The organism is Sorangium sp. So ce327 (assembly GCF_051530205.1).
Classification (GTDB): domain Bacteria; phylum Myxococcota_A; class Polyangia; order Polyangiales; family Polyangiaceae; genus Sorangium; species Sorangium cellulosum_B.
This window is the reverse complement of the sequence record NZ_CP150330.1, coordinates 2,593,532-2,651,202: the sequence shown is the minus strand read 5'-3', so window position 1 is coordinate 2,651,202 and position 57,671 is coordinate 2,593,532. Positions and strand designations below refer to the sequence as shown.

Sequence of the window (57,671 nt, the reverse complement as noted above, 5' to 3'; positions counted from 1 at the left end):
CCGGATCGGCGGCGTCGACCACCGCGGCGAGCAGCGTCTCCGCGAGGGACGAGGACGCCTCGCGGCTGCGCGCCCCGAGCAGGCCGTCCGGGTGGCGGGACAGCTCGAAGAGATCGTCGGCGACGTCGCGGAAGCGCGCCGTCAGCGAGGCGTGCGGCTCCGGCGGCGCGGCGAGCCCGGACGCGGCGCCGTCGGCGGCGGTCGCCGGCTCGCCGCCGAGGACGAGCACGGCGTGCTTCGCCAGCGCCTCGGCGAACGCGTCGCGATCGCCGTGGTCGAGCGCGGCCATCGCGTCGATCCACCGCGACGGCCGGGCGCTCCCCTTCGGCAGGAGCGACAGGAGCCGGGCCTTGATGCGCCCCCGGCGCTGCGCGGTGTCGGCCAGGAACGCCGCGGCGTCCTCGAAGCGCAGGGCCCGCGCGAGGCGCGCGATCTCCGCCTCGCTGTCGGGGAGGAGGTGCGTCTGCACGCCGGTCGCGGACTGCACCGCGTGCTCCGCGCGCCGGAGCGCGAGGTAGCCCTCCACGAGCTCCCGCCCCTCCCGGTCGGTCACGTACCCCAGGGTGCGCAGGCGCCGCAGGCCGTCGAGCATGCCCTGCGCGCGCGCGCGGGGCTCGCGCCCGCCCCAGATGAGCTGCAGGGCTTGCACGAAGAACTCCGCCTCGCGGATCCCGCCCGGGCCGAGCTTCAGGTCGCGCGATGCGTCGTGCGGGAGCTCCGCGCGAGCGCGATCGACGAGCTCGATCATGTCGACGGCGAGCTGCGGATCGACCTGGCGCCGCCACACGAACGGGCCGAGCACCCCGAGCGCCTCGGCGCCAAAGTCGAGATCGCCGGCGATCTCGCGGGCGCGGAGCAGCGCGGCGCGCTCCCAGAGGCGGCCGAACGACTCGTAGTAGCGCTCGGCCGCGGCCAGGGAGTTGACGAGCGGACCGCTCCTGCCCTCCGGGCGGAGCCGGAGATCCACGCGCCAGACGAAGCCGTCCTCCGTGACCTCCTCGAGCGTCGACGTGAGGCGGCGCGCGACGCGGGCCCAGAAGTCGTGCAGGGTGACCGAGACGGCGCGATCGCCGGGCAGGCCCACGTGCCCGTCATCCGTGTCGTAGAGGTAGATCAGATCCACGTCGGAGCCCGCGTTGAGCTCGTCGCCGCCGAGCTTCCCCATCCCGAGCACGACGAACTTCGAGCGCGCGCCCGTCGCGGTGCGGGGCTCTCCGAACCGCGCGGTCACGGCGGAGACGGCCTCGGCGAGCGCGACCTCGATCGTGGCCTCGGCGAGCGCGGTGAGCTCGCGCGCGGTGACGTCGATGTCCGCGCCGCCCGCCGACGGCGGGAGCAGCTCGCGCAGCGCGACGCGGATCCGCTCCTCGCGCGCCACGCGCCGGAGCTCCCGCCGGACGCGGTCCGTGTCCGAGACGTCGCCGACGCGGCTCCGGATCCGCGCCAGGTACGTGGCGCGATCGCGCGCCGTCTGGTGGCCTTCCGCCGCGAGCCGCTCCACGATGTCCGGATTCGCCTCGATGATCGCGCCGATCGCGGGGTAGGCGGCCGTCAGGAGCGCCGCGATGGCGAAGGCCATCGTCCCGGGACGAAGCCGAGACGACAGCCGCTCCGCGCGGTCCTTCACGCGTTGCTCATCGATCGCGCTCGCGATCTCCAGGAGCCTCGAGACCTGTTGCATGGCGGGAGGCTAGCAAGACCGTGGGGGCGTGAACGGCGGTTCCGCAGGGCCCGACCGCCGGTTTATCGCGACCTGGCCCCACCTCGCGCCTTGGCGGCGTCGCTCTCAGATCCTATGCTCGCCGGGTGCGATTGCTCTGCGTCTCGGATATTCACGGCCACGCCGACGCGCTCGCGGCGGTCCTGGCCACGGCCGAGCGCCGAGGGTATACCCAGCTCCTGGTCGCCGGAGATCTCTGCTTTCCCGGCCCGAAGCCGCTCGAGACGTGGCGCCGGCTCACCCAGGCCAAGGCGGTTTGCGTACAGGGCGTATCGGATCGCGCCCTGGCGACGCTGGACCTCGACAAGGTCAGGGCGCGGAGCGAGCACGAGCGAGCGCGGCTCGATCGCCTGTCCCAGACGCGCACCGAGCTCGGCGAGCTGATCCTTGCGCGGCTGGCGCGGCTCTCCCCGACGTACCGCCTGCCGCTCGAGGACGGCGGCGAGCTCGTCCTGGTCCACGGCTCCCCGGCGGATCCGCTCGAGCCGATCTCTCACGACATGACCGATGAGGAGGTGCTCTCCCTGCTCGGCGACGATCCGGCGGATGTCGTGATCTGTGGTGGCTCCCACGTCCCGTTCGATCGGATGGTGGGCGGCGTGCGCATCATCAACGTCGGCTCAGTGGGCGAAGCGCCGTGCTCGCTGCGGGGCGACGTGCGGAGCACCGTCGATCACCTGCGCGTCGGTGCGCGCGCGCCTGGCGAGCTTGTGCGGAGCGGCGCCGTCTCGGGGTATGGCGCGGGGCACGCCGACGCGACGTTCGTCGAGCTCCGAGCGGGCGAGCTCTGGGTCGAGCAGCTCGTGGTGCCGCTCGGCAGGGCTGCGTGAGCGCGCAGGTGCGCGGGAGCGCTCCGTCGGGAGCGGGCGCAAGGGGTGGGAGACGCTCGAGCCGCGCGAAACGCGCGACGCTCCGTCACGCACCCTACCCGACAGGGAACATCGCCTGTGCCATGCCCTCGCGCTTGAACCTATTTCAAGGATTTAGGATCATCCTCAGGGAGCATGGGCAGCTACCTCCCCGACGATGACTTCGAGGCCACGCGGGTGGCCAACGTTGGGGAACTCCACAAGGAGCTCCCGGCGCGCTCGCCGAAGGACCGCGCCTACCTCATCGTGCTCGCTGGCTCGAACGTCGGCGAGATGTACCGGGTCGAGGGCGCCGAGATCGTGATCGGCCGAGCATCCGGGGCGACCATCCGGCTGAACGACGACGGCATCTCGCGGCGCCACGCGCGCCTCCTCCAGATGGACAGCCAGGTGCTGATCGAGGATCTCAACAGCTCGAACGGGACGATGGTGAACGGCGAGCACATCACGCGCGTCGCCCTGCACGACGGGGACAAGATCCGCCTGGGCTCGACGACCATCCTCAAGTTCACCTACCACGACCATTTGGATGAGTCGTTTCAGCAGCAGATGTACGACGCCGCGCTGCGCGACGCCCTCACCAAGGCCTTCAACAAGAAGTACTTCCTGGATCGGCTCGAGACCGAGGTCTCCTATGCGCGGCGGCACGGCGCGCACCTGTCGCTGCTCATGTTCGACGTCGATCATTTCAAGAGGATCAACGACACCTTCGGGCACCTCGCCGGCGACTACGTGCTTGCGAGGATCGCCAAGATCGCGAGCCACACGGTGCGGACCGAGGACGTGTTCGCGCGCTACGGTGGAGAAGAGTTCGGCATCCTGTGCCGCGGCGTGGGGCTCGAGAACGCGGGCATCCTCGGCGAGCGGCTGCGCCTCCTCATCGAGGGGTCGGTCTTCGAGCACGAGGGCGTTCGCATGCCGACGACGATCAGCGTCGGCGTCGCGGCGCACCCCGAGCTCGCGGTGCAGACCGGCATGGAGCTCATCGCGGCGGCCGATGAGGCGCTCTACGAGGCGAAGCGCACCGGCCGCAACCGCGTGCTCCTGAAGTTCGGCCCGAAGCCGTAGAGCGGGGCGCGGGTTCATCGCAGCGCCGACCCGCCCTACCGCGGCCGCGGTAGGGCGCCGCGCCGCCCGAGCTTCCGGCGCATGGAACCGTGCGCCCGCAGAACGCGGGCGGTGGGGCGCGCCCGCTGGCCGGGCGCGGTGCCTCAGTCGATCTTGAGGAGCTCCTTGACCTTGGCGATGACCTGCGGGGCCTGGATCGGCTTCGTGATGTACGCGTTCGCGCCGAGCTGCAACGCGCGCTGACGATCCTCCTGAGACCCCTCGGTGGTGATGATGATGATCGGGGTGTCCTTGTGGACCGGATCCGTGCGCACGCGCTTGACGAGCTTGAGCCCGTCCATGATCGGCATGTTGATGTCGGTGATGATCACGTCGTACTTGGTCGAGGCGAGCTTGCGGAGACCGTCGACGCCATCGTCTGCCTCGGTGACGCGGAGGTTCTTCACGCGCGCCAGCGCGAAGACCAAGAGCTGCCGCATCATGGGCGAGTCTTCAACGATCAGACACGAGTACTCGGCCATGATCAGTCCTCCAGGTCCAGGAATGCCTGGACGCCAGGCACCTTCCGGCCGGCGTCGGTGAAGAGCCGCGCGTTGATGAGGGCGGGGGCGGCCTGGGCCCCGAGGAGCTTGAAGAGCTCGGTGTCCACGTTCACGAACTCCGTCTTCTGCGGGAGCGTGCTGAAGATCGCGATGACACCCACGGTGCGCCCGTTGAAATCGAGCGGGATCACTGCAGCGGGATCCTCGATGCTCCCCTTGGAGACGTCCTTGGTCTCGTCGAAGAAGATTTCCCCCTTCGAGAATGCCTGGCCGACGATGCCTTCGGTCACCGGCATGCGCGCGATCTCCTCGACCGCGACGCCTTCGCTCGCGATCGAGACGAGCTCTTTACCATCGGGAGACGCCAGGTACACGGAGAAGGCGCCCGCCCCGAGGAACTGCGCCAGGAGCTCCTTGAGGTTGCGGAGGACATGGCGCACGTTGCGCGCCGCGTGCAGCTGCGACAGCGCGACGTACAGGTTCGCGAGGTTCGCCAGCTCTCCCTCCGCCTCCGAGTAGCGGCTGTTGAAGCGGTCCGAGGCCGCCACCATCCGCACCGACTGCGTCACCAGGTCGCGTTTCTCCTGCTCGAGCTCCTCGATCTTGCGGAGCAGATCGCGGATGGCCGAGTCGCTCGCGAGGTGCGCGCGGAGCTTGCCGTTCTCCGACTCGAGCTCGGAGATCTTGTCACGAAGGCGCTCGTTCTCGCGGAGGAGCTCCTCGGTCAGCTGCGCCCCCTTGCGGAAGAACTGCTGAATGAAGGCATCGCGCTCCTTCTTCAGGTCCTCGGGGGGACGATCGCTCGGACGCCCTTTTTTCTCCGTCATTTTATCCCGGGGTTCTCCAGAGCTTCGGACCGTATCATGCGGGGCTGACCGGACGGAAGCGTCGAGCGCGGGCCGGAGGCGTGCCCGGCGCCCCCGCCAAGGACAGCGACCGCTGGGCGCCTTGCCGTCCCCGCCGACAACGTCGGTTCGGCCCCGCCGGCCCTACCCTGGGGACCGGACCCCGCCGTCTCGGCCCCCCTACCCCCGTTACCGCCACCGCCACAACTACGCCCTCTCCATCTGCTTCATCTGCTTCATCTGCTTCAGCAACCGGGTCCACCTGCGCAGCTCCCGTCCGAGCAGCACGGGTGCCTTCTGGAGTGACGCGATGTCGCGCGCCCCGACGAGCAGCATGACCGCCCGGAGCTCGGCCTCGACGCTCTCGAGGTACCGCACCGCTGCGTCCCGTCCCCCCGCGACGAACGCCTGGAGGACCGGACGCGCGATCCCGGCCGCATGCGCGCCGAGCGCGAGCGCTCGAGCGACGTCAAGGCCGCTCGTGATGCCTCCGGTCGCGATGATCGTCTTGAAGCGAGGACGGATAGCGCGGGCGATGAGCACCGAGGCGGCCGTCGGTACCCCCCACTCGCGCAGCGCCTCACCGAGGGAGCGGGCCGCACCCGCGGCGCGGGCCGCCTCGACGGCGACCCAGGAGGTACCTCCAGCGCCGGAGACGTCCAGGTCGCGGACGCCCGCCCGGACCAGGCGGTATGCCGTCCCCGGGCCGATCCCGCAGCCGGTCTCCTTCGCGACGACCGGCACGCTGAGTCCGCTCGCGAGCCGGCCCATCGCATCCAGCGCGCCGGCGAAGTCCCGGTCGCCGCCCGGCTGGACCAGCTCCATCGCGGGGTTCATGTGGACGCAGAGCGCGTCGGCGCCGACCTGGGCCACGAGCTCGGCGACCGCCTCCGTCGACAGCGATCGCGCCTGCACGGCGCCGATGTTCCCGAGGAGGAGGGTGGTCGGAGCGTGCGCGCGGACCTCGTAGGAGGCGGAGGCGTCGCCGTTCAGCATCGCCCGCTGGCTCCCGAGCCCGAAGCCGTACCCGCGCTCCTCGGCGATCTGCGAGAGCTCCCGGTTGATCGCACGCGCGCGCTCCGTCCCGCCGGTCATGGCCGCGATCAGGAGCGGGACGCGGAGCCGCTTCCCGAGCAGCAGCACCGAGGTGTCGATCGCGTCGAGGGAGAGCTCCGGCAACGCGTCGTGGATCAGGTCGACCTGCTCCAGCAGCGTGGTCTTGGCGCGGAACCCGACATCGCCGGTCGCGCAGAGCTCGATGTGATCCGCTTTCCTCTCGGAGATGCCCTTCGCCTCTTCCGTCATGGGGGCACAACTTTACGCGGTCGCCGACCGCCGTCGAAAGGGAAGTGGCATGGACAAAAAAACGCCAAAATTCGCGTCCCCGAGCCAGGCGCTGCCGCCCGGCCCGCCTTCCGCTGCCGCTACCTGGGAACTACCGCGCGACCGCCGCGCAGCGGTGGCATACAGTAGCTGTATGGACCTCCCGGACGAACCGCAGATCCGCTGGATCCTTCGTACGACCGCGACGCTCCTCCAGCACGGCGCGGAGCCGGTGCGCGGGCTGGTGCAGCCGACGGCCGAGTTCTTCCCGGACCCGTTCGACGGCTCGCCGAAGACGGTGGCCGCCCTGATGCTGCGGGTCCAGGAGCACGCCGGGCTCCAGGATGTCCCGGTGGAGCTCGCGGTGGTCACCCCCGAGGGGCAGGCCAGCACGGTGAGCTGCTCGAGCGGCGCATGCGGCGGGATGGCGCTGGAGTCGAAGCTGGAGCGCGTCGCCCCGCGCGGCGACGGCGGGTACCGGGTCGCGCTCTCCGCGGGCGAGCTCCGCAACCCCACGGTGCTCACGACGGCGTTCGTGCGCGCCGTGGCGTACATGTTCCTGAGCGAGGCCGGCGCCTTCGACGCGCTCGCGCCGTCGGACCGCGAGCCCGCTGTGGATCTCGCCGCCGTGCTGCTCGGCTTCGGTGTCCTCGCGACGAACGGCTCCTACCTGTACGCGAAGGGCTGCGGCGGCGTGCAGGTGCACTCGGCGACCAAGATGCCGGTCGACGAGCTCGCTCTCGCGCTCGCCGTCTACTGCCGGCTGCACGACGTGCCCGATCGGACCGCCGCGCGGCACCTCGACGTGACGCCGCGCGCCCACTTCGACGAGTCCGCCGTCTGGGCCAGCTCCAACGCCGCGCTCGTCCGCATGCTGCGCGCCGCGCCGGACCGGATCGCCGCGGACGACTATGCGATCGGCGAGTCGAGGAGCTGGCTGGCCCGCGCGCTCGGCCTCGGCAAGCGCCGGCCGGCGCGGACGGCGGACGACGAGCTGCGCGAGCTCGAGCGAGAGCTCGCGCCCGCGGCCGGCGCGGCGAAGCCGCGACCGCTGGACGAGGGCAAGGCCAAGAAGCTTGCCGAGATCCGTGCTCTCGTGGACGAGAGCCTGGGGAGCTGAATGAGCGTACGACTGTGGGACAAAGGGGGCGCGACCGACGCCCAGATGCTGCGTTACACCTCGCGCGACGACTGGCAGCTCGATCAGCGCCTGCTCGCGTACGACCTGCGGGCCACGATCGCGCACGTCCGCGGGCTCGCGCGGATCGGCGTGCTCAGCGAGGCGGAGCGGGACGCGCTCGTCCGCGAGCTCGAGGTGCTCTCGGCGCAGAACGAGGCCGGCGAGCTGCGGCTCACCGAGGACGACGAGGACGGCCACAGCGCGATCGAGGCCGCGCTGGTCGCCCGCATCGGCGACGCGGGCAAGAAGGTGCACACCGGCCGGAGCCGCAACGATCAGGTGCTCGTCGCCACGCGCCTGTACGAGCGCGACGCGCTGGACGAGCTCGCCGAGAACGCGACGGCCGGCGCCCGCGCGCTGCTCGATCTCGCCAGGCGCGAGGCGGAGACGCCGATGCCCGGCTACACGCACCTGCAGCGGGCGGTGCCGTCGTCCGTCGGCTACTGGGCCGCCTCGTTCGTCGAGGGGCTCACCGATGCGATCGACGTGGTGCGCGCGACGCGGGCGCTCGTCGATCGCTGCCCGCTCGGGGGCGCCGCGGGCTTCGGCGTGAACCTCCCGCTCGACCGCGTCGGCGTCGCGCGCGAGCTCGGGTTCGCCGGCGTGGCGCTGAACCCGCTCGCGTCCCAGACGTCGCGCGGCATCATCGAGGCGCAGATCCTCGCCGCCGCGTGGCAGGTGATGGCCGTGAGCCGCCGGCTCGCGTGGGATCTCAGCCTGTTCGCGATGAGCGAGCTCGCGTTCATCCGCCTCCCGGAGGCGTTCACGACCGGCTCGTCGATCATGCCCCAGAAGCGCAACCCCGACGTCGTCGAGCTCATGCGCGCGGCGTGCTCCGTCGTCCAGGGCGCGCTCGCCGAGGTGCAGTCCATCGTCGCGCTCCCGTCGGGCTACCACCGCGATCTCCAGCTCACGAAGGGCCCCACGATGCGCGGGCTCGACGAGGCGCTCGCGACGTCGCGCCTCTTGCCGCGGCTCGTCGAGGGGCTCGCGTTCGACCGGGAGCGCATGGCCCGCGCGATCACGCCGGAGTGCTTCGCCACGGATCGCGCCGTCGAGCTCGCCGTGGAGGGCGTCCCCTTCCGCGAGGCTTACCGCAAGGTCGCGGCCGAGATCGCGGCGCTGCCGGCCGGCGACGCCGCGGCGAGCCTCCGCGCGCGCGTGTCGCTCGGGGCTCCGGGCAACCTCGCGCTGGACGACCTGGCCCGCAGGCTCGATCGCCACGCGCGCTAGCTCCGCCTGTCAGAGGTCCCGCCATGGGCGGGCGCGCGCCGCGCAGGCGCCGCCCGCCCGAAGGCCGTGCTCCCTGGCCCCGCGTGTCAGCGATCCCTGACGGGATTCGTCACATGCGGAGCTAGCGCTGCCGCGTCAGCTCGCGGACGGAGCCCGGGTCCGCCACCAGCACGAGGGTCGCCATGTCGAGGAACAGCCCCGTGTCGACGACGCCCGGGATGCTGCGGATGCGCGCGTCGACCGCTGCGGGCGCGTCCATCGGGCCGAACGCGGTGTCGAGGATCCAGTTGTGGTTGTCGGTCTGGAAGGGATACCCGTCCGCGTTCTTGCGGATCGCCGGCTTGCCTCCGAGCGCGATCAGGTGCCGCGCGGCCGTCGTGCTCGCGAAGGGCACCACCTCGACGGGGATTGGCACGCGCGAGCCGAGCTTCTCGACGAGCTTCTCGGGGGTGACGAGGATGATGAACTGCGCGGCCTCGTAGGCGACCACGCGCTCGCGGAGGAGCGCGCCGCCGAGGCCCTTGATGAGGCCAAGGTCGGGCGCCACCTCGTCCGCGCCGTCGACGGCGACGTCGAGGCGCTCGACCTCCTCGAGCGACACCATCGGGATGTTCTCGCGGCGGCAAAGCGCCTCCGAGCGCTCCGACGTGGCGACGCCCTTGATCTGGAGCCCTCGGCGGACGCGCTCCCCGAGGCGGCGGATGAAGGCCTCGGACGCCCGCCCGGTGCCGAGCCCGAGCAGCATCCCGCTGTCCACGCGCGCGAGCGCGGCGTTGGCGATTCGATCGAGGTCGGAGGGGTCCGGTCCCGCGGTGCTCATGCGCTGCTCATCGGCCATCGGGACCGTCAGCGCAACGGGATTTTGTCGAGCTGGTCGAGCGGCCCCGGGCAGAGCGGCCGGAGCCTGCAGCCCTTGCACTCGGCGCCGGTCCAGATCGCCTCGAACGTCGCCTGCATCTCGTCGAGCAGGAGGTCGTCGTCGGTGAGCACGCCCGCCTCGAAGTTCCGCCGCCCCTCGCCCTTCGCCCCGAGCCCGGCGCCGGTGAGGTTCGCGGAGCCGAGGTAGAGGAGCGCGCCGTCGACGGCGATCATCTTCAGGTGGACCCGCGGGCAGCGCCGCATCTCGATCGGCGGCCGGGGCCGCCGGCGGAGCTCGGCGCGGAAGGCGCGCGACGGGACGCCGGCGTGCAGCAGGCGCAGCTCGACCCCCCGGGCGGCGAGCGCGTCGAGCAGGTCGAGGAACGACATGTACCGGCCGCGCGCCCGCGCCCTCGATCCGATGGGCGCCTCCACGCGGAGCTCCTTCACGTTCGCCGTCGCGATCCACACGGAGACGCGCGCGTTCGCCACGGCGCCCATCACGAGCGTCTCGTAATGCGCCCTGTCGCGGAGGAGCGTCAGCTCGACGCGCCGCTTCAGCAGCGATCGCGCCTTCGCCTCGGGTTCGGTCCTCGTGCGTGCCCGCGGGCGCGCCGGCCGAGCGCTCACGCCCGTTGACCGGCGCTGGAGGGCGCGTGATCGAGATCGAGGTGAGCGCTGAGCAGGGCCCGGACGTCCTCCGGCATCGGGACCGACACCAGCTGCACGAGGTCGGTGGTCACCACCGTGTGCCGCAGCTCCGCCGACAGCACGCCGTCGTGCGCGCGGTGCATGCGGTACCGGAGCGTGGCGCTCCGCCGGCCGATACGGGCGACCGACGTCTCGATCCGGAGCGCCTGGCCGTAACGCACCGGCGCCGCGTAGTCGGCCTCGACCCGCACCGCCGGCAGCCCGATCCGCCGCTCGAGGATGAGCCCGGCGTAGCCTCCGTCGAGCGGCGCGAAGAACCGCTCCATCGCCTCGTGCGCGTAGCTGAGGAACCGCGCGAAGAAGACGATGTTCGCGGCGTCGACGTCTTCGAACTTGATCGGGCGATCGAGGGAGACCATCGCGGCTAGGACAGGTCCTCGGCGAGCTTCTCCAGGGTCGCTCTCCCGAGCGCCGCCCTCACCGCGTAGCGCGGGTGCCCGACGACGAGCGATACCGTCGCCTTCCTCGCCTTGATCGCCGCCTGCGCCTCGGCCGGGAGATCCGCCTTGAGGTAATGCACGGCCGTCGTGCGGTCTTCCATCGATCCTTCGCGCTTGCCGAGCGCCCGCGCGGCGACGCCGTCGACCTCGATCGACACGGTGTCCTCGAGGCCCACCAGATCGATGAGCATCCGGTCGCGCAGCGCTCGATCGGGGATCTCGACGAAGAGCGTCAAGCTGAGCTGCCCCGCGCCCGGGATGAGATCGTTGTACGTCTCGATCTCGTGGAGGATGCCGCTCTCGCTCGTGATGCGCTCGGTGCGGAGCATCTCCTGGATCTGGAAGAGCACCGAGTCGCGGTTCTCGAACACCGCGGTCAGGTGGTCTCCGATCCGCACGCGGCGGGGCCGCTTCTCCTCGATGATGCGGCCGCGGAATCGCTCGCGGATCGCCTCGTATTCGCCGATCCCGAGCACCTCGTTGCGATCGATGGGACGCATGACGCTCCTCTCCTTGACGACGTCGGACCGAGACTCACGGCGTCGGGCCGAGCCCGTACGCGTGGGCGAGCGCCTCGACCGGGTGCAGCACCTTCGCGCCGTTCTCCTTGATCATCCTGAGACCCGCGAGGGTGCAGTCGCTGACGATGACGTCCGCGCCGGCGACGCCGCGAACGAGCTTCGACGCGTACTTGCGCCCGGTCTCGTAGTGGGCCGCCTTCATCCCCCACGTGCCGTCGACCGCCGAGCACTGCTCGATGACGCGCACGTCGGTGTCGGGGACGACGCCGAGCACCCTGGCGCCCGGGAAGCCGATCTTCTGCGCGCGCAGGTGGCACGCGGCGTGATACGCGATCGTGCCGAGCCCCTTCTTGAACTCGCGGTTGAGCTTCTTCTCGCGGCCGAGCTGGACGAGGAACTCCATCATGTCGACCGTCGCGGCCGCGACATCGCGCGCCTCTGCCGTCTGCAGGTACTCCGGCCACTCCTTCTTCATCGTGTAGCCGCACGTCGGGCCGATCACGACGATCTTCCTCCCACGGCGCACGTGCGGCAGCAGGAGCGCGACGTTGTGCTTCACCTTCGCGGTGAAGGCCGCGAGATCGCCGCCGTCGAGGTTCGGCATCCCGCAGCACGTCAGCGCTCCCCCCGGGGTGTCTCGCAGATCTGCCGCCGAGGAGCAGCCCGGGACGTGCACCGCGTAGCCGTTGTGCTCGAGGACGCGAACCGCGGCCTCGGGGACCGCGGGCGTGTTGTACTCGCCGTAGCAGGTCGCGAAGAGCACCACGTCGCCTTGCTTGCCGGCGCCGGCCGCAGCGCCGTGCTCCGCGAACCAGGACGAGAACGGCCTGCGCGCCATCTCCGGGAGCGGGAACTCCGACGAGATCCCGGTCACCTTCTCCTGCACCTTGCGGAGCAGGCGGCTCGCCTGCACGAGGTTGGCGAGCGGCGCGACGGCGCCGGAGCCCAGCTCGCCGATCAGCTGCGGCTCGCCGAGGATCCTGTCCACCAGCGGGATGCCCTCCCGCTGGGCGCGCACCGCGCGCTCTCGCGCGAGCACGCGCGGGAAATCCAGGAGCTCGTACGCGTGCTCGTCGGCCGTGTACGGGCACTTGATGTAGCAGAGCTTGCATTGCCAGCACTCGTCGCCGACGGCCTTGAAGTCATCGTAGGTGAGGGCCTCGGCGCCTTCGGCGACGCCGGCCTCGATGTCCCTGTCGACGCGCGCGAAGAGCTCGGGGAACGAGCCGCAGTACCCGACGCACATGCGGCACTCGTGACAGATCTGGAACGTCCGCCGCAGCTCTGCCTCGAGATCGCGGGGCTCGAGATATCGCTCGTCGTTCGGCGATGTCGCCGGTGGACGGTCTGGTGCACGCCGGATGACGCTCACTGGTCGGCTCCTCTCAACATCGTCAACGTGGGGTACGGCGCGAAGGGACGGCTCGCCGCGCGGTCCAGCGCCGGACGGCAGTCGGGGCCGCGATGGCGCGCGCGCCCCGGGTCGAGTCGCCGTCGGTCCGGCGCGCCCCGGAGCGCTCGCGCTCTCGCGTCGGCCGATCTCAGAAGTCGAGCGACTGCAGCGCCTTCGTGAAGCGCCCGGCGTGAGACTTCTCGGCCTTCGCGAGCGTCTCGAACCACTCCGCGATGTCCTCGAAGCCCTCGTCGCGGGCCTCCTTCGCGAAGCCCGGGTACATCGTCTCGTACTCGTGGGTCTCGCCGGCGACGGCGGCCTTCAGGTTCTTCTCCGTGCTGCCGATCGGCAAGCCGGTCGCCGGGTCGCCCGCCTGCTTGAGGTAATCGAGGTGGCCGTGCGCGTGGCCGGTCTCGCCGTCCGCCGTGTCCTTGAAGAGACCGGCGACATCGGGGCGACCTTCGACGTCGGCGACCTTTGCGAAGTACAGGTAGCGACGGTTGGCCTGCGACTCCCCGGCGAACGCGTCCTTCAGGTTCTGGTGCGTCTTCGTGCCCGTAAGCTGCTTGGTTGTCATGGGTTCGCTCTCCTTCCTTCGGTTGAACGGCTGGGGTGATGAGTCCCTGGTGCCCGCGCGGGTCGGCTCGGCGGCGCGGTGGATCCGCTAGACACGTCCAGGGCGCCGCGCGCCTCGAGCCCCTGCAGGGCGGAGTCGACTGTTCGCCGCGCTGCGCCGGGCGTCTTGCGCCTTGCCCCGCGCGCCTTCGCCACCCCGGGTGCCCTTCGCGCAGGCAGCGCAGAGCCCGCGGTAGATCCGCTCGACGGCACGGACCTCGAAGCCGGGCGCGGCAGCGAGAGGCGCGGGGGCGATCTCGTCCGAGCGCTCGGCGGATGGATCGGGCGGCTCGCACGGCACATCGCGGACGAGCCCGCAGCGATCGCAGACCGCGTGATGATGCGCCGCCATGTTCGGGTCGAAGCGCGATGCGCCCGGCGACAGCGACAGCGCGGCGCACAGCCCCGCGGACGCCAGCGCGTCGAGCGTGTTGTAGACCGTGGCGAAGCTCATGGTCGGCAGCGCCGGCCGGAGCCGCTCGAACAGCTCCTGCGCCGTCGGATGTGTCGGATCCGCCGCGAGCTCGCGCACGATCGCCAGGCGCTGCGGCGTCAGCTTGAGCCCCGACGCTCGCACGCACGCCAGCATGGAGGCGATCCGGGTATCCTCCTCGACCACGCTGCGCTCGAAGCCGACCGCGCGCCCGCGGACATCACGGGACGCGACCCCCTTTGCAGCACCTGTCCGCGAGGTGGCCACAGCGAGATGTGTACTTAGAAAGTTTCTCAGGTGCAAGTCCCAATAATTACCGACGGACAGCCAGAGAAATCCGGGGCAAATTGCGGATTCCGGCGAAACCTGAAGAGCAAGACGAGTCAGGCGGGCCTTTCGGAACAAGCGAAACAGCCCGGACGGCGCGCTGTGACGTCGTGCTGCGCGACGACCGGGAGGTCTTGCGAGGCTAGAAGGCCTCTGCCATAGTGCGCGCCCCGCGCTGCCGGCCCCCGCCGGCTTGCATTTCGCCCGCCGAGTGGGCCAGTTTTTTCCCAGCAGAGGACGCTTCGAGACATGCCGACAGACGCCATTCAGTGCAAACCGCTCGAGGTCGCCGTGGGCGACAAGGGTATCGAGCGCGCCATCAAACATCTCAAGAGGAAGATGGCCGCCGAGGGGATCCTCCGCGAGCTGAAGCGCCGTCGGCACTACATGAAGCCGTCCGTGAAGCGACGGAAGAAGGCCTCGGAGGCCGCTCGTCGTCGCCGGAAGCGGTCGAAGATGGACATGGTCGCATAGAGCGACCACCCCTCACGCAAGAGCAGCCGGCCAAGACGCAGAAGACGCACACGGACGCTTGATTCGAGCGTCCGCGGCGTGCTCTGCGTCTTGTCATTTTGTTCGTCCAGCAGTTACCCCGGCAGCGTGATGCAACCGCGGCTGCGCGCCTGAGCGACGCGGAGGCGGTGCCCGCGCCGCGTCCAGCTTGGGGAGGTCCCGATGCGCGCCGTGGTGGTCACGACGTCCTATCCGGTCAGCGACGAGGATCCCTCCGGCCATTTCGTGCGGTCGTCGGCGGAGGCGCTCGCGCGCAGCGGCGCCGAGGTCCACGTGATCGCCGCCGGGGGCTCGCTCCTCGATCCACCTTCGCGGGACGGCCGGCTCGTCGTCTATCGGGCAGGCGGAGGCGCGCTGTTCGCGTGGCCCGGCGCCGTGGCGCGCGCGCGCGAGTCGCCGCTCCGGCTGCTCTCCGTGGCGCCGTTCGCGGCCGGCGTGCTCGAGCGGCTCCGTGAGATCGGGCCGGTCGATCGCGCGGTGGCGCACTGGATCATCCCGTGCGCGTGGCCGCTCCTGCTCGCGCTTCCGCGCACGCCGCTCGAGGTGCACGCGCACGGCGCCGACGTCCGGCTCCTGCTCCGCGCGCCGCGCGCGGCTCGCGCCGCGGTGGTGAGCGCGCTCCTCCGGCGCGACGCGCGCTTCGTCTTCGCGGCGCGCGCGCTGCGCGACGCGCTCGCAGGCTCGCTCGCTCCGGAGCAGGCTCGGGCGCTGGATTTCGCCTCGCGCGTCGAGCCCCCCGTGTTCGATCTGCCGCCGGTGGCCGGGCGCGCAGCCGCGCTCCGTCGCGAGATCGTGAAGGGCCCCGGCGAGCGCCTCGCCGTCGTCGCGTGCCGGCTGATCCCGACGAAGCGGGTCGAGCTCGCGATCGAGGCGGTGCGCGCCGCGGGACCCGGGTTGCGCCTCGTCGTCGTCGGAGACGGTCCAGAGCGCGGCGCGCTCGAGCGCCTCGCGAGCCGCGGCGACCTCGATGCAGGGAGCTCGCGCGGCGCGGGCATCACGGCGACGAGCGAGGGCAGCGCGGCGGTGCGCTTCACGGGCACGCTCCCGCGGAGCGAAGCGCTCGCATGGATCGGCGCAGCAGACGTGCTGCTGCACCCTTCATCGCACGAGGCCGCCCCCACGGTGATCCGCGAGGCGCGCGCGCTCGGCGTGCCGGTCATCGCCTGCGACGCGGGCGACGTGGTCGCATGGGCCAGGAGCGACGACGGGATCCTCGTCGCGGACAGCACGGCGCAGGGCCTCGCTGCCGCGCTCCGCGGCATCTGACCGCGCCGCTCGGATCGCGCGCCCGCGACGTCGCGCCGAGCGCCCCGGCGTTTTCGTCGGAGGATCCGCGCCCGGCGCCCGGCTGCATCCAGCGCCAAACGCCCCGTCCGGAGCGAGTCTGCGATCCTCGATGCGATGCCCTTGCAATTCCCAAGGCTTCGACTACGGTGCGCCCTCGCTCCGCACCGAAACGTGGCGGCGGAGTGGCTCGGGGCGTAGCGCAGCCTGGTTAGCGCACTTGACTGGGGGTCAAGGGGTCGGTGGTTCGAATCCACTCGCCCCGACTGGTCCGGCGGAGAGATTCTCCGGCGGACCTTTCGGCTTTGTAGGGCTTCAGCTTCTGTCGACTGTGGACCCGCCGGACAGCGACCAGCGACCGCGCGGCGGCATCATCGAGCTCCGGTGTCGTCCTGGTCAGCCGGCTCCCGGCGCTCGCCGCGTCATCCGGCGAGCGAGGGCGGTGAGACAGGCGTGACGGGCCGATCGGCCTCGCCGGCGAGCTCGTCCTCGATGGCGATCATGGCGGCCATCACCACGTGTTCGGTGAAGGGGAAGCCGACCACCTGCACCCCGACGGGCAGGCCCACGCTCTTCGCATCGACCTCGGCGGCCCGCTTCTCCAGCCGGTCGCGCGGCCGCTCGCGGCGCGCCTCCTCGGGCCGCACGCGGGTCACGGGGACGACGCCGGCCGGGAACTGCGTGAGGTTCCACAGCATCGCGGCGCTGCCCGCGAGGACGAAGTCGCGCGACGCGGCGTGCGGCAGGGCCGGCGTGGCGTACGGCGGGCAGAGCAGCAGGTCGAGCGCTTCGGCGCGCATCGCCGCCGCGATCGCGGCGCGCGCCTCGCGCAGGGCGTGCGTGGTGCGCCAGAACTCCGAGACCGACTTCGGCCCTGTGACCTCGAGGAGACGCTGGAGCCGCCGCTCGCCCGCGAGACCAGCGACGCGCGCGGCGGCGCGGCGCGCGAACGGCGGGAGCGAGGCCATCGTGCGGAGCGAGCGGAGCGAGACGTCGATGTCCGTCCCCTCGCTGCCGTCCTCGCCGGCGTCGAGGAGCGACAGCGCCGTCGCGCCGCCGTCCGCCGAGAGCGCCGCGAAATACGCGTAGACCGCGTCGGGGATCCCGGGCGGCGTGAACGGCACGACCGTCGCGCCCCGCGCGCGCAGGGCCGACGCCGCCTTCGCGACGGCGCGGGCGACGGCGGTCGACGGAGGCACCAGCCCGTCGTCGCAGTAGAACCCGACGCGCAGGCGCGCCACCTCGACGCTCGCCGGCTCGAAGATCGGGAGCGGCGGCACGCGCACGTCGAGCTCCGCCATCGACGCGGGATCGAGCTCGGACATGACGAGCGCGAGGTCGCGGGCGCTCCTGGCCATCGGTCCGATCTGCGCGCGGATCGCCTCCTGTCCGAGGAGCGCCGTGTTGCTCCCCTTGTTGGTCCAGCGATCGAGCGTCGGCTTGAGGCCGGCGATGCCGCAGCAGTGCGCGGGGACGCGGATGCTGCCGCCGATGTCCGTGCCGACGCCGAGCGGCGACATCCCCGCCGCGATGGCGGCCGCCTCGCCGCCGGACGAGCCGCCCGGGCTGTGATCGAGGCTCCACGGGTTCGCCGTCTGCCCGAAGAGCGGGTTGCGCGCCTCGTTGTACAGGAGCAGCTGCGAGACGTTCGTGCGCCCGAGGATCACGGCCCCCGCGCGTCGGAGCAGCGCGGTCACCGTCGCGTCGCTGGTCGCCCGATGCCCCCTGCGGGACGCGACGCCGAGCGTGGAGGCCATGCCGGCCATGTCGAGCGACTCCTTCACGGTGATCGGGAGCCCGTGGAGCGGGCCGCGGACGTCCCCGCGACGGCGCTCCTCGTCGAGGCCGCGGGCGGCGGCGAGCGCCTCGTCGCGGAGCACCTGGGTGAAGGCGCGGAGCCGCGGCTCGAGCGCGTCGATGCGCGCCAGGTGCGCCCGCGTGAGCTCCTCGGAGCTGATCTCGCGCGCCGAAAGGAGCGTGGCGAGCGCGGTCGCTGAAAGATGGGTCGGATCGGTCGATGCGCTCACGGCAATTCGACGAGTATCACAGGTCCGCGCGCGCCAAGGATTGCTAGGCTCCGCTGCCGCGCGCCCGTCGCGCGGAGAGCGCCGAAGCCATGCAGCCGCTGCCGATCGATCCGATCCTCCCCGATCTCTGCGCCACCCTGCGCGCGCGCCCGAGCGTGGTGCTCGAGGCCCCACCCGGAGCGGGCAAGACGACGCGCGTGCCACGCGCGCTGCTCGACGCGGGCTTCGCGGAGCGCGGCGAGATCCTGGTGCTCGAGCCGCGGCGGCTCGCGGCGCGCCTGTCCGCGCGGCGCGTGGCCGAAGAGCTCGGCGAGCGCGTGGGCGAGACCGTGGGCTACACGATGCGCTTCGAGGAGGCGTCCAGCCCGGCCACGCGCGTCCGCTTCGTGACCGAGGGCGTGCTGACGCGGCGGCTCCTCGTCGATCGCGAGCTCCGGGGCGTGAGCGCCGTGGTGCTCGACGAGTTCCACGAGCGGCACCTCGCCGGCGACGTCGCGCTCGCGCTGCTCCGGCGCCTGCAGCGCGGCGCGCGGCCCGATCTCCGCCTCGTGGTGATGTCCGCGACGCTCGACGCGGGGCCGATCGCGGCGTTCCTCGGCGAGCCGGAGGCGCATCTCGCCCCGGCGGCCAAGGCCGAGCGCGGCCACGACGCCACAGCGGCGGGAGCCTCGGTGGCGCCGACCCTGCGCGCCGAGGGGCGGATGTTCGACGTCGCGATCGAGTACCTGCCGAGCGCCCGGGTGAGCCCGTCGACCCACGCCGCGGGCGACCGCCGCGCCCCGGCGCACTGGGGCGACAGGACGCTCGAGAGCCTTGTCGCGTCGTCGGTGCGGCAGCTCATCGAGGAGGGGCTCGACGGTGACGTGCTGGTGTTCCTGCCCGGCTCCGCGGAGATCAGGCGAGCGATGGACGCGTGCTCCCCCATCGCGAAGAGCGAAGACCTGCTGCTCCTGCCGCTCCACGGCTCGCTGTCCGCGGCGGAGCAGGACCGCGCGGTGCGCCCCGCGGATCGGCGAAAGATCATCCTCTCGACCAACGTGGCCGAGACCTCCGTGACCATCGACGGCGTCGTCGCGGTCGTCGACAGCGGCCTCGCGCGCGTGGCCGCGCACGCGCCGTGGTCGGGGTTGCCGACGCTCCGCGTCGCGCCCATCGCCCGCGCCTCCGCGGCGCAGCGCGCTGGGCGCGCCGGGCGGACGCGGCCCGGCCGCTGCCTCCGGCTCTACACGCGCGGGGATCTCGCCTCGCGGCCGGAGCACGAGGCGCCCGAGATCCGCCGGCTCGACCTCGCGGAGACGGTGCTCGAGCTCTGCGCCGCGGGGGTCACGGATCTCGAGGCGTTCGGGTGGCTGGAGGCGCCGCCCGCCGCCGGGCTCGCCGCGGCCGAGGCGCTGCTCGTGCGGCTCGGCGCGCTCGACGAGGGGCGGCGCGTGACGCCGACCGGACGGCGGATGCTTCGCTTCCCGGCGCACCCGCGCCAGGCGCGGATGATCGTCGAGGCCGAGCGGCGCGGCGTCGCCGGCGACGGGTGCACCCTCGCGGCGCTCGTCGCGGAGCGCGACCTCGGGGCGCCGTCGGGCGCGCGGGAGCCCCACGGTCGGAGGAGCGACGCGCGGCACAGCTCCGACCTGCTCGCCGCGCTCCAGGCCTTCGAGGAGGCGGATCGCGCGCGGTTCGCGGCGGACCGCCTGCGGTGGCTGGGCGTGGACCCGGCGCGCGCGCTCACCGTGGAGCGGACGCGCAAGCAGCTCTCGCGGCTCGCCGATCACCGGAGCGCCGCGCCGCCGGAGACCGTCGAGGCGCGCGAGATCGCCCAGCGCATCGCGATCCTCTCCGGATACCCCGACCGGGTCGGGCGCCTCCGCCGGCCGACCAGCGCGACGGGTCGGACCGGACGGGAGGTCGTGCTCGCCGCCGGCGGGACGGCCGCGCTCTCCGAGGCGAGCGTCATCGACGAGGTCGATCTCGTGGTCGCTGTCGACATCGAGGAGCGCAGCGAGGGGCGCTCGGCGCGCACGGTCGTCCGGGCGGCGAGCGCGATCGAGGCCGACTGGCTGCTCGACCTCTTCACGGACGCGATCCGGGACACGACGGAGGCGACGTGGAACACCGCCGCGGAGCGCGTCGAGGTCGTTCGCCGGCTGTCGTACGACGCCCTCGTGCTCGACGAGGCGCGGCCGGCCGCCGGCGCCGGCGGTCCGCTGGCGGAAGCGGCGGCGCGGGAGCTCGCGGCGCAGGCGAGGGCGAAGGGGTGGCGAGCGTTCGTGAAGGGCGACGCCCTCGAGGGCTGGCTGTTGCGGGTCGCGTTCGTGCGCGCGAACTGCCCCGACGCAGCGTTACCGGACGTGGACGAGGACGCGGTGCTCACCACGCTCGAGGCGCTCTGCGACGGGCGCAGGAGCTTCGCCGAGCTCCGCGACGCCGATCTCTCGAGCGCCGTGCAGGCCTCGCTGGGCCCCGCGAAGGCGCGAGCGCTCGCCGAGCTCGCCCCCGAGTCGATCGTCCTGCCCGGCGGCCGGCGGGCGCGCCTCGAGTACACGGCGGGCGCGCCGCCGTCGCTCGCGTCCCGTCTGCAGGACTTCTTCGGCATGGCGGAGGGGCCACGCGTCGCCGGTGGGCGGGTGCCTGTCGTGCTGCACCTGTGCGCGCCGAACCAGCGCCCCGTGCAGGTCACGACCGATCTGTCGGGGTTCTGGGCGCGCCACTATCCCGCCATCGCGAAGGAGCTCCGCCGCCGCTACCCGAAGCACGCGTGGCCGGACGACCCCGCCCACGCCGCGCCGCCCTCGCGCGCGCCGCTCCGCAAGGCTTGAGTCAGCGCACGAGCGCCGCGCTCCGCGCCGTGTCGGCGACCGTGCGGAGGAGCATGCGCACGATCCCCTCGCCGAGGGGCAGCGTGAACGCGACGTCGCTCTCGCGCTGCGCGACCTGCATCGGAGGGACCGAGCCGTAGCCGAAGCCCCACGAGGAGAGCAGGGTCGCGATCCTGGCGATCTGCTCGAGGTTGCGGAGCGCGACGGCGCCGTTCGCCGCGCTCTGCGGATCCGTGTACGTGAGGGCGCCGGCGAAGTTGACCCCGGGCGGCTGGAAGTTGCCGATGACGCGCACGTACTGGAGCCCCGCGAGGAAGGGGAACTGCCCCGCCGCAGACGCGACCGCCGCCTGGCTCGAGAGATCGCCGGCCACGGCGAACGACGCGCCCTTGGTCCCGAGCAGCTCGACCATCCACGAAGGCACGGAGCGCGTCAGCTTGCCGGAGCGGAGGCGATCGAGGGCCCGTCGCATCCCGGTCTCGTTGCCGGTGAGGATCGTGTGCGGCGTGAGCACGACGAAGCCGACGTTGCCGGCCGTGAAGAGATCGTTGTCCGCGTAGCGCGTCTTCACGAGCGGCGCGCCGATCACGGTGACCGACCTGGCGTCGGCGGAGCGGCGGATCGCGTCGACGTCGAAGTTGCCCTGCATCACGGCGCAGAAGTCCGCGCCCTGCATGGCATAGAGGCCGCCGTAGACCTTCACGATGTCGCGCGACGGGACGAAGTTCGACTCGGGGCCCAGCGGGAGCAGGCTCGTGACGATCTGGTTGACCTCGCCTCCCAGGCCGGAGGTGAACAGGGCCGCCGCGTCGAGGTATCCGAGCATCACCGCGCCGCTCGGAAGGACGGCCAGGGGGTCGCGATCGATCGCCGTCGCGTCGATCTTCTCTCCGCCGACCAGCGCGAGGCTGTCGTCGGCGCCGCCGCAGCCGCCGAGCGCCTGGAGGGCGAGCGCCGCGATCGCGATCGCGCCCGCCGCGCGGCGCAGGGCGGCAGCGCCTCGGGAATGGAACAGCGTCCGCACCATCGCGCTCGCCATCAAGCTCGCTCGTGCGGCGGGTCGGGGCGCTCCAGCGGGAAGGAGCCGATGATCTTCAGCATCTTCGTCTCGCGCTTCACGCCCTCGAGCGCCGCGACGAGCGCCCGATCGGTCGTGTGTCCGCTGACCTCCACGTAGAACACGTAGTCCCAGCCCTCGCCGGGGACGGGGCGGGAGTTGACCCGCCGGAGGTTGCAGCTGCGCTCCTTGAAGTGCTGGAGGATGTCGTGGAGCGCGCCGGGCCGATCGTGGACGCTGAAGAGGACCGCCGTGGCGTCGTGGCCCGAGCGCGGCGACGGGAGCCGGGACAGCACCGCGTAGCGGATCCGGAGCTCCCCCTCGTCGCCGACGTTCTCGCGGGCGACCCTGAGCTCCTGCCCGCCCGCGAAGCCGCGGGGGACGATGGCGGCGCTGCCCTCGTTCTCCGCCGCGAGATCCCAGGCGGCCTGCGGGCCCCGCACGTCGAGCACCAGCGCGCGCGGGTGCTGGAGCTCGAGGTAGTTCACGCAGGCCACGTGGTCCTGGGGCGAGGAGTACACCCGCTCGACGTCGGCGAGGCTGCCCGTCCGGTTCACGAGGTCGAGCGCCTGCACCAGCTGGCGCTCGCCGACCACCTTGAGATCGGCGCCGCCGATCGCCTGGATCGTCGGGAAGATCGGCCCTTCCTTGAGCGACTCGTACGGGACCACCGCGAAGTCAGCGCGCGAGCGCGCGACCTCCTCGATGGCGGCGAGGGGGCTGTCCGCGCGGACGAACTCGCCTCCGATCCCGAAGTGATCGTGCGCCGCGGTCCAGCCATAGTCGCCCTCGGCCCCCAGGTACGCCACCCGGGGCGCGAGCTCGAACGCGCGCGAGGCCGCGTCGATGGCGACGAAGATCGGCCGCACCGCGCGCTGCGGGAACGGGGGCGTCACGGCGCGCTCGATCGCCTGCATGTGGGCTGCGTCGGCCGTGGGGGCGAACCGGGCCGTGCCTGTCCTCAGCTTGGCAAGCTCGTGCGCGATGCGAGCCCGCCGCTCGATGCTGCGAAGGATTTCTTGATCCAGCTCCGTGAGCTGCCGGCGGAGCTCCTCAAGTCGCTTTCTCTCATCCATCCAGGGCACCCTAGCACCACGCCCGGCGCCGGTGGGCACGCAGCACTGCCGGCGCACCACGACGGCGCCACTGCGCGCTGCGCCGCGCTGGCCATCCCCCTGTCGCTGCTCGCCGAGTTGGCGTCAGGCCGCCGCGGAGGAGGCGGACGACGCGCTGGAATCGCTCTTGGTGCTGCCGCTCGCCGGCGAGGCGCTGCTCGACCCGGAGTCCGAGCTCGCCCCCTCCGACCCTGAGGAGCTGCCCGACCCGCCGTCCGACTTCGCGGGCGGCTTGTTCGACCCCGAAGCGTAGAGGTCGGAGTACCAGCCACTGCCCTTGAGGATGAAGCCCGTGCCGCGCGAGATCTGCCGCCGGGCTGTCGCGTTGAGGCACGACGGGCACTCCGAGAGCGCGGCCTCCTTGATGGACTGCTCGGCCTCCCATTCATGCGCGCAAGATGTGCAGGCGTACTCGTAAGTGGGCATGACGTTTCTACTCCTCGGAACAACCCGAGGAGTATGGCCACGTTAGCCACCTGTCAAGGCGGCTGCCAAAAGCACACCTTGCGCTTCGGACATCGCTGCACCAGCGGGATGCGCAAGACTTGGTCCTCGGCGCGCTCCTCGGTGCGCGTGAGGAGCCAGGATTCCGCTCTTGCCGCGCGGCGCCAGCCCACGTAGACCCCGAGACGCCAGTTGTGACGGTACGTGGCGTGCTGTGACGATACGTTTAAGCCCGCCCGGCCGGTCCCGGGGACGTCATGCGCATTCGTAAGCTCGAGATCAGCGGGTTCAAATCGTTCGTCGACCGGACGGTGGTCCATTTCGACACGGACGTGGTGGGCATCGTCGGTCCCAACGGGTGCGGCAAGTCGAACATCGTCGACGCCATCCGGTGGGCGATCGGGGAGCAGAGCGCGAAGCACCTGCGCGGCAAGTCGATGTCGGACGTCATCTTCAACGGCTCCGAGACCCGCGCCCAGCACGGGATGGCCGAGGTGACGCTCACCTTCGACAACAGCGAGCCGACGGCGGCGTCGCAGCTGCCGCTGGAGTACCGCGACTACGCGGAGATCGCGGTGACGCGCCGGCTCTTCCGCGACGGGACGAGCGAGTACCTCATCAACAAGACCCAGGTCCGGCTCAAGGACGTGACCGACCTCTTCCTCGGCACCGGCGTCGGCACGAAGGCCTACTCCATCGTCGAGCAGGGAAAGATCGGGCTCATCGTCTCGGCGCGCCCCGAGGACCGGCGGATGCTCATCGAGGAGGCCGCCGGCATCACGAAATACAAGGCCAGGAAGAAGCAGGCCGAGCAGAAGATGGACCAGACGCGGCAGAACCTGCTCCGCGTGGGGGACATCGTCTCCGAGATCCAGCGGAACCTCGCGTCCTTGAAGCGCCAGGCGGCCAAGGCCGAGCGGTACGTCAACTACCGCAAGGAGCTGGAGGACCTCGTGCTCCACGAGGCGTCGCACAAGCTCCTCGAGATCACGGTGCTCACGCAGCACGAGTCGCTCGGCAGGGCCGCGCACGCGGAGCGCGAGCAGGCGTCGCGCACGGCGCTCTCGGCGCGCGAGGCCGAGATCGAGGTCACCCGGCTCGAGGCCCTCGCCTGCGAGGAGCGGGCCGAGCGCGCGCAGAACGAGGCGTTCGCGGCCGACAACCAGGTGCGCACCCACGAGGCGGAGATCGCGCGGGCGCGCGACCGCCTGCGGCACCTCGAGGAGCGGCTCGTCACCGCGGCCAAGGAGCAGGGAGAGCTCGAGAAGACGGTCGAGGAGCTCAGCGCAGAGAAGGCGCAGCTCGAGGCGCAGCTCGCCGGCGTCGACGAGGAAGAGGCGCGGGAGAGCGAGCTCGCGCTCGAGCAGCACGAGCGGCTCGAGGAGCTGCGCCACGGAGAGCGGACCGCCGAGCACGAGGTCGCCGCCCTGCGCCGGCGGGCCGCCGAGGCCACCGCGGCGGTCGCGGCCGCCGAGGCGTCGCTCACCGGCTTCGATCGGCGCATGGCAGAGATGAGCCAGCGGCGTGCGAAGCTCGAGGACGAGCTCGGGCGGCTGATGTACGAGTCGGAGGAGCTCGAGCGGCGGCGCTCGTCGCTGACGCGCAACGTGACGGAGCTCGCCGAGGGGAAGCGGATCTCGGCGGAGGAGCGGTCGCGGCTCGATGTCGAGATGAAGGCGCTGCGCGAGCAGGCGGTCTCGAGCGATCGCGCCGTGGAGCACGCCAAGAACGAGCTCGGGCAGCGGCGCAACCGGCTCCGCGCGCTCGAGGAGCTGCACGCGCGGCTGGAGGGCGTCGGCGCCGGGGTGAAGAACCTCCTCAAGACCAAGGACCCGGCGCTGCTCGGGCTCGTGGCCGACCGGATCGAGGCGCCGGCCGAGCTGACCGCGGCCTTCGCAGGGCTGCTCGGGGACCGGCTGCAGTGCGCGGTCGTGAGCGACGTCGAGCGCGGGATCGCGCTGCTCGCGGATCTGTCGAAGAACAACCGCGGGCGGGCGAGCGTCATCGCGGCGCGGCCCTCGTTCGTGGCCGGCGCGACGCGGCGGCCGCCGCGCGGGGAGGGCGTGCTCGGGCCGCTCGTGGACCGGCTCGTCTTCGCCCCCGAGGACGAGGCGCTGGCGCGCGCGCTCGTGGGGGACGCGGTGGTCGTCGCCTCCGCCGAGGTCGCGGCGCGGCTCGCGGCGGAGGGCGCCGGGTGCACGCTCGTGACGCTCGACGGCACCGTCCTCCGTGAAGACGGCGTGGTGAGCGGCGGCTCGGGCGACGCGGTCGCGGCCGGCATGATCGAGCAGAAGCGGGAGATGCGCGCGCTGCACGAGTTCGTCGCGACCAAATCGGAGGAGGTGACGGCGCTGCTCGACGCGCAGCAGAAGCTCCGCCTGCGCATCACCGAGGTGGGGACGGCGCTGGAGCGGGCGCGGAGCGAGGCGCACGAGGGAGAGCTCGCCCTGGTGACGGCCGAGAAGGATCTCCGCCGGGCGGAGGAGCAGCTCGCCGCGGCGCAGAAGCGCGAGGGCGTGGTGCGCTCCGAGCTCGAGGACCTCGCCGACAACCTCGACGCCGGCGGGAACGAGCAGCAAGCGGCGCGCGACAAGCTCGAGGCGGGGCGAGCGGCGCGCGAGGCGGCGGCGGCCGGCCTCGAGCACGCCGAGCAGGTCGCGGCCGAGTGGCGCGAGCGGGTGCTCGGGCAGCAGTCGGTCGTGACCGAGCGCAAGGTGAAGCTCGCGCGCGTGCGCGAGCGCGCCGCGGCGGCGCGGGGCACGGTCGAGCGGCTCACGCGGTCGTGCAACGAGCTCCGGGGCCGGATCGCTCGGCTCGACCAGGAGCGGACCGAGAGCGCCGTGGGCGCGGGGAAGGCCGCGGCGACGATCATGATCGCGCGCGAGGCGCTGGTCCGCGCCGTCGCGGAGGCGCACGCGGCGCAGGCCGCGCTGACCGAGGCGCGGCGCTCGCTGGACGAGGCGCGGCAGGCGCACGGGGTGCGCGAGGCCGACCTGCGCGGGCTGCGGCAGGAGCTGGCCGAGGTGTCGGAGCGGCTCCGCAAGCACGAGCTCGCGCTCGAGCGGCTGCGGGTCGAGCACGACCACCTCATCGAGGGGGTGCGCGAGCGCTTCCGCGGGCTGGAGCTCGCCCGCGTGGTCGGCGACTACCACAAGCGGCCGCCCGCCGACGCCTCGCACCGCGCGCGCATCCAGGAGCTGACGGAGCTGCTCGACCGCATGGGCCCCGTCAACCTCGACGCCGTGCGCGAGCACGCCGAAGCCGAGGAGCGGTACACGTACTACTCGGGCCAGAAGGCCGATCTCGAGAAGGCGCTCGACGACCTCGAGAAGGCGATCGCCCAGATGAACCGCGAGTCGAAGCGGCTCTTCAAGACGACGTACGACGGCATCAACGCGCGCTTCAAGACGCTGTTCCCCAAGATGTTCCGCGGCGGCCAGGCGGAGCTCCGGCTGACGAACCCCGACGACATGCTGGAGACGGGGATCGAGATCCTCGCGCAGCCGCCGGGCAAGAAGCTCGGGAACATCGAGCTCATGAGCGGCGGCGAGAAGGCGCTCACCGCGGTGTCGCTCATCTTCGCGATCTTCCAGTTCAAGCCGTCGCCGTTCTGCATCCTCGACGAGGTCGACGCGCCGCTCGATGAGGCGAACGTGGCCCGCTACAACGAGGCGATCCGGAGCATGACGAGCCACTCGCAGTTCATCCTCATCACGCACATCAAGCGCACGATGCAGTCGGTCGACGTGCTCTACGGCGTGACGATGCAGGAGCCCGGCGTCTCGAAGCTCGTCAGCGTGAAGATCAACGAGACGGCGAAGCGCCCGGAGCGCGAGGCGGCGCCGGCGGCGGCGGTGGCGTGAGCGCGGAGGGGGCGGCCGCGCAGCGCCTGTCGCGCGGCGCCTCGGGGCTCCGGCACCTCCGCTGGGCCCGCGAGGTGCTGGCGACGCTCGAGGCCCACGTCGAGCACAACACGGCGCTCTCCGGCGCCGATCGCGAGGCGCTCCAGGGCGAGGCGAGCGCGCTCGCGGCGGCGGTGCAGGCGCTCAGCGGGGCGGTGAAGCCGTACCGGGATTTCCTCGAGCGGACGCGGGTCCGCTACCGCGGGCGCGTGCGCGTCGCGGAGTACCTGGTCCGAGAATCCAACGCGGGCGAGGCGGGCGGCGCGGCGCGCGCGCACCTTGGTGCGGCGCGCGCGCACCTCGAGGAGGCGCTCGTGGAGCTCGCCTGGATGGAACAGGCGCAGCGCCAGCCGCTCAAGGCAGCGCTCTCGGACGAGATCGATCGGCTGCGCGAGGCGCTGGCGCGGATGGATGCACACCTCGCGGGGCGGCTCTCCGGGAAGTTCGTCGAGAGCCTGTACCCGCCGCTCACGGACGGCGCGACGAGGATCGCCGATGACGGCGATCCGGACGACGACGCGACGTCCAGCCTTCGATAGCCGCGCGAAGCGGGCGAGCCGACCGGCTGGCGCGCGGCTCGAAGGAGACCGGCGAGGCGCGTGGCAGGCGCAGCGGAACGGATCACCATGCCTGCACGCCGGGATGGAGATGCGGTAAAGGATCTTCGAAGGACTCCTGAAACGGGTCTTCGAAGGACAGCTGAGAGGACGTCGATGGGCTGCGCGGAGCCGGCCGCCATCCTGCTCCTCCGCGGGCGCGCCGCGGCGAGCGAGCGATTCGAAGCGCTGATCCGACGCCATGTGCCGGACGTCGGCGTCACCTCCGATCCCGCGCACGCCCTCGAGAGGTGCCTGAGCGACGCGCCGCCGGTGCTCGCCGTCGACTGGAGCGAGCCCGCCAGCGCCGCCGCGCTCTGCGGCCGCGTGCGGGCGCAGCCCGGCGGCGACGCGGTGTTCGTCCTCGCGATCACCGAGCGCGACGGGGACATCGACGGCATCCTCGCGGCCGGCGCGAGCGATTTCCTCCTCGCGGGCGGCGACGGCGCGGGCCCCCGGGCGCGGCTCTCCGTCATCCGCGAGCGCGCCGCGCGCGACGCCGCCTCGCGCCAGGCGCTCGCGCAGACGCAGGCCCGCCTCGTCGGCGCCGGCCGCATGGCGAGCGTCGGCACGCTGGCCGCCGGCGTCGCCCACGAGATCAACAACCCCCTCGCCTTCGTCATCACGAACGTCGACGCGGCCATCCGGCGCATCGGCTCGCTCGATCGCCGGAACAGCGCTGCGCGCGGCGGCCCCTGGGCGCGCTCTCACGGCGACGGCCGCGCGCCGTCGAGCGAGCTCTCCGACGTGCTGAGCCTGCTGGAGGACGCGCGCGAGGGCGCCGAGCGGGTGCGGCTCATCGTGCGCGATCTCCACAGCTTCTCGCGCGCCGAGGAGGACCGACGCGGGCCGGTCGATCCCCGGCGGGTGCTCGACTCCTGCGTCCACATGGCGATGAACGAGATCCGGCACCGCGCCCGCGTCGTCCGGAGCTTCCAGGAGGTGCCGCCCGTCCAGGCGAACGAGCCGCGGCTCGCGCAGGTCTTCCTGAACCTCATCGTGAACGCCGCGCAGGCCATCCCCGAGGGGCTCGCCGAGCAGAACGAGATCGAGCTCTCGACGCGCTGTGACGCCGAGGGGTCGGTCGTCGTGGAGGTGCGCGACACGGGCGCCGGGATCGCGCCCGAGTCGCTCGCTCGGATCTTCGAGCCGTTCTACACGAGCAAGGAAGCTGGCGAAGGGCTCGGGTTGGGGCTCGCGATCTGCCACTCCATCGTCACGGCGCTGGGGGGTCGGATCGAGGTGGACAGCCGCCCCGGCAAGGGGAGCACGTTCCGCCTCGTCCTCCCCGCCGCCGCGGCCAGCGAGGCGCACGCCTCCGCTGCGCCCGGCTCGCGCGCGTCGAGGTGGCCGCGCGAGAACGGCAGCCTCGACGCGCTCGCGCCGGAGGCGGCGCAGCGGCAGCGGGTCCTCATCATCGACGATGAGCCGCTGCTCACGCGGGCGATCGCGGGTACGCTCGAGCCACGTCACGAGACGACCGCGACCGCGAGCGCGCGCGACGCGCTCAGCCGGATCCGCGCCGGAGAGCGCTACGACGCCATCCTGTGCGACCTCATGATGCCCGATATGACGGGAATGGATTTCTACACTTCGCTTGCCGAGCATGCGCCCGAGCAGCAGCGCCGTGTCGTGTTCCTGACCGGCGGCGCCTTCACGGAGCGCAGCAAGGCGTTCCTGCAGCAGGTCAACGCCCGGCTGCTCCTGAAGCCGTTCGACGCGGCGACGCTGCTCTCGCTGGTCGACGAGGTCGTCGCCGCCCGCTGACGAGCGCGCTGGTCGACGAGGTCATCGCCGCCGCCCTGACGAGCGCGCGAGCTCTCTTCACGCGCCGCCGATCGCCCCGCGCTCCGGGAGCGCGGCGTCGGCGCGCCCTCACCGGTAGTCGCGCGATTTGAGCGCGATCTCCTCGCCGCTGGGCAGCTCCAGCCGATCGAGCTCGCGCGCGAGCACGTGGACGACCTCGCCCTGCCGCTCGATCCGCCCTGCGACGAGCAAGAGCGCCGCGTTCCTCGCCACGTGCTCGTACTCCGCGAAGACCTGCCGCTGGACGATGACGTTGACCACGCCGGTCTCGTCCTCGAGCGTCACGAACGTCACGCCGCTCGCGGTCGCCGGCCGCTGGCGTCCGACCACCATCCCGGCGACCCGCACGCTCTCCCCGTCGCGCGCGGCCTTGATCTCCTCGGCGGTCCGCACGCGCCCGGCCCCGCGCCGCCGCTTGAGCGCCCGCCGCACGTGCCGCATCGGGTGGTCGTGCAGCGACAGACCCACGCGCCCGTAGTCCAGCGCGAGCTGCTCCAGCGGCCTGAGCGGAGGGAGCCCGACGTCCCGGTCCTGCTCGATCGGGACGCCCTCGAACAACCCCTCCACGCGGGGGGCGCGCGCGCGCCAGAGCGCCTCTCTCCGGGCAGGCACCAGCGCGGCGAGCGCGCCCGCTTCTGCGAGCGCCTCCACCTCGTTCTTCTTCAGCTCCGTGCGCCTCACGAGATCCGGGAGGCTCGTGAACGGCGCCTCCTCGCGCGCCGCCACGATCGCCGCCGCGGCCGCCTCGCCGAGGCCCTTCACGAGCCGCATGCCGAGCCGCAGCGCCGGGCCCGCCGAGGGCTCGGCGGAAGGCTCCAGGATCGCGTCCCACGCGCTCTGCACCACGCACACCGGCCGCACGTCCACGCCGTGCCGCTGCGCGTCCTGCACCAGCGCCGACGGGCTGTAGAACCCCATCGGCTGCGCGTTGAGCAGCGCGCAGGTGAACGCCGCCTGGTGGTGGACCTTGAGCCAGGCCGACGCGTACACGAGGAGCGCGAAGCTCGCCGCGTGCGACTCCGGGAAGCCGTACTCCCCGAAGCCCTGGATCTGCTGGTAGAGCATCTCCCCGAACCTCGCCGAGATCCCCTGCTCGGCGAAGCCCTGGATGAGCCGCCCGCGGTGCCGCTCCAGGCGCCCATGCTTCTTCCACGCCGCCATGTCGCGGCGCAGCTGGTCGGCCTCGCCCGGCGTGTAACCCGCGCCGACCATCGCGATCTGCATCACCTGCTCCTGGAAGAGCGGAACGCCGAGCGTGCGCTCCAGGATGGGATCCAGGCACGGGTGCGGGGACACCGGCGGCTCTTGCCCCGTCCGTCGGCGCAGGTAGGGGTGCACCATCCCGCCCTGGATGGGCCCGGGGCGCACGATCGCCACCTCGATCACCAGGTCGTAGAACTTGTTCGGCTTCAGCCGCGGGAGCATCGCCATCTGCGCGCGGCTCTCGATCTGGAACACCCCCACCGTGTCGGCCCGGCCGATCGCCTCGTAGACAGCCGGATCCTCCGGCGGGATCTGCGCGAGCGCCGCGATCGGATCGAACGCGGCGCCTCGGCCCGCGTGGAGCAAGACCCCTGCGGGCGCAGGGTCCCCTGCCGCGTCGACCAAGGGACCCGCGGACGCGGGGTCCCGTGCCGTGTGGACCAAGGGACCCGCGGACGCGGGGTCCCGTGCCGTGTGGACCAAGGGACCCGCGGACGCGGGGTCCCGTGCCGTGCGACCCGCGAGCGCGGCGTACCGGTCCGAGTGGATCAAACCGAGCGCCTTGCGGATCGCCGTCAGCATGCCGAGCGCCAGGACGTCGATCTTGAAGAAGCCGAGATCGTCGAGATCGTCCTTGTCCCACGGGATCACCGTGCGGCCCTCCATCCGCGCAGGCTCGACCGGGGCCACCTTGTGCAGCGGCTCGGACGACAGCACGAAGCCGCCCACGTGGATCGAGAGGTGGCGCGGGAAGCCCTCGAGCGCGCTCGCCATCATGACGGCCTGCCGGACGCGCACGTCATCCGGATCGAGGCCCGCCTCGCTGACCCGCTGCTCGGTGATGTCCGCCTCGTGGTGGAGCACGAGGCCGCTCAGCCGATCGACCTGATCCGTTGAGAAGCCGAACGCCTTGCCCACCTCGCGGAGCGCGCTCTTGCCGCGGTAGGCGATCACCTCCGAGACCATCGCCGCCCGGTCGCGCCCGTACATCTCGTAGATCGCCTGGATCACCTCCTCCCGGCGCTCGTGCTCGAAATCGACGTCGATGTCCGGGGGCTCGTGGCGCTCCTCCGACAGGAAGCGCTCGAAGAGCAGGCTCGACCGGGCCGGGTCCACCGCCGTCACGCCGAGCACGAAGCACACCGCGCTGTTGGCCGCGCTCCCGCGGCCCTGGCAGAGGATCTGCCGCGCGCGCGCGATCTTCACGACCTGCTGCACGCTGAGGAAATAGGGCGCCACGCCGAGCTTCGCGATCAAGGCGAGCTCCTTCTCGATCTGCGCGCGCACGGGAGACGGCGTCCCTTCCGGGTAACGGTCGCGGCAGCCCTCCTCGGTGAGGCGGCGCAGCGCCTGATCTGACGTCTCCCCCGGCATGCAGAGGGCGTCGCTCGGGAAGCTGTAGCGGAGCTCGGACAGCGAGAAGCGGCAGCGGGACGCGACCTCCACCGTGCGCGCGACCCAGGCCGGATGATCGCGGAACAGCGCCGCCATCTGCGCGCCGGACCGCACGTACGCCTCCGCGTTCGGCGCGATCCGCGTCCCCGCTTGATCGAGCGTGGTCTTGGTCCGGATGCACGCGAGCACGTCCGCGAGCGGCTTGCGTGACGGGTGATGATAGAGCGGGCGCGCCGTCGCCACCACGCAGTGGCCGTAGCGGCGCTCCGCCGCGAGGGCCGCCGCGACGCGCTCGCCGTCGCGGCGGTCGAGGTGCTTCCAGGTCGCGACGAGCGCGCGCTCGCCGAACGCGTCGCGCAGCGTGCCGAGGAGCGCGCCGGAGACGCCCGCGGGCACGAGAGGGTCGAGCGGCACGATCGCGGAGAGGCCCCGCTGCGCCGCCGCGATCGCCTCCGCCGAGATGCTCGCCATCCCCTTCTCGCACTCGGCGTGCGCGATCGTGAGGAGGCGGCAGAGGTTCGCGTAACCCTCGCTGTCCTGGACCAGGAGGACCACCGACGGCCGGACCTCCGGCGCGCGCTCGGCGCCCACGCGCGGCGCGCCCAGCGTCAGCTCGGCCCCGACGATCACCCGCTGCTCGACCTTCTTCGCCGCCGTGTGCGCGCGCACGCTGCCGTAGATCCCGTCGCGATCGCAGAGCGCGATCCCCTCGAGGCCGAGCTCCTTGGCGCGGTGCACGAGCTCCTCGGGGTGCGAGGCGCCCTCCAGGAAAGAGAAGCAGGAGCGGCCGCAGAGCTCCACGAACGGGACCGACGCGCCGGCGCTCACTCGCACCACCCCTGCAGGAAGGCCTCGCCCGTCGCGCGGTCGACGTAGATCCACGCTTCGCCGCAGGAGCTCGCGCTCGCGCCGTCTCGAGGAGGGCGCAGCTCGCCGAGGCGCGCCGGGGCGGCCTTGCCGGACGGAGAGCCCGAGACGAGCCAGGCGCGCGCGTAGTCGCGCGACGCCGGCGTGGGCGTCCACCACTCCACCGCGTCGATCCGCATCACGAAGGAGAGCCGCTCGATCGCGTAGAGGTGCCGATCGACGGCCACGATCGCCCCGCGCCCCACCCGGCCGAGCGGGATCGGCTGCGCGAGGAGCCGCGCGGGCTCCAGCGCCGGCGCGTCGGCGCCCCCCGCCAGCTCCGCCGCGCCCCGATCCGCCGCGGCGCGCGCGCGGGCCGCGGCGGACGCGCGCGTCATGGCCGCCTCGCCAGAGGCCGGCACGAGCCGCGAGCGCGCCTCGGGACGGTGCGCGTCGGCGATCTCCAGGATGCCCACCCGCTCCTGGCCGATCTCCGCCGAGAGCTCGGCCAGGAGCGCCGGCAGGCTGTCGGGATCGACCGACCGGTCGCGCGACAGATCGAGCTGCACCCGGCGGGCCCGCGCGATGCGCGAGGCGATGACGTGGACCCCCACCGCGGGCGCCGCGAGCTCGATCCGCTCGAGCCTCGCCTTCAGCGGGCGGAGCAGATCGCCCGCGTCCGAGAGGGGCACCGGCATGTCGACGTGGAAGCGCAGCGAAGGGCCGCGCCCGTCGTCTTCCAGGAGCGCGGCGGCGCCGTCGTCCTCGCGCTCGCCGAGGCGGAGCCGCGCGATCGAGCGATCGTAGGCGATCGCCACGTTGAGCCGCCCGCACGCCTCCCCGCGCGCGGCGAGCCGCGACGCGATCCGCGACGTCATGCCGCGCAGCACGAACAGGAGCGACTCGGCGCTCTCGATCGGCTCGTCGAAGAGCACCTCCTCCTCGAGCAGCCGGGGCACCTCGAACGGCAGGAGCGGAACGGGATCGCGGCCGGCGAGGAGCTCCATCACGTCGGCCGTCCGCGGCCCCAGCCGCGCCGCCACCTGCGCCCGCGGAAGGCGCGCGAGATCCTCGACGCGGAGCACGCCGAGCCGGACGAGGAAGCTCGCCACCTCGCGCTCGACCGGGAGCGCCTGCACCGGCAAGGGCCCGATCGCCTGCGCCCCCTTGCCCGGCGGCGCGATCGGGGCCTCCGCCCCTCCCCCGCCGTCCGCGTGCGCGCCGAAGCGCGCGAGCGCCTGCGCGAGCCGCGGCCCGTCGGCGATCGCGAGCCGCGCCCGGTGGCCGAGCGCCGCCACGCGCTCGCCGAGCTCGCCGAGCAGCGCCTCCTCGCCGCCGACGAGGTGCGACGCCCCGGTGATGTCGAGCCACACCGTGTCGTACGGGCCGTCGCCCCAGGGGCTCCGCGCCTCGCTCACGGCGCGCTCGGGAGCGCGGCTCGCCCGCGCCGCGCCGGCGCGCGGGGCCCCCTGCTCGCCGAGCTGGATCGACGCCGTCGCCCCGAGCCCGAGCGCCACCTCGGCGACCCGGCCGAGCGCCGCGTCGATCTCGGCGAACGTCACCCGGTGGATCGCGAGGTGGGCGACCAGCGCCGCCGCCTCGACGACCTTCTGCCCCGGCCTCACCCCGTACCGCCTCGCCTCGTCGTCGACCACGTCGATCACGGCCGCCGGCGCCTGCGCCTCGCGCTCGGGCTGCGGGGCGAGCGCCGCGCGGCGGTCCTCCTCGCCCCCGAGGATCACCGCGAGCGGCGCCTTCCCGCTCGGCGAGACCGGCCCGCGCTGCTTCACCAGCTCGCACGCGAGCTGCGGGAGCACGATCGCCACAATGCGCCTCACCGCCATCGCCTCTCCTCCCTCACGCCCGCGACAGCGCGGGCCGCGGCTCGCCGCCCGCCGTCCGCTCTGCCCTGTCCCCGGGCCGCTCCCCGAGCACCACCGGGGTCGGCGAGGTCACGCGCCCTCGGCGGTCCTTGGCGACGCGGACCATCAACCGGTTCTCGGCGACCTGCTCTAGCTCCAGCCGCATCGCGACCGGCAAGGGCATCGGCCGCGCCGCCTGGCGATCGGTGAGGAGCAGGATCGTCCCGTCGCTCCCCTCGATCGCCAGGGCGAGCTTGCGCACCACGTTGACCCAGCGCGCGAGGTCCTCCTCGCGGCGCCCCGCCCCGGGCGCGCTCCGCTCCCCCTTCCCAGCGCCCTGGCCGAAGGCCCCCGGGACCCCGGCCACGTCGATCACGAGCACCGCGAACGCCCGGCTCATCGCCATCCGGACCGCGACCTTCGCGAGCACCTCCGGCGGGGGCCGCACCACGAGCAGCCGGCTCAGATCGACCTGCGCGCGCGCGACCGCCGGCGCGTAGAGCGAGCCGCTCGGATCGATCCACGCGCACCACGCCCCCGCCGTCGCGCTCGTCCCGCGCAGCCGCGCCTCCGCTTGCGCCGACGCGCACGCGGAGAGGGCGAGCGAGGTGGAGCGCCCCAGCCCCCGCGGCGCGGCGAGCTCCACCACCCCCCCGCGCGGCAGCCCCCCTTCCGGGAGCGCGTCGTTGATTTCCCGCAGGCCGAGCGGGAGCGTCTTGGCGCGCGCTTCGAACTCGGGGAGGGTATGGCGCAGGAGGTCCCGGGCAAGCGGAGCGGCAAGAGCGGCGGACGACATACTGAACACGATAACAGTGCCCCGCGAGGCTGCCAACTTTGCAGGACGAACAACGTCCTACCCGCGCCCGGCGCGTTCTCCTTTTGTCCTTCCAGGCCTCTGGAACGGCCTCTCCGGCAATTTCTGTGCGGATCGGATGGCAGGACGACGGGGAGGAAGCGAATGCCGTCACGGACTTTTCAATAAGTCCGACCTGGGCAGGTCGACCTCATGGCCGGCGACGACGAGCGCTCCTGCCAGCAGCCCCGCCGCGCGCGCGGCGGGCCCGACGCCTCAATGCGGCGGAGCTGCCGCTCTAGGGACGCCCCCGATGTAGCGTGAGCTCGGGCGAATGAGCCGCCCCGCGCGCCGTTGCTCGTCGATGTGTGCGCACCAGCCCGCGACCCTGCCCACCGCGAAGGTCGGCGCGAAGAGCGCGCGCGGCAGCCCGAGCGCGTCGAGCAGCACCGCCGTGTAGAACTCGACGTTCGCGCGCAGCGGGCGATCCGGGTGCCGCGCGCTGAGCGCGGCCTCGGCCGCCCGCTCGACCTCGCGCGCCAGCGCGAGCCGTGCGCTCCGCGCGCCGCCTGCCGTCCGCTCGAGCCGCTCGATCGCCCGCTCCAGCACCGCCGCCCGCGGATCCCTCACCCGGTAGATCCGGTGGCCCATGCCCATGATCCGCCGGCCCGCCGCGAGCTCGGCCTGGATCCAGCGCTCGGCGCAGCCCGGGGGCGGCGCGCCGCCCTCGCCCGCCTTCGCCGCGACCGCGTCCAGCATGTCGAGGACCGGCCCGGGCGCGCCGCCGTGGAGCGGCCCCTTCAGCGCGCCGATCGCCGCGACCACCGCCGAGATCGCGTCCGACCCCGTCGAGGTGACCACGCGCGCGGTGAAGGTGGACGCGTTCATGCCGTGATCCGAGACCGTCACGAGGTACGTGTCGAGCTCGCGCGCCTCGGCCTCGCTCGCCGCAGCCCCCCGCGCCATGCGCAGGTAGTCGGCCGAGAGCCGGAGCGCCGGATCGGGCGCGACCGGCGCCTCCCCCGCGCAGCGCCGCGCCCACGCCGCCGCGAACGTCGCGACCGCCCCGGCGATCGCCGCGGGCGGGACGTCGCCCGAGAGGTGCGCGACCGCCGCTCGGATCGCATCCATCCCGTCGCCCGCCTGGAGCGCGTCCCCGAGCCGCCCGAGCAGCGCGAAGGCCCTCGTCCGCCCCTCGGCGATCGCTCGCCGGAGCGACTCCCGCTCCGCCGCCCCGGGCAGCGCGCCGCCCCAGAGCAGCCCGCACGCGTCCTCGAAGGTCACCCCGCCGCCGCCGGCGAGCTCCTCGACGTCGTGGCCCGCGAGGGTGAGCCTCCCCCGCTCTCCGTCCACCTCCGAGAGCCGCGTCTCCGCCACCACCACGCCTTCCAGGCCGCTCGCGAGCGGCGCCGCCACATCCCTCATTCCGATCACCTCCGCTGACGACATCTTGGGCACCGCACGAGGTTGATCAACCTTGATTGTACAATCAACCATGCACGGCCTCGAAGCGCGTCGAGGAAGAATCCCGGAGGACGCCGAGGAGGGCGGTGCTAGGAGGGACGTGTGTCGTCGGCGCGCGCGACGCTGGCGCCTCATGCATCGGAAGACAGCATGGATGCGACGTGGATGGGCGCTCATGGTGGATCTACCTGACTCGGGTCAGCGGCCCTCGGCGTACGTGACCGGCGCCGAGGCGGCGGAGCTGCTCGGCGTGAAGCGGGAGACGCTCTACGCGTACGCGAGCCGGGGCGTGCTCCGGGGGGTGCCCGGCGGGCGAGGGCGCGCGCGGCTCTATCTCCGGGCGGACATCGAGCGGCTCAAGGCGCGGCACGACGCGCGCGCCGGCCACGGCCCGGTCGCCGCCGAGGCGCTCCGGTGGGGCGAGCCGGTGCTCGAGTCGGCGCTCACGGCGATCGGCCCGCGCGGGCCCGTCTACCGGGGCAAGGAGGCGGTCGCGCTGGCGCTCGACGACGTGCCCTTCGAGGCGGTCGCCGAGCTGCTCTGGACCGGCGAGCTGCCGGCGGAGGGCGCGCCGACGGCGCGGCCAGGCCGGCTGAGCGTCCGCCCGGCCAAGCTCGCGGCGCTCCTGCCGGAGGGCGCGCCGCCGTTCGTCGCGCTCGCGCTCGTGGTGCCCGCGCTCGGCGCGCACGACGCGACCCGCCACGTGGGCGCGCCCTCGGGCGACGGGCGCATCCCCACGGGCGACGCGGAGCGCGCGCGGGCGCGGGCCCTCGTGCGATCGCTCGCGGCGCTCGTGGGCCTCGGGCGGGACGCGCGCAGGGCGACCGACGCCCTCGAGGCCGACGGGGCGGCGCGGCGGCTGCTCCTCGCCCTCGGCGCGAACCCCTCGAAGAAGGCCGAGCGCGCCGTGAACCGCGCGCTCCTGGTCTCGGCCGATCACGAGCTGAACGCCTCGACGTTCGCGGTCCGGGTGGCCGCCTCCACCGGCGCCGACCTCTACGCCTGCGTCAGCGCGGGGCTCGCCGCGCTCTCCGGCCCGAGGCACGGCGGCATGACGGACCGGGTGGAGGCCCTGGTCGCCGAGGCAGGCCGGCCCGAGCGCGCCGCCGCCGCGGTCCACGAGCGGCTGCGCCGCGGCGAGCCCATCGCCGGCGTCGGGCACAGGCTCTACCCCGAGGGCGACCCCCGCGCCCAGCTGCTGCTCGACACGGCCCGCGCGCTCGCCCCGCAGAGCGCGGCCTTGCGCACGGTGCTCGCGCTCGTCGACGCGCTGCGCGACGCCGGCCTCGATCCTCCGTCGCTCGACCTGGGCCTCGTCGCGATCGCGGCCGCGCTCGGCCTGCCGGCCGGCACGGCGGCGGCGCTCTTCGCGGTGGGGCGCGCCGCCGGGTGGATCGCCCACGCGTTCGAGCAGCGGGAGGCGGGGTACATGCTCCGGCCGCGCGCCCGGTACACGGGGCCCTGAGCCCCGCGCCCGTCCCTAAAAATCGACCTGCATTCCGAGCTCGACCACCCGGTTCGGCGGCAGACCGAAGTACGCCGTCGCCGGCCGCGCGTTCCGCGAGATGAAGGCGAACAGCCCCTTGCGCCACCGGGACATCTTCGAGCGCCCGGTCGTCAGCAGCGTCTCCCTGCCGAGGTAGTAGCTCGTCCTCCCGAGATCGATGTCGAGCCCGTGCCGCTTGCACCCCTCGAGCACCGACGGCGCGTTCGGCGTCTGCATGAAGCCGTAACACGCGGTGACCTGGTAGATCCCCTCCCCCCGCGGGATCACCGTCGTGCGCCGCTCCGCCGGCACCTCCGGCACGTTCGTCACCTGGATCGAGAGGAGCACCACCTGCTCGTGCAGCACCTGGTTGTGCTTCACGTGGTGCAGCAGGATCGGCGGCGTGCCCTCCGGGCTCGACGCCATGAAGACCGCCGTCCCGCGCACCCGGTGCGGCTTCACGCGCTTCACGTCCTCGAGGAACATGTCGAGCGGCAAGATCGCCGACTTGATCGCCTCGGCGAGGTGCTTGCGCCCCGTCTTCCAGGTCGTCATCACCGTGAAGATCGCCGCGCCCATCACGATGGGCACCCAGCCCCCGTGGAAGAACTTGGCGCTGTTCGCCGCGAAGAACGCGAGATCGATCACCAGGAAGAGCCCGGCCAGCGGGAGCGATTTCCAGACCGGCCAACCCCACGTCTTCCGGGTGACCACGTAATAGACCACCGTGGTGATCCCCATCGTCCCCGTGACGGCGATGCCGTAGGCAGCCGCGAGCGCGCTCGAGTTCTTGAAGGTGAGGACCAGCACGATGCACGAGATCAGGAGCCCGCTGTTCACCTCGGGGATATAGATCTGCCCCGCCTCGTCCTTCGACGTGTGGACCACCGTGACGCGCGGGAAATACCCGAGCTGCACCGCCTGCTGGGTGAGCGAGAAGGCCCCGGAGATGAGCGCCTGGGACGCGACGACCGTCGCCGCGGTGGCGATCGCCACCGTGGGGTAGAGCGCCCACGACGGGACGAGCGCATAAAATGGGTTCCCCGCCGCGGTGGGGTCCGCGAGGAGCTTCGCGCCCTGGCCGAAATAATTGATGAGCAGCCCGGGCCAGACGATCGTGTACCAGGTGTATTTGATCGGAACGCGGCCGAAATGCCCCATGTCGGCGTACAGCGCCTCGCCGCCCGTGATGCAGAGGACGACCGCGCCGAGGATCAGGAAGCCATGCAGTTGGTTCTCGACAAAGAAGCTCACCGCGTAGGTCGGTGAGACGGCCCGGAGCACTCCGGGGCTGCTGATGAGCTCCTTGGCCCCGAGCAGCACGAGCGTGACAAACCACACGAGCGTCACCGGCCCGAAGATCGACCCGACCCCGGCGGTGCCGCGCTTCTGCACGAGGAACACGGCGAGCAGCACGCCGCAGGTGAGGATCGGCACGACGGCAGGGTCCAGCTTCGGGATCGCGACATCGAGGCCCTCCACGGCCGAGAGCACCGAGATCGCAGGCGTGATCACGCCGTCGCCATAGAGGAGCGCCGCGCCGACGAGGACGAGGAGCACGAGGAGGCCGCGGCCCTCGCCCTTGCGATCGCCGCTCGGGACGAGCGCGAGCAGCGCGAGGATGCCGCCCGCGCCCTCGTTGTCGGCCCGCGTGATGAACGTCACGTACTTGACGGTCACCACCATCATCAACGACCAGAACATCAGCGAGAGCACCCCGAGCACGTTCTCGGGCGTCGGAGCGACGTGGTGCGGGCTGCTGGGGCTGAAGCACTCCTTCATCGCGTAGAGCGGGCTCGTCCCGATGTCGCCGTAGACGACCCCGAGCGCCGCCAGCATCAGCGGCCACATCTTCTTCGAGCTCCCCAGGTGGGCGCGCTCGGCCATCGGAGAGGACGCGGGGCGCTCAGCGGCAGGGACCGGTCGTGGGCTCATCGTCATCGCGGGCGAATCCTACTCCATCGAGAGCGCGCCTCGCGAGGAGGCGGCGCGCGCCGGCTCAGCCGAGCGCGCGCGCCGCCACGGTGAGATCCTCGATGAAGCGGGAGAGCTCGGCTCGCCTCGTCGCTTCGTCTGGCATGCGGAGGATCGACGCGGGGTGCACGGTCGCCAGCACGCGCGGCGCGAGCGGCGAGGCGACGATCCTGCCGCGCTCACGCGTGACCCGGAACGAGCCGCCGAGCAGCGCCTGCGCCGCCGTCGCGCCGAGGCATACCACGATCGCCGGCTGCACAACCGCGATCTCCGCGGCGAGCCACGGCAGGCACGCGCGGATCTCGCGCGCGTCCGGCTTCATGTGGATGCGGCGCTTGCCGCGCGGCTCCCACTTGAAGTGCTTCACCACGTTGGTCACGTACGCCCGGCGCCGCTCGATCCCCGCCGCCTCGAGCGCGCGATCGAGCAGCTGCCCCGCCGGACCCACGAACGGCTTGCCGGCCAGGTCCTCCTTGTCGCCCGGCTGTTCGCCGACGAGGAGCACGTCCGATCGCGCCGCGCCCTCGCCGAACACCGTCTGCGTCCCGCGCTCCCAGAGCGGACACGCCCGGCACCGCGCGGCGGCCTCGCGCAGGCTCGGCAACGAAGGAGGGCTGGGGACGAGAGCCGACGCCGTCGCCTCGCCGACCCCGCGCCCTGCTGCATTTCGTCTCGCCACGGTCGCCATGACCGCCTCCGCAGCATCGCTCGTGCCATGGGCGACGCGGCGCGGTCGAACGCGCCGCGTCGCGAGGAGCGCGGCCGACGAGCGTCTTGACGGCTTCCGGCAGCCTTCCCATAGTGCCCCGGTCCTCCGACGTTGACCGACCAGTCAGAATGCCCCGCCTTGCCGATCGCCGCGCCCGGATCGAGCTGCTCCGCGCCGCCGAGGCTGCCTTCACCGAGCGCGGCCTGGCCGCCGCGAGGGTCGAGGACATCACCGAGCGCGCAGGCGTCTCGAAGGGCGCGTTCTACCTGCACTTCCAGAGCAAGGACGACTGCTTCAAGCAGATCGTCGAGACCTTCATCGCGCGCCTCGCCGACTGCGTGGAGCCGCCGCCCATCGTCTTCGAGGCCGAGCGAGCGTCGGTGAACGAGTACTTCAAGCGGGTCCTCGCCCACGACCTCGAGGTGCTCGAGTTCTGCTGGCAGAACCGGGCGCTCCTCAGGATGATGCTGGCGGGAGGCGGTGGGACCCCGTACGCCTACCTGATCGACGAGTTCGCCCAGCGCGTCGCGCGGCAGGTGGAGGGCCGGGTCCGGTACGCGATCGACATCGGCCTCTACCGGCGCGATCTGGAGCCCAGCGTCATCGCCGCGCTCATCTCCGGCGCCTTCGATCGCCTGGTGCGCAAGCTCATCGACGCGCCGTCCAGGCCAGACATCGCCGCCTGGGCCGCGCAGGTGCTCCAGCTCTTCACGCACGGCCTGCTCGCCCCGGAGGTGCGCGCCGTCGCTGACCTGTCGGTCATGGAAGCCCCCCCGCGCAGCGCGCGGCAGACCGCCGCCCCGCCGCCTGCCTCAGCGTCGAGCAGCGAGCGCCGGCGCTCCAAGGCCAAGGCGACCTAGGTGAACTGGGCGACCTAGGTGTAGGGCTTTGCCTGAATAGAACTGCCGGACGCTCAGCGGTGCCAGGACGGCTTACAGGGAATCCCTGACAAGCGATTCCATATCGCCCTAGCGGTCGGTCGGGCAGCAGCTGGGCTACAGCTAGCAGTCAACGGGATTTTCGGCGGGACAGTGAGGGGGTGAAGCGGGGAGCCGGCGGGGGAACCGTTCGGGCAACTCGGGAGGAGCGCAGCCTTGGGGAGCGGTCCTGCTCGTTCAATCGCACCAGGCTGGCCGTCGCGCGCTCTGGCCGGTCGCAGGCACTCTCTGGACGGCTCTCCGCAGAAGAACGGAACTGTCGAGGGGGCGGAATGGGCATACAGACGGGTCGTGATGGACGGTTAATCCAGGAGCTGCTCCGGCAGACCTGCCGCTCGATCCAGTGGCGTGCGGACACCGCAAGGTCGATTGCGGACAGGATCGAGGTCGCCCTCGCCGAGCACGCGCTCCACGTGTCCACGCCGGACGTCGACCTGCGCGTCCGGCTGACCAAGGACTTTGCGCTCGCCATCGCGATACGCGTGCTGTCCTTCGGCGAAGAGGCCGAGGAGTCGCTGAGCAAAGCCCTGTGTCAGGACAGGTCGCTCATGGCGGAGCTCGTGAAGGCAGAGTGGCAGCTCGTGCGCGCCGCCTGCAGAACAGCCGAGCAGACCGCCGGGAGGCTGGTGCTGCTGACGGCGGTACCGGAGGCGTGAGACCGCAAGCAGGACGAGCGCCGAGGACTCGCGCCCTGGGCTCACGGCGAGAGATCCGTGAGAATCTCATGGAGCGGGGGGCTCGCCCGCTCGGCCCGGCGCCATGGCGAGCTGCACTCCGGAAGCTGCTGTCGAGAGCGCAGACACCGCATGACGCGACCGGGCCCACGAGGCGATAGAAATGGCGCCCCAGACCAGCTACAGCATTTACGTTCGCTTCCGGGGCAGGCGGCTCGCGCTCACGAAGCACATCCGCTCGCTCGAGACGGCCCGGTCTGCGCTGCAGGCCTTGCGGGCAGAGCGGTTCCACGACGCCGATCAGGTCTTCCTCGTCAACGACGCGACGAAGCAGATCGTCGACGAACGGGGGTGGGAGGACGCCGCGGGGCACGCGGAGGATCAGCAGATCAGCGTCAATCTCCGCCTTCCGACCGATGGCAAGCGCGCGGAGCGCACGCAGGACGCTGGAAACGACGAGGTGGATCGATCGCTGCAAGGGGCGCAGGCTCCCGCGCTGCTCGCGGCGTCCGAGGTGCTCGCGGCACCCGCCGAGCCCATGGCGCGAGCCGAGGGCGAGGCGCGGCACGTCTCACCGGAGAGGAGGTGGTCCGGGGTCGAGAACCTGGAGCCGCCGCGCGTGCGCCTGCGCCGCGCGATGGCGGCAGCCCAGGTCGCCCGAGCGCACCATGACGCCGCGCTGGAGGCCATGACAAGGCTCCAGCCCGGCGGGAGGATGGATGAAATGACACGGATGAGGCTCAACGATTCTGCCCGAATGGTATCCGACCGATCCGCACACATCATCGAGCGGCTCGAGCAACTCCTGAAGCGCCTGGAAGGCGCGCGCTGATAGGGTGAGATGACCGTGAGGCGCCGTGTCCCATGCGCGACATGGACGACGACAGCCATCGTTGACGGACCGCCCACCGGAACCTTGGCTTAGTCCCTGTCAGGCTCCCGCCGTCGCGAGACGCGTGAGAGCGCGCCCAACCGTTCAAGCCAACAATGCCCGAACAGAAGAAGTCACGCCGGACGCAACTCGGGGCACCGGGCCCGAGCGACGCCGCGCCCCAGGCCGGCAGGGCATCCGCGCCGGGGCGCGCGCCCGTCCCGCCCGAGGACGCCGGCGAGAGCGCCGCGGCGGGCGAGCCGCGCCCCGAGGGTGAGCTGCGCTTTCCCGTCGTCTGTGTCGTCGCTTCGGCCGGCGGACGCGGCGCGATCGCGGAGCTCCTCCGGCGGTTGCCCAGCAGAGATACCAGCCTCTCTCTCGTCCTGATCTACAGCGCAGATCCAGGGGAGCTCCCCCTCCTCGAGCTCGTGGCGCAGAGCAGCTCTCTCCCTGTTGCCGAGCTCCGATCGGGGATGAAGCTCGCGCCGGGTCGCGTCCAGGTCCTGCCCCCGGAGGCGCAGGCGACGCTGGCGGGGCTCCGCGTCGAGCTCGCGCCGCGGGGCGAGGGCGGCCCGGGCCCTGGCGATCTCTTCCTGCGCTCGCTCGCGGGCGAGCTGGGGTCGGGCGCGGTGGCCGTCGTGCTGTCCGGCGCCGGGAGCGACGGCGCGCTGGGGCTGAAGGACGTGAAGGCCGAGGGCGGGGTCACCTTCGCGGAGAACCCGCGCGGCGCGGAGCGGCCAGCGCTCCCGCGGAGCGCCATCGCGGCGGGAGGCGTCGACTTCGTCCTCAGCGTCGAGGAGATCGCGGCGGAGCTCGTGCGGATGGGTCGCCCCGGGCACGTGCTCGCTCCATGGCTCAGGCAGGGTGCGCCCCTCGGCATGGACCCCGATCTCAGCAAGCTCCTTCGGCTGCTTCACGCCGCGGTGGGCGTCGACTTCAGCCAGTACAAGAAGAGCACCCTGAGGCGGCGCATCCAGCGGCGAATGACGCTCCATCGGCTCGCCACCCTCCAGGATTACCTGGATCATTTGAGAGCGCACCCCGGCGAGATCGAGGATCTCTACCAGGACCTCCTCATCAAGGTCACCACGTTCTTCCGCGATCCGGGCGCCTTCGCCGCGCTGAAGACCCACGTGTTCCCGGTGCTCATGCACAGCAGGCCGCAGGACTCCCCTGTTCGCATCTGGGTGCCGGGCTGCTCGACGGGCGAGGAGGTCTACTCTCTCGCGATCTCGTTGCTCGAGTTCCTCGAAGCCGACGCGACCGATCATGCCATTCAGATCTTCGGCACCGACCTGAGCGAGGCGGCCATCCAGCAGGCGCGGTCCGGGATCTACATCGAGAGCATCTCGATGGACGTCTCTCCCAGCCGGCTGCGCCGCTTCTTCGTCAGGGTACAAGGCGGCTTTCAGGTCAACAAATCGGTCCGCGATCTGTGCATCTTCTCGCGCCACAACGCCGCGGCCGACCCGCCCCTGCTGAAGCTCGATCTCATAAGCTGCCGCAACCTGATGATCTACCTGGAGCCGAGCCTGCAGCGCCGGCTGCTGCAGACGTTCCACCAGGCCCTCAAGCTCACGGGTTTCCTGCTCCTCGGCTCGTCCGAGAGCCTCACCACGGCGCCCGATCTGTTCGGGGTCGTGGACAGGACCCACAGGATCTTCTGCAAGCGCGCCGCGTCGGAGGCGGCCCACTCGCTCGCCCTCACCGCGCCCGCTCTGCCCGGCGCGCCGGTGGTCGCGCTGGCGTCGGAGAGGCCGCGGGAGCCCGAGGGGCTCGGCATGGATGCGGTGCGCAAGGAGGCCGACGCCATCGTCATGGCGCGCTATGCCCCCGCCGGCGTGGTCGTGGACGAGGAGATGCAGATCGTCCAGTTCCGGGGCAAGACGGGGCCCTACCTCGAGCCGTCACCGGGCGACGCGAGCCTCCACCTCTTCAAGATGGCCCGAGAGGGGCTCGTCCTCGGCATCCGGGCCGCCGTCGACGCGTCGATGACCTCGGGGGTGATGGCCCGCAAGGAGCAGCTCAAGGTCAGGCAGGACGAGAAGATCCGGTACGTCGACGTCGAGGTCTGGCCGCTCAAGGTGCGGCTCCCGCAGGGGCGCTGCTTCCTCGTCACCTTCTCCGAGTCGGGCGCCGCGCGGCTGGACCGGCCGGGCAGCGACCCGGCCCCGAGCGACGCCCAGAAGGATCTGGAGATCGTGCAGCTCCGCAGGGAGCTCGTGACCACGAGGGAGTACCTCCAGTCGCTCATCGATGAGCTCGAGGCGACGAACGAAGAGCTCCTGTGCACGAACGACGAGATCCTCGCGAGCAACGACGAGCTGCACAGGGTGAACGACGCGCTCGAGGGCGCCCACGACGAGCTCGAGTCGGCGAACCAGGAGCTGACGACCATCAACGAGGAGCTCCGCAGCAGCAACGTCGCGCTCGGCCTCGCCAACGACGAGCTGCGCAAGCTCCTCGGCGGCATGAACATCCCGATGCTGATGGTCGACGCGGACCTGCGGATCCGCCGGGTCGCCGGCGCCGCCGACAAGCTGCTCGGCCTCGCCGCGAGCGACGTGGGCAGGTCCATCCTCGAGGTGAAGTCGAGGAGCGTGGCCGACATCGCGCCGGTCGTCGCCGAGGTGCTCGGCAAGATGAGCACCGTCGAGCGGCACGTCGAGGACCGCGACGGGCGCTGCTATCTCATGCGAGCACGCCCTTCACGGACCACCGACGACGAGGTCGACGGCGCGGTGATCTGCTGGCTGGAGAGCGAGGCGCCGAGGCGCGCGGCGCGCGAGCTCGCGGGCGGGCGCGACCGCCTCTCCGCCGTCTTCGAGGTGCTGCGCCATCCGTTCCTCCTGCTCGACGGGGAGCTCCGGATCCGGGCGGTCACCCGGCGCTACTGCGAGCAGTTCATGGTCCCGCTCGGGGACATCGAGGGACGATCGCTCTCGGCCATCGATGCCGGATGGAACACCCCGCAGCTGGAGCAGCAGCTCCGGGATGTGCTCCACCGCCGCGCCGCGCTCGTCGACTTCCGCCTCGAGGCCGTGCTCGCGCACGCCGGCCGCAGGACGCTCTCGTTCTCAGCCTTCCGGCTCCAGGCCGACGAGGGTGAGCTCCCTGCCCTGCTGCTCGTCGTCGAGGACAGGACGGCGCCCGAGATCGATCCGGCCGCTCCACCCGGGCTGCGGCCAGCGCGCCGCGCCGGCCCCGGCTGACGCGCTCATCGCCGCCGTGTCCGCCAGTCCCCCGAGGCGATCCGAGGCCACCCCAGCGCCTGCGCTGCGGGCATCAGGTAGGCCTCGCAGAGCGCGCCTCCATGAAGCTCGATCGGCTCACGCCTGAAGAGGTCGGGGCAGTCCTCGTAGAGGTCGAGCGAGGGCAGCGCCTCCGGGTCCAGCTCGTACAGCTCCCCGAGGACCGCGACCGAGCCCCCGCTCACGAGCGCCGGGTAGGCGCCGAGATCGGCGAGCTCGAACGACGGGGCCGTGCGGGCGGGCCCGAGGCACCGCGCGCGCCCGAGCAGCGCGTGCGCGCGCTCGCCGCGCATCAGCGTGCCGTAGACGAACAGGCGCGCCGTCACCGGCAGTGCTGTTCGACCGCGGCGAGCAGCTGCTCGAGGTTGATCGGCTTCTTGAGGAACTGCGCCGCGCCGAGCGAGGACACGAACTCGTCGCGGCCCGTCGCCGAGATGATCACCACCGGGATCGCGGCGAGCTCCGGATCCTTCTTCTGCTCCGCCCTGAACTGCCAGCCATCCATGATCGGCATCATGAGATCGAGCAGGATGAGCCCGGGTCTCGGATCCGTTCTCAGCGCGCTGAGCGCCTCGCCGCCGTGCGCCGCCGACGCGACGGCGTACCCCTCCTCCTGCAGGAGCTCGGCGAGGGTCTCTCGAATATCCGGATCGTCATCGACAACGAGGATCCTCTTCAAGGGAGTGGCAGGCACGGTGCATCAACCACTATGCGAAAGCCTGACGTCACGGCGAAACAGGGAAAGCCCTGAATCCCTGCTCGGGTTCCGCTTGATGAGGCTCTTTCTGCGAGGAAGGGGGCTCATGAAGGTCTCTCTACGTCTCTCTACGTCTCTCTCCGGCAATCAGCGCCGCAAAGGCGCCTCGGAGCGGAGCCCGCTCCCGCGTCGCCCGTGCGGCCACGCAGCCGCGCGGGGTCGACGTTGGGTGAGCCGGCAGCTCTGGCAGGCGAGGTCGGGCGTACGCATTACGGCGATCGATCGTCGGCGGTCGAGCCCGATGTTACAGCACGGTGGCGCTCCGGCGAAGCCGCTCTGTGCCCGATCTGCGGCCAGCCAGGGTGAGCGCAGCGCGGCTTGGTCGCCATCCACCACGTCATGAGCGGCGATCCTACCACCGGCGCCGGGGGGCGCAGCAGCCCGGCGTCCGCCGGAACGACGGCCCGAGGCGCGCGCGACGTGGTCCGAACGGGCAGCGTCAACGGTCCATATCTGTGGAGCCGAGCGAGCCGAGCACCACCTTCGAAAGGGTGCCCAGCAGGACGTCGATGTCCACCGGCTTCGGGATGAGCGCGGCCGCATGCAGCCGCTCGGCGATCGCCTGCATCTCGTGGGGGAGGCGGGCGGAGAAGATCATGAGGGGCGAGGGCGTGCCGAGCCCCTCGATCTCGGAGACAAACCGGTCCGTCGTCATGCCTGGCATCGTCAGATCGAGGAGGACCGCGTGGAAGCGCCGCTCCGCGAGCGCATCGAGCACCGCGCGCGCGGTGGCGGTCAGCTCGACCTCGTACCCTTCCAGGGTCAGGAGCTCTTCCAGCATCGTCGCGGTGTCAACGTCGTCCTCCGCAACCAGGATCACGTGCTTGCCACACATGGCTCCCCTCGGCTTTCTTCAGTAGCGGGGGTCGCTCGCCAGGGCAGCGCGCCCTCTCTTCCCCGTGCTGGGGGAGGACGGGATGGGCGCTCGACGCTGCCCGAGCCTCCGCTGGCCAGCAGCCAGCGCAGCGCGAGCAACCTCGGTGATGCCCCGGTGTGACGGATCGCCCAAACACACCGGGGCGCTCGCCGCGGTGCGCCACACGTGCGACCACGCCACGAAGTGCGCAGCCCGACAGTCCGCCGCTGTCTGCCGATCCGGTACGTTCCGTTCCCCCTCTCCCGCCCAGGGCAATATGAAAGCCCGACTGCGCGCCGGATGCAACTCCGGGCAGAAGGAGCAACTCCGGGCGCAAGGAACCGACCGGGGGGCGGGGAGCGAGAGCAGACAGAGAGCGCGAACGGACTCCCCGACAGGGGAGACACCCTGGTAGACTCTCATGGATGCCTGGCGAACGCCGCGTCGCGCTGCTCGCGATGGAGCCAACCATGCCGGACGGTGGGGGAGCGCCGTCCAGCCATGGAGTCCGTCGTGTCGAGGCCTCCTTGCTCGCCGATCCGGACCTCGCCGGCGTGCCGATCCACGTGATCGACGCGCAGACGAGGGATCTCGACGCGTGGGTCGCGGAGGTCGAGACCGTGGACGCGGACGTGGTCGGCCTCGCCGCGCACGTCTGGTCGTTCCCCACGTTCATCGAGGTCGCGCGCCACCTGCAGCGCAACCGGCCGGGGCGCACGATCGCCCTCTGGGGGCCCCTCGCGCGCCCCGCGATGTTCGCGCTCGCGCCCTGGCGCGACGCCACCGCTTGCATCGACGCGCTCGTGCACGGCAACGAGCTCACGTTCCGGGACATCGTCCGGCTGAGCGAGCGCTCTCCCGATGCGCTGCGCGCCGTGCCGGGGCTGCACGTGTCCACCGCCGGCGGCTGGGTCTCGACGGGCGACCCCCTCCACGTGGCGCCCGACGCGCTCCCCTCGCCGATCCGGATGAAGCTGCTCCCGACCGATCGCGTCGTCCCGCTCGAGATCTGCCGCGGGGGCGCCATGAGCTGCGCGACGTGCGGCGTCTCCGCGGGCGACGCTGGCAGCGTCTTCTCCGAGGCCTACCTCGTCGAAGAGCTGAGCGCGCTCCGCGCCGCCGGCGCGCCGGGCGCGCAGATCGTCGACGCCCCTCTCAACCTGAGCGCGGAGGCGTTCCGGAACCTGGTGGCCGCGGAGAAGCAGGTCGGCTTCTTCAAGCAGGCGACGCTGACGGCATCGATCGATCCCGAGCACGTGCACGACGAGCACCTCGAGTTCCTCCGCGGCGTCGCGCGCGTGTCGCTCGACGCGCGGCTGCCGCCGCTCAACAAGGAGACGGGCGACGGCACGCAGCGCCCCTTCAGGGAGTCGAAGTTCGCGAAGGTGATCGAGGAGCTCTCGACGTTCACGGACATCGAGGTGGACATCCTGCTCGGCCTCCCGGGCGACGGTCCGATCACGTTCCGGCGCACGCTCGAGCGCGCGCGCGAGCTCCCGTGCAAGGTCCGCATCTTCCACAGCCTCGTCCTTCCGGACGACCTGATGGTCCGCGCGCCCGCCTCGTTCGAGCTCCGCTTCGACCCCTTCACGCTGATGATGCGCTCCTGCCTCGGCTGGTCCGAGGACGCGCTCTCTCGCGAGCGCAGCCGCCTCATCGAGATGGCCTACCGCGAAGGCGGCGAGATCACGCCGGACATGTGGTCGTTCCCCGGGCCTCGGGAGATGCGGCGGCCCGCGATGCCGCTCGGCAGCGGCGTGGTCCCGCCGGGCGCGGAGATCCGGGTCGAAGGCGCGACGACGCTCGCGCCGGCGGGCCAGGACTTGCAGCGCGTGCTCGAGCTCGGGATCAAGGAGGCGACCTCCGGCGGGTGGACGTTCGTGGAGGCCTCGGCGCGCCCGGGCGAGATCGTCGTCATCATGAAGACGCGCGACGGCGCGCTGGTCGTCGAGATGCGCCCCGCCTCCCCCACGGAGAACGCCTACAAGGTCGTGGACGGCGTCGCGTTCGGCTACCGCTCGCCGCGCGGCGTGAAGATGAGCGACGGCGCGCTCCGCCTGCTCGATCGCGTCCTCCAGCGCCTCCACGCGCCGGCGCGCACGGCGCTCGGCCTGTCGACGCAGGACGGCGGCCCCGGCTCGGCGCGCGTCCGGCGCTTCCGCGCCACGCCATCGTGACCCCCTCGCCCCGATAGCGCAGCGCGCGCCGCGAGCCTCCGGCTACTCCTTGCCGCGCAGGGCCGCCGGCGCCCGCGGCGGCATCGATTCCATGGGCCGGGCCCTCGAGAGGAGCTCTCTCCGGAGCTCGCTCAGGCGCGCCGGAGAGAGCTCCATGTGGTCCACGATGTAGGGGTGGACCTGGCGGCTCTTGCCCCGGATGCTCAGCGCGCCGGTCGGCTGCGCCGGGACGCAGTCGTCAAGGGTCGCGTACGTCGTCTGGCAGATGATGATCTTGGAGCCGAGCTCCTTGTTGAACTGCTCGAGGCGCGCGGCCGTGTTTACCGTATCTCCGATGCAGGTGTACTCCATGCGCTGGAGCGAGCCGATGTTGCCGGAGATGACAGTGCCAGTCGCGATCCCGACGCCCATCTGGATCTCGCCGCAGCCGAGGAGCTTCCGCTGGTTCATGCGCTCGAGCGCCTGCACCATCTCGATCGCCGCGATCACGGCGCGCTTCGGCGCGTCCTCGACGGAGAGCGGCGCGCCGAACACCGCCATCAGCCCGTCGCCGATGTACTTGTCGAGGGTGCCCCCGTAGCGGAACACGATCTCGACCATCTCCGTGAAGTACTCGTTCAGGAACGAGACCACGGCCTCCGGCTCGACCGACTCGGTGAGCGGGGTGAAGTTGCGGATGTCGGTGAACATCACCGAGACGTGCCGCCGCGTGCCTCCCAGCTTGAGCCGCCTCGGATCGGACAGGACAAAGTCGACGAGATCCTTCGACAGGTACCGGCCGAGCTCCTGCTTCTCGCGCTCGAGCCGGAGGCGGGCCATGGACTCCACCTCGGCCCGCACGACCAGGTTGCGCGACATCCGCGCGATGATGCCGGCGACGACGCCGGGGAGCGCGATGAAGAGGATCTGCTGGCACTGGTCCGCGATGTTGATGGCGTTCTCTCCGTAGACGGACACCGGGCTGATCGGGATCGCGCCGGAGCCGACCGTGACGGCGAGCACGACGGAGTTGAAGAGGGCCGACAGCCCCGCCGAGTACAGGCACGCCGCGAGGCTGTAGCGGAAGCCCGACATCAGGTTCCAGAGCACGTAGACGGTCGCGAGGTAGCTCGTGAAGTACTCGATGATCCCGGAGTGATTCCTCGCGTTCCCCAGGGCCGTGAGCGTCAGGAGCGCGAGGTCGACGAAGATGCTCACGTACTTGAGCCAGCCCGCGTAGACGCCGGGGCGCAGTCGGAAGAACGCGTAGAGCACGAGCGAGTAGGCGAGGTACCCGCCGGTCAGGATCGCGAAGATCTGGTTGGCGGCCGGCGTGTTGATCGTCCACACGTGCATGAGCGTGGCGGCGCTGAGCAGCGCGAACGCGAACCGGATGTGGTTCACGATCTGCTCGCCGCGCATCTCCTGCGCCTCCATGATGCGCGCGATCTCGGGCGACTTCTCGATGCTCATGTGCGCCGTCCCCCTGCGCGCCGCAGCCGAGACCGCGCCGCGGCGAGCCCACGCGCGCAGAGCGCCGTCGTCAGCGCTCTGCCCTGGTGGTGGCCCTCGCGACCGCGCTTCATGGGCACCCGGTAGAGCGGCTCCGCTGGCCAGGAGCCGTCCACGAGCTGGCGCTCGCCGAGGTAACGCATCCCTCGCTCAAGGAGCAGCGGATCGGGCCGCTCCCTCATCGCGGCCCCCTCGGTGCACGCGGCCGTGCGGAGCGGCGTCCCGAAGCCGCCGTCGAGCCGCTGCGATCGGAGCATCCGCGACAGCGTCGCGGCCTCGACCGCCGCGACCTCGTCGGCCCACCGCGCGTGCCCCGCCCTCCCCCGGTAAAGCCGCGCGAAGCGGAGGAACGCGAGGTCCGTGTACGAGGCGTCGTAGAAGCAAGCGCCCTCGAAGCCGCCTTCCGAGGCGGCGTCGAGCACGCGCCGCGCGTTCGCGTCGATGAGCCGCGCGAACCGCTCCGCGTCGAACGAGAGCAGGCCCACGAGCAGGTTCAGCCGGACCGTCGCGCAGTCGTCGCCGGCCCACGCCACGCCCGGCGTGGTCGGCCCGGCGGGCCCGCGGTAGAACCAGGTTGGAACGACGCCGTCCTCACCCACGTTGGCCAGCATGACCTCGATCCACGACTCTGCCCGCTCCTTCGCGGCGCCCGTCTCGGCGACCAGCTCGAGCACGACGCCGAGGAGGTCGCCGTCCGGCGGGACGTCACGGAACGCGCCGAAGTAGCGGAGCTCTCCCGCCGGGATCTCATCGAGCAACGCCGCGGCGTCGGCGCGGACGTCGCGCCCGACCTCCCCGATCTCGATCAGCGCTCTCAGGATCGTCGCCCGGACGAACCAATGCCCGACCGGCTGCTCGCTCGACCCGAGCACGCCGAAGCGCTGCACTTCCCAGGACTCGCGCCACGGCGCGGCGTCCAGGAGGAACGCGGCCGCCGCCTGCAGATCCGCGCGTGCCTCGTCGGGCGGCGCCGGCTCGCCCTGCGCGCGCGGCGGCCCGAGCGCCGCGCCGGGACCGAGGAGATCGCGGAAAGACATCAGCCCCTCGAAGAAGCGGAGGCGCTCGCCGAGCGCCTCGAGGAATTCGCGCTGCGCCTCGGCGAGGCCGCGCGCGCTCGGGCTCGTTCGAGGAGAGGTGGCCACGACCTCACGGGCGGACGCGAGCGTCTCCTGCATGCGCGCGGCGAGCGCGGCGCGGTACGGGCGGGTCGCGAGCAGGCTGTGGATCTCGCCGCGGCGCACGCGGGACGCGCGCTCGCCCGAGAGCGCGCGGAGCAGCGGAGGAGCGAGCCCCGCGCCGCGCAGCCAGAGCGCGAAGAGCGGCGTGAGCGTCGGCGCTGCGAGGTCAGGCGCGATCGGATCGATCCAGAGGCGCACGAGCCCATCCAGGAGCCAGATCGGCTCGGCCACGGCCTCTCCGAAGCGACGGGCGGGCGCGAGATCGTCGCCTGCGAGGAGCGCGGGCGCCGTCCAGAGGGCCACGGCCTCGCGCGCGCCGGCGGCGGTGGGCGCCGCCATGGCGCCGGAGCCGTCGATCTCGATCACCGGGTTCTCGCGCCACGAAGCCTCCGCCAGGTCGGCCAGGCCCAGGAGCCACCCGTGCGCGCGCGCGTCGTCCGCGTGCTGCGCGAGGAGACGCGCGGCGATCGCGCCCCGCGCGAGCGCGTCAGGAGCGCCTTCGATGCCCCCGGCGGCCACCGCGGCGACCGCCACGGCGGCGTCCGCGGCTGCGTCGCGCGCGGACACCCGCCCGCAGAGCCGCAGCGCCCAGCTGGCCCACGGGACGCTGCACCCGGGCGGTGTGCCCACGCTGCGCTCGAGCGCGGGCGCTCCCCACGCCGCTTCACCGCGCTGGAGCGCCCCCTCGGATGACAGATGCGCCGACCAGGCGCGCCCGCACACAGCCCGGTCACCCGGGTCGATCCATGGCCAGGCGGCGGTCACCCCTCCAGCCGGGGACAGCGTCACATACCGACTCCGCCCTCACGCGCCGCGGCCGAGATGGCCGCATCGACCGCTTCGGGCGTCGAGGTCGCGGCATCCCGGATGCGCTGGAGCGTCTCCGCGCCGACGTCGTACCCCTCCGCCTGGATGGTGCGCTCGGGATCGGCAAGGAGCTGCTGGCGGAAGCTCGAATCCACGACGGCACGACCGATGAGCTCTGCCTCTGATTTCTTCGACGTCACGACTCCTCGCTTTCTCGCTCGGAGGCTAGGAGACCTCCAAACGGCGAGCAAGTACAAGCAGGTGCGTCCGCGCGTGCTCGCGTCCTCGCGGGGTGTCGCGTCCGCGCACGACACACCGGTTCACCGCGGCGCGACGGCGGGCTCGCCGGCGAGCGCGCCGAAGAACGCGAGGAATACCCGCCGCTGGATCGCGACCATGTACTGCTCGCGCTCCCTGCAGAACCGCGCAGCCTCCGGTAGCCCGAGGGCCCCCGCGGCGACCTCGGCGCGAGCCAGCTCACAACGCGCCTCCTCCAGGATGGCGTCGAAGCCGCCGCGCGCAAACAGCCGCGCGCGCAGGGCCGCCGCGCTGCGCATCTCCTGAGCGCTAGAAGGCCCCCTGGCGGAGACGTCGGCCCCGCTCGGCGACGCCGCATCCGCCTCAGCAAGCGCCCAGAGCCGGGAGAGCACATACGTTGTGTTGCCGAACGCACGATCCTTCTCTGCGTGCAGCAGGTCCGCGAACAGCTGATGCGCTGCGACAAGGGCGGAAACGAACTCCTCGAGGGCAGCCAGGTGCTCGGCCTGCGACAGCGCGAACAGGGCCGCCGCCGCCGGGAGCACGAGCGGGCGCGAGCGGGCGAGCACCCGCCGGAACGCGGCGCCGTCCCGCGGGCCTGCGCCGCGGTGGAGCCGTCGCTCGAGGAGCATCGCCTCGCCATACCCGAGCCAGACCTCTTCGAAGAGGCCCCAGAACGCGCTCCCGCCGGGCAGCGAGCGGGCGAGCAACGCCTGATGGCGAGCGAACAACGCCCCGGACAGGAGCACCGTCGCTCCAGGCTCACCGACCCCTTCGTCCAGCAGATCATCCTCGATCCGGACGTGCAGGTACCCGACCGCTGCCGCCTCGGCGAGGTCGACGGCGAGCGGCGGAAGCGCCGGCGATCCAGCGTCCAGCGCAAGCGCTGGCCCGCCGGGACGCGTCGCGACCCAGAGCGGCAGCTCGAGCACGGGGAGCGCCGTCGGGTGCGAGAAGTAGCCCTCGCCTGGCTCCCCCTCGAACAGCCTGAGGCGCGCGGCGAGCTCATCGAACAGCGCGCCGAGCTCGCTCCCCAGCCGAGCCCGGAACGACGCGAGCCGCCGCAGCACCTCGGCCTCGAGCGCCGCCTCAATGGCGCCTCGCGCGCCCTCGCCTCCCCTTGCGCGGCAGTCTTCGCTCATCCCACCTCCGGACGGCGCAGGCGGCGCCGGCTCGGGCGACGCTAGCACGAGCAGCCTCGTCCGAGGGGGCGGGCGCCGCCGACTTTGCCCCGCGCGCCGCCCGTGCGACACTCAGCGACTTCACGAGATCAGAAACCATGATCGATTCCGAGCGTTTCGCTGGGCGTCACGCGGACATCACGACCGACGCGCGCGCTGACGTCCTCGATTTTCGCGACACCCTCTATCGCCCCACGATGGTGGAAGTGCCTCCGATCATGCCCCCGGAGCGCTTCGTGGAGTACGGCGTGCCGGTGCTCGACCAGGGCAAGAACAACGGCTGCACCGGCTTCACGGTCGCCACCGTGGCGCACTACCTGCTGCGCGGGCGCCGGGTCTCGCCGGATCGCAGCCTCGTCAGCCAGAACATGGTGTACACGATGGCGCGCCGCTACGACGAGTACCCCGGCGAGGACGACGCGAGGGGATCCAGCCTGAGGGGCGCCATGAAGGGCTGGCACAAACACGGTATCTGCTCCTATGAGCACTGGCCGTGGGACGCGAACGATCTCCACGGCACGCTCACGCCGGAGCGCGCAGTGGACGGGATGCTCCGGCCGCTCGGCCTGTATCAACGGGTGAACCACAGGGACCTCCCGGCGATGCACAGCGCCCTCGCGGAGGTCGGGATCATCGCGGCCTCGGCGCTGATCCCGTTCAACGGCTGGTATTATGGGACCCAGAGGAACGGCATCATCCCGACGGTCGACAAGACGAACCCCTTCATCGCCCCCTGGGGAGGTCACGCGTTCGCGATCATCGGGTATGACGCGGAGGGCTTCTGGCTGCAGAACTCGTGGGGTGTCGGCTGGGGCAAGGGCGGCTTCGGTCGACTCTGTTACGACGACTGGCTTCAATACGGCTTCGACGCGTGGGTCGGGCGGCTCGGCGTCCCGATCCGCCTGAACCAGGCGCGCTCGCTCCGCCCGCTCACGTCCACCAGCCGGACGTTCGCCAGCCTGCGGCCGCACCTCATCAGCGTCGACATGCACGGCCAGCTCCAGCAGCGCGGAGCCTACGGCACGTCGTCGGAGGACGTCCGTATCATCATGGAAGAGGATTTCCTGAGCGCGACCGCGACGTGGAAGCGCCGCCGGCTCGTCCTGATCGCGAGCGGCGGGCTGCGCCGGCAGATCGACGCGATCAACCGGATGTCGCGCCTCCGGCCGAAGCTGCTCGGGCACGAGATCTACCCGATCGAGCTCCTCTGGGAGACCGACCATTACCCGCGCCTCCTCGAGATCCTCCATCGCGCCACGGAGGGGCGCCGCCACGACGGCTACGATCCCAGGGCGTTCGGGTTCATGATCGATCGGCGCGACGACGCCCTCGAGCCGCTCGTCCGCCGCATGGGCGGCAAGGCCGAGTGGGACCGCATGAAGCTGGCCGCGGGCGACGCGACGATGGACGCCGACCACGGCGGCGTCCGCGAGATGATCGGCCGCCTCGCGTCGCTGATGGACGGCGATCCGAAGATCGAGCTCCACCTGGTCGCCCATTCGAGCGGCACGTTCCTGCTCGCACCGCTCGTCCAGCTGGTCACCTCGGAGAAGGGCAAGAAGATCGAGGGCGGCCCGATGCGAGGTCAGCTCGGGCTCGGGCTCCCCATCGAATCGCTCTCCCTGCTCGCGCCGGCGAGCGCCATCGACGCGTTCCGCGACACGTACATGCCGCCTATCAAGAGCGGCATGGTGCGCCGGTTCGCCCTGTTCACACTCACGGACGAAGCGGAGCTCCAGGACCACTGCGAGGTGTACGGCAGGTCGCTCCTCTACCTGGTGTCGAACGCCCTCGAGCGGCGCCCGCGGGTGCCCGGCACGAGCGGCGTCCCGCTGCTCGGCATGGAGGCGGGGCTCCTCGATCCC

General features: G+C 72.2%; 45 protein-coding genes and 1 tRNA gene (2 of these 46 running past the window's edge). 18 read left to right on the top strand and 28 right to left on the bottom strand.

The features are described from left to right. Positions 1 to 1,681, bottom strand: the 5' portion of a protein-coding gene (glnE, locus tag WME95_RS10020; protein ID WP_437908182.1) for a bifunctional [glutamate--ammonia ligase]-adenylyl-L-tyrosine phosphorylase/[glutamate--ammonia-ligase] adenylyltransferase. Its footprint begins 1,508 nt before the window's first position; 1,681 of the gene's 3,189 nt are visible here — the first part of the coding sequence; its start codon is at positions 1,679 to 1,681; the stop codon falls past the left edge of the window. A gap of 125 nt (positions 1,682 to 1,806) precedes the next feature. Between glnE and WME95_RS10015 the strand changes: the two genes are divergently transcribed. Both WME95_RS10015 and WME95_RS10010 read left to right on the top strand, forming a co-directional pair. After that, positions 1,807 to 2,550 (top strand): metallophosphoesterase family protein, encoded by a 744-nt coding sequence (locus tag WME95_RS10015; RefSeq protein WP_437908181.1) that lies wholly within the window; start codon positions 1,807 to 1,809, stop codon positions 2,548 to 2,550. Between the two features lie 174 nt (positions 2,551 to 2,724). Then, positions 2,725 to 3,657, top strand: coding sequence for a diguanylate cyclase (locus WME95_RS10010; protein ID WP_437551287.1), 933 nt, complete (start codon positions 2,725 to 2,727; stop codon positions 3,655 to 3,657). Between the two features lie 143 nt (positions 3,658 to 3,800). Here the strand turns inward: WME95_RS10010 and WME95_RS10005 are convergent, their stop codons facing one another. The 3 genes from WME95_RS10005 to fni all read right to left on the bottom strand — a co-directional run bounded on the left by WME95_RS10005 (position 3,801) and on the right by fni (position 6,349). Continuing rightward, positions 3,801 to 4,178 (bottom strand): response regulator, encoded by a 378-nt coding sequence (locus WME95_RS10005; protein WP_012234398.1) that lies wholly within the window; start codon positions 4,176 to 4,178, stop codon positions 3,801 to 3,803. Between the two features lie 2 nt (positions 4,179 to 4,180). Next, positions 4,181 to 5,026, bottom strand: coding sequence for a GAF domain-containing protein (locus WME95_RS10000; RefSeq protein ID WP_437551285.1), 846 nt, complete (start codon positions 5,024 to 5,026; stop codon positions 4,181 to 4,183). A 225-nt stretch (positions 5,027 to 5,251) separates the two neighbouring features. Beyond that, positions 5,252 to 6,349, bottom strand: coding sequence for a type 2 isopentenyl-diphosphate Delta-isomerase (gene fni / locus WME95_RS09995; protein WP_437908180.1), 1,098 nt, complete (start codon positions 6,347 to 6,349; stop codon positions 5,252 to 5,254). A gap of 172 nt (positions 6,350 to 6,521) precedes the next feature. On the opposite strand from fni, the gene WME95_RS09990 reads away from it, so the two are divergent. Both WME95_RS09990 and argH read left to right on the top strand, forming a co-directional pair. Then, positions 6,522 to 7,487 (top strand): hypothetical protein, encoded by a 966-nt coding sequence (locus WME95_RS09990; protein WP_437908179.1) that lies wholly within the window; start codon positions 6,522 to 6,524, stop codon positions 7,485 to 7,487. Continuing rightward, positions 7,488 to 8,780: an argininosuccinate lyase gene (gene argH, locus WME95_RS09985; protein WP_437551281.1), complete on the top strand. Its 1,293-nt coding sequence runs from the start codon at positions 7,488 to 7,490 to the stop codon at positions 8,778 to 8,780. Between the two features lie 121 nt (positions 8,781 to 8,901). On the opposite strand, the gene rpiA is transcribed toward argH, so the two are convergent. The 7 genes from rpiA to WME95_RS09950 all read right to left on the bottom strand — a co-directional run bounded on the left by rpiA (position 8,902) and on the right by WME95_RS09950 (position 13,937). Next, positions 8,902 to 9,600 carry a ribose-5-phosphate isomerase RpiA gene (gene rpiA, locus WME95_RS09980; protein WP_437551279.1) on the bottom strand — a complete coding sequence of 233 codons (699 nt, stop codon included), beginning with the start codon at positions 9,598 to 9,600 and terminating at the stop codon, positions 8,902 to 8,904. A gap of 26 nt (positions 9,601 to 9,626) precedes the next feature. Next, on the bottom strand, positions 9,627 to 10,268 hold the full coding sequence (locus WME95_RS09975) for a phospholipase D family protein (protein ID WP_437908178.1): 642 nt from the start codon (positions 10,266 to 10,268) through the stop codon (positions 9,627 to 9,629). After that, complete coding sequence (locus tag WME95_RS09970; RefSeq protein WP_437908177.1) at positions 10,265 to 10,708, bottom strand: acyl-CoA thioesterase; 444 nt, start codon at positions 10,706 to 10,708, stop codon at positions 10,265 to 10,267. Before WME95_RS09970 ends, WME95_RS09975 begins: the two co-directional genes overlap by 4 nt. A gap of 5 nt (positions 10,709 to 10,713) precedes the next feature. Continuing rightward, positions 10,714 to 11,289, bottom strand: coding sequence for a DUF3501 family protein (locus WME95_RS09965; RefSeq protein ID WP_437908176.1), 576 nt, complete (start codon positions 11,287 to 11,289; stop codon positions 10,714 to 10,716). A 34-nt stretch (positions 11,290 to 11,323) separates the two neighbouring features. Further along, complete coding sequence (locus tag WME95_RS09960) at positions 11,324 to 12,682, bottom strand: heterodisulfide reductase-related iron-sulfur binding cluster (RefSeq protein ID WP_437908175.1); 1,359 nt, start codon at positions 12,680 to 12,682, stop codon at positions 11,324 to 11,326. 169 nt (positions 12,683 to 12,851) lie between these two features. After that, positions 12,852 to 13,280, bottom strand: a complete 429-nt coding sequence (locus WME95_RS09955) for a rubrerythrin family protein (RefSeq protein WP_012234388.1) — start codon at positions 13,278 to 13,280, stop codon at positions 12,852 to 12,854. 87 nt (positions 13,281 to 13,367) lie between these two features. Then, positions 13,368 to 13,937 (bottom strand): Fur family transcriptional regulator, encoded by a 570-nt coding sequence (locus WME95_RS09950; protein ID WP_437908174.1) that lies wholly within the window; start codon positions 13,935 to 13,937, stop codon positions 13,368 to 13,370. Between the two features lie 390 nt (positions 13,938 to 14,327). Here WME95_RS09950 and rpsU point away from each other — a divergent pair, with 390 nt between their 5' ends. From rpsU to WME95_RS09935, 3 genes are all read left to right on the top strand, one after another. Beyond that, entirely contained in the window at positions 14,328 to 14,552 is a 225-nt protein-coding gene (gene rpsU, locus WME95_RS09945; protein WP_012234386.1) for a 30S ribosomal protein S21, read from the top strand. A gap of 201 nt (positions 14,553 to 14,753) precedes the next feature. After that, a complete protein-coding gene (locus WME95_RS09940; RefSeq protein WP_437908173.1) occupies positions 14,754 to 15,857 on the top strand; it encodes a glycosyltransferase family 4 protein in 1,104 nt (367 codons plus the stop codon). 209 nt (positions 15,858 to 16,066) lie between these two features. Beyond that, positions 16,067 to 16,141 (top strand) — tRNA-Pro (locus WME95_RS09935). A gap of 156 nt (positions 16,142 to 16,297) precedes the next feature. Here the strand turns inward: WME95_RS09935 and WME95_RS09930 are convergent. Next, positions 16,298 to 17,902 carry an amidase gene (locus WME95_RS09930; protein ID WP_437908172.1) on the bottom strand — a complete coding sequence of 535 codons (1,605 nt, stop codon included), beginning with the start codon at positions 17,900 to 17,902 and terminating at the stop codon, positions 16,298 to 16,300. An 89-nt stretch (positions 17,903 to 17,991) separates the two neighbouring features. Between WME95_RS09930 and WME95_RS09925 the strand changes: the two genes are divergently transcribed. Further along, positions 17,992 to 20,715 (top strand): ATP-dependent RNA helicase, encoded by a 2,724-nt coding sequence (locus WME95_RS09925; RefSeq protein ID WP_437908171.1) that lies wholly within the window; start codon positions 17,992 to 17,994, stop codon positions 20,713 to 20,715. A 1-nt stretch (position 20,716) separates the two neighbouring features. Here WME95_RS09925 and WME95_RS09920 read toward each other — a convergent pair whose 3' ends face one another. The 3 genes from WME95_RS09920 to WME95_RS09910 all read right to left on the bottom strand — a co-directional run bounded on the left by WME95_RS09920 (position 20,717) and on the right by WME95_RS09910 (position 23,313). Next, positions 20,717 to 21,754, bottom strand: a complete 1,038-nt coding sequence (locus WME95_RS09920) for a hypothetical protein (RefSeq protein ID WP_437908170.1) — start codon at positions 21,752 to 21,754, stop codon at positions 20,717 to 20,719. After that, entirely contained in the window at positions 21,754 to 22,848 is a 1,095-nt protein-coding gene (locus WME95_RS09915) for a bifunctional chorismate mutase/prephenate dehydratase (RefSeq protein WP_437908168.1), read from the bottom strand. Before WME95_RS09915 ends, WME95_RS09920 begins: the two co-directional genes overlap by 1 nt. 123 nt (positions 22,849 to 22,971) lie before the next feature. Next, a complete protein-coding gene (locus WME95_RS09910) occupies positions 22,972 to 23,313 on the bottom strand; it encodes an FmdB family zinc ribbon protein (RefSeq protein WP_437551258.1) in 342 nt (113 codons plus the stop codon). Positions 23,314 to 23,588: 275 nt separating this feature from the next. Here WME95_RS09910 and smc point away from each other — a divergent pair, with 275 nt between their 5' ends. The 3 genes from smc (at position 23,589) to WME95_RS09895 (ending at position 29,596) form a co-directional block, all read left to right on the top strand. Then, complete coding sequence (smc, locus tag WME95_RS09905; RefSeq protein WP_437908166.1) at positions 23,589 to 27,194, top strand: chromosome segregation protein SMC; 3,606 nt, start codon at positions 23,589 to 23,591, stop codon at positions 27,192 to 27,194. After that, positions 27,191 to 27,772, top strand: a complete 582-nt coding sequence (locus WME95_RS09900; protein WP_437551254.1) for a hypothetical protein — start codon at positions 27,191 to 27,193, stop codon at positions 27,770 to 27,772. The genes smc and WME95_RS09900 overlap by 4 nt, the downstream gene beginning before the upstream one ends. 174 nt (positions 27,773 to 27,946) lie before the next feature. Beyond that, positions 27,947 to 29,596 carry an ATP-binding protein gene (locus WME95_RS09895; protein ID WP_437908163.1) on the top strand — a complete coding sequence of 550 codons (1,650 nt, stop codon included), beginning with the start codon at positions 27,947 to 27,949 and terminating at the stop codon, positions 29,594 to 29,596. A gap of 108 nt (positions 29,597 to 29,704) precedes the next feature. Here WME95_RS09895 and dnaE read toward each other — a convergent pair whose 3' ends face one another. The 4 genes from dnaE to WME95_RS09875 form a co-directional block, all read right to left on the bottom strand. Beyond that, entirely contained in the window at positions 29,705 to 33,061 is a 3,357-nt protein-coding gene (gene dnaE / locus WME95_RS09890) for a DNA polymerase III subunit alpha (protein WP_437908161.1), read from the bottom strand. Beyond that, entirely contained in the window at positions 33,058 to 34,923 is a 1,866-nt protein-coding gene (locus tag WME95_RS09885) for a DinB/UmuC family translesion DNA polymerase (protein ID WP_437908159.1), read from the bottom strand. The genes dnaE and WME95_RS09885 overlap by 4 nt, the downstream gene beginning before the upstream one ends. A 13-nt stretch (positions 34,924 to 34,936) precedes the next feature. Next, a complete protein-coding gene (locus WME95_RS09880) occupies positions 34,937 to 35,737 on the bottom strand; it encodes a recombinase A (RefSeq protein ID WP_231864756.1) in 801 nt (266 codons plus the stop codon). A gap of 273 nt (positions 35,738 to 36,010) precedes the next feature. Beyond that, complete coding sequence (locus WME95_RS09875; RefSeq protein WP_437908157.1) at positions 36,011 to 37,159, bottom strand: citrate synthase; 1,149 nt, start codon at positions 37,157 to 37,159, stop codon at positions 36,011 to 36,013. Positions 37,160 to 37,373: 214 nt separating this feature from the next. Between WME95_RS09875 and WME95_RS09870 the strand changes: the two genes are divergently transcribed. Next, positions 37,374 to 38,663 carry a citrate synthase family protein gene (locus tag WME95_RS09870; protein ID WP_437551244.1) on the top strand — a complete coding sequence of 430 codons (1,290 nt, stop codon included), beginning with the start codon at positions 37,374 to 37,376 and terminating at the stop codon, positions 38,661 to 38,663. Between the two features lie 15 nt (positions 38,664 to 38,678). Here WME95_RS09870 and WME95_RS09865 read toward each other — a convergent pair whose 3' ends face one another. Together WME95_RS09865 and WME95_RS09860 are read right to left on the bottom strand one after the other, a co-directional pair. Then, complete coding sequence (locus tag WME95_RS09865) at positions 38,679 to 40,625, bottom strand: potassium transporter Kup (protein WP_437908155.1); 1,947 nt, start codon at positions 40,623 to 40,625, stop codon at positions 38,679 to 38,681. 58 nt (positions 40,626 to 40,683) lie between these two features. Further along, positions 40,684 to 41,346 (bottom strand): UdgX family uracil-DNA binding protein, encoded by a 663-nt coding sequence (locus WME95_RS09860; RefSeq protein ID WP_437908153.1) that lies wholly within the window; start codon positions 41,344 to 41,346, stop codon positions 40,684 to 40,686. Between the two features lie 149 nt (positions 41,347 to 41,495). On the opposite strand from WME95_RS09860, the gene WME95_RS09855 reads away from it, so the two are divergent. The 4 genes from WME95_RS09855 to WME95_RS09840 all read left to right on the top strand — a co-directional run bounded on the left by WME95_RS09855 (position 41,496) and on the right by WME95_RS09840 (position 47,062). Next, positions 41,496 to 42,227: a TetR/AcrR family transcriptional regulator gene (locus WME95_RS09855; protein WP_437908151.1), complete on the top strand. Its 732-nt coding sequence runs from the start codon at positions 41,496 to 41,498 to the stop codon at positions 42,225 to 42,227. A 350-nt stretch (positions 42,228 to 42,577) separates the two neighbouring features. Further along, a complete protein-coding gene (locus WME95_RS09850) occupies positions 42,578 to 42,961 on the top strand; it encodes a hypothetical protein (protein ID WP_437908149.1) in 384 nt (127 codons plus the stop codon). Between the two features lie 181 nt (positions 42,962 to 43,142). Continuing rightward, on the top strand, positions 43,143 to 43,811 hold the full coding sequence (locus WME95_RS09845; protein WP_437908147.1) for a hypothetical protein: 669 nt from the start codon (positions 43,143 to 43,145) through the stop codon (positions 43,809 to 43,811). A 155-nt stretch (positions 43,812 to 43,966) separates the two neighbouring features. After that, on the top strand, positions 43,967 to 47,062 hold the full coding sequence (locus WME95_RS09840) for a CheR family methyltransferase (protein ID WP_437908145.1): 3,096 nt from the start codon (positions 43,967 to 43,969) through the stop codon (positions 47,060 to 47,062). A gap of 5 nt (positions 47,063 to 47,067) precedes the next feature. Here WME95_RS09840 and WME95_RS09835 read toward each other — a convergent pair whose 3' ends face one another. The 3 genes from WME95_RS09835 to WME95_RS09825 all read right to left on the bottom strand — a co-directional run bounded on the left by WME95_RS09835 (position 47,068) and on the right by WME95_RS09825 (position 48,693). After that, positions 47,068 to 47,427 carry a gamma-glutamylcyclotransferase family protein gene (locus WME95_RS09835; protein WP_437908143.1) on the bottom strand — a complete coding sequence of 120 codons (360 nt, stop codon included), beginning with the start codon at positions 47,425 to 47,427 and terminating at the stop codon, positions 47,068 to 47,070. Further along, positions 47,424 to 47,795, bottom strand: coding sequence for a response regulator (locus WME95_RS09830; protein ID WP_012234363.1), 372 nt, complete (start codon positions 47,793 to 47,795; stop codon positions 47,424 to 47,426). Before WME95_RS09830 ends, WME95_RS09835 begins: the two co-directional genes overlap by 4 nt. A gap of 502 nt (positions 47,796 to 48,297) precedes the next feature. Further along, complete coding sequence (locus tag WME95_RS09825) at positions 48,298 to 48,693, bottom strand: response regulator (RefSeq protein ID WP_437551228.1); 396 nt, start codon at positions 48,691 to 48,693, stop codon at positions 48,298 to 48,300. A 446-nt stretch (positions 48,694 to 49,139) separates the two neighbouring features. On the opposite strand from WME95_RS09825, the gene WME95_RS09820 reads away from it, so the two are divergent. Then, positions 49,140 to 50,891, top strand: a complete 1,752-nt coding sequence (locus WME95_RS09820; protein WP_437551226.1) for an oxidoreductase — start codon at positions 49,140 to 49,142, stop codon at positions 50,889 to 50,891. Positions 50,892 to 50,933: 42 nt separating this feature from the next. Here WME95_RS09820 and WME95_RS09815 read toward each other — a convergent pair whose 3' ends face one another. From WME95_RS09815 to WME95_RS09800, 4 genes are all read right to left on the bottom strand, one after another. Next, positions 50,934 to 52,343, bottom strand: a complete 1,410-nt coding sequence (locus WME95_RS09815; protein WP_437908140.1) for an adenylate/guanylate cyclase domain-containing protein — start codon at positions 52,341 to 52,343, stop codon at positions 50,934 to 50,936. Further along, the gene (locus tag WME95_RS09810) at positions 52,340 to 54,349 is read right to left on the bottom strand and encodes a hypothetical protein (protein WP_437908138.1); all 2,010 of its coding nucleotides are present in this window, start codon (positions 54,347 to 54,349) and stop codon (positions 52,340 to 52,342) included. Before WME95_RS09810 ends, WME95_RS09815 begins: the two co-directional genes overlap by 4 nt. Further along, entirely contained in the window at positions 54,346 to 54,567 is a 222-nt protein-coding gene (locus tag WME95_RS09805; RefSeq protein ID WP_437534351.1) for a Franean1_4349 family RiPP, read from the bottom strand. The genes WME95_RS09810 and WME95_RS09805 overlap by 4 nt, the downstream gene beginning before the upstream one ends. 120 nt (positions 54,568 to 54,687) lie before the next feature. Continuing rightward, complete coding sequence (locus WME95_RS09800; protein ID WP_437908136.1) at positions 54,688 to 55,767, bottom strand: geranylgeranyl pyrophosphate synthase; 1,080 nt, start codon at positions 55,765 to 55,767, stop codon at positions 54,688 to 54,690. 137 nt (positions 55,768 to 55,904) lie between these two features. Here WME95_RS09800 and WME95_RS09795 point away from each other — a divergent pair, with 137 nt between their 5' ends. After that, positions 55,905 to 57,671, top strand: partial view of a C1 family peptidase gene (locus WME95_RS09795; RefSeq protein ID WP_437551218.1) — the 5' portion only. 237 nt of this gene lie beyond the right edge of the window; 1,767 of the gene's 2,004 nt are visible here — the first part of the coding sequence; it begins with the start codon at positions 55,905 to 55,907; the stop codon falls past the right edge of the window.

Coding starts and splice junctions, on each gene's coding strand:
- WME95_RS09845 (WP_437908147.1), top strand. CDS start 43,143: ATGGCGCCCCAGACCAGCTACAGCATTTACGTTCGCTTCCGGGGCAGG.
- rpiA (WP_437551279.1), bottom strand. CDS start 9,600: ATGAGCACCGCGGGACCGGACCCCTCCGACCTCGATCGAATCGCCAAC.
- WME95_RS09850 (WP_437908149.1), top strand. CDS start 42,578: ATGGGCATACAGACGGGTCGTGATGGACGGTTAATCCAGGAGCTGCTC.
- WME95_RS09825 (WP_437551228.1), bottom strand. CDS start 48,693: ATGTGTGGCAAGCACGTGATCCTGGTTGCGGAGGACGACGTTGACACC.
- WME95_RS09970 (WP_437908177.1), bottom strand. CDS start 10,708: ATGGTCTCCCTCGATCGCCCGATCAAGTTCGAAGACGTCGACGCCGCG.
- fni (WP_437908180.1), bottom strand. CDS start 6,349: ATGACGGAAGAGGCGAAGGGCATCTCCGAGAGGAAAGCGGATCACATC.
- WME95_RS09990 (WP_437908179.1), top strand. CDS start 6,522: ATGGACCTCCCGGACGAACCGCAGATCCGCTGGATCCTTCGTACGACC.
- WME95_RS09870 (WP_437551244.1), top strand. CDS start 37,374: ATGGTGGATCTACCTGACTCGGGTCAGCGGCCCTCGGCGTACGTGACC.
- WME95_RS10000 (WP_437551285.1), bottom strand. CDS start 5,026: ATGACGGAGAAAAAAGGGCGTCCGAGCGATCGTCCCCCCGAGGACCTG.
- WME95_RS09880 (WP_231864756.1), bottom strand. CDS start 35,737: ATGTCGTCCGCCGCTCTTGCCGCTCCGCTTGCCCGGGACCTCCTGCGC.
- WME95_RS09920 (WP_437908170.1), bottom strand. CDS start 21,754: ATGGCGAGCGCGATGGTGCGGACGCTGTTCCATTCCCGAGGCGCTGCC.
- WME95_RS09820 (WP_437551226.1), top strand. CDS start 49,140: ATGCCTGGCGAACGCCGCGTCGCGCTGCTCGCGATGGAGCCAACCATG.
- WME95_RS10010 (WP_437551287.1), top strand. CDS start 2,725: ATGGGCAGCTACCTCCCCGACGATGACTTCGAGGCCACGCGGGTGGCC.
- WME95_RS10005 (WP_012234398.1), bottom strand. CDS start 4,178: ATGGCCGAGTACTCGTGTCTGATCGTTGAAGACTCGCCCATGATGCGG.
- WME95_RS09815 (WP_437908140.1), bottom strand. CDS start 52,343: ATGAGCATCGAGAAGTCGCCCGAGATCGCGCGCATCATGGAGGCGCAG.
- WME95_RS09910 (WP_437551258.1), bottom strand. CDS start 23,313: ATGCCCACTTACGAGTACGCCTGCACATCTTGCGCGCATGAATGGGAG.
- smc (WP_437908166.1), top strand. CDS start 23,589: ATGCGCATTCGTAAGCTCGAGATCAGCGGGTTCAAATCGTTCGTCGAC.
- WME95_RS09855 (WP_437908151.1), top strand. CDS start 41,496: ATGCCCCGCCTTGCCGATCGCCGCGCCCGGATCGAGCTGCTCCGCGCC.
- WME95_RS09840 (WP_437908145.1), top strand. CDS start 43,967: ATGCCCGAACAGAAGAAGTCACGCCGGACGCAACTCGGGGCACCGGGC.
- WME95_RS09875 (WP_437908157.1), bottom strand. CDS start 37,159: ATGAGGGATGTGGCGGCGCCGCTCGCGAGCGGCCTGGAAGGCGTGGTG.
- WME95_RS09915 (WP_437908168.1), bottom strand. CDS start 22,848: ATGGATGAGAGAAAGCGACTTGAGGAGCTCCGCCGGCAGCTCACGGAG.
- WME95_RS09865 (WP_437908155.1), bottom strand. CDS start 40,625: ATGACGATGAGCCCACGACCGGTCCCTGCCGCTGAGCGCCCCGCGTCC.
- WME95_RS09940 (WP_437908173.1), top strand. CDS start 14,754: ATGCGCGCCGTGGTGGTCACGACGTCCTATCCGGTCAGCGACGAGGAT.
- rpsU (WP_012234386.1), top strand. CDS start 14,328: ATGCCGACAGACGCCATTCAGTGCAAACCGCTCGAGGTCGCCGTGGGC.
- WME95_RS09885 (WP_437908159.1), bottom strand. CDS start 34,923: ATGGCGGTGAGGCGCATTGTGGCGATCGTGCTCCCGCAGCTCGCGTGC.
- argH (WP_437551281.1), top strand. CDS start 7,488: ATGAGCGTACGACTGTGGGACAAAGGGGGCGCGACCGACGCCCAGATG.
- WME95_RS09800 (WP_437908136.1), bottom strand. CDS start 55,767: ATGAGCGAAGACTGCCGCGCAAGGGGAGGCGAGGGCGCGCGAGGCGCC.
- WME95_RS09955 (WP_012234388.1), bottom strand. CDS start 13,280: ATGACAACCAAGCAGCTTACGGGCACGAAGACGCACCAGAACCTGAAG.
- WME95_RS09860 (WP_437908153.1), bottom strand. CDS start 41,346: ATGGCGACCGTGGCGAGACGAAATGCAGCAGGGCGCGGGGTCGGCGAG.
- WME95_RS09895 (WP_437908163.1), top strand. CDS start 27,947: ATGGGCTGCGCGGAGCCGGCCGCCATCCTGCTCCTCCGCGGGCGCGCC.
- WME95_RS09965 (WP_437908176.1), bottom strand. CDS start 11,289: ATGCGTCCCATCGATCGCAACGAGGTGCTCGGGATCGGCGAATACGAG.
- WME95_RS09925 (WP_437908171.1), top strand. CDS start 17,992: ATGCAGCCGCTGCCGATCGATCCGATCCTCCCCGATCTCTGCGCCACC.